This window comes from Mycobacterium sp. 2-64 (assembly GCF_035918375.1).
GTDB lineage: Bacteria > Actinomycetota > Actinomycetes > Mycobacteriales > Mycobacteriaceae > Mycobacterium > Mycobacterium intracellulare.
In genome coordinates, this window is record NZ_CP142361.1 from 737,397 (window position 1) to 795,067 (window position 57,671).

The 57,671-nt window shown below is 69.0% G+C and carries 51 protein-coding genes, 3 tRNA genes and 2 pseudogenes (2 of these 56 cut by a window edge); 36 read left to right on the forward strand and 20 right to left on the reverse strand.

Annotation, left to right across the window (positions count from 1 at the left end; all coding sequences use genetic code 11):
* The 4 genes in view from recD to QGN31_RS03500 are tightly spaced (at most 40 nt apart) and all read right to left on the reverse strand, a layout consistent with a single transcriptional unit that may run on beyond the window.
* On the reverse strand, positions 1–1,036 hold the 5' portion of the coding sequence (gene recD, locus QGN31_RS03485) for an exodeoxyribonuclease V subunit alpha (RefSeq protein WP_014942939.1). It extends 686 nt beyond the left edge of the window; 1,036 of the gene's 1,722 nt are visible here — the first part of the coding sequence; it begins with the start codon at positions 1,034–1,036; the stop codon falls past the left edge of the window.
* Complete coding sequence (gene recB, locus QGN31_RS03490) at positions 1,033–4,335, reverse strand: exodeoxyribonuclease V subunit beta (protein ID WP_014942938.1); 3,303 nt, start codon at positions 4,333–4,335, stop codon at positions 1,033–1,035. The genes recD and recB overlap by 4 nt, the downstream gene beginning before the upstream one ends.
* On the reverse strand, positions 4,335–7,637 hold the full coding sequence (gene recC / locus QGN31_RS03495) for an exodeoxyribonuclease V subunit gamma (RefSeq protein WP_014942937.1): 3,303 nt from the start codon (positions 7,635–7,637) through the stop codon (positions 4,335–4,337). The genes recB and recC overlap by 1 nt, the downstream gene beginning before the upstream one ends.
* Positions 7,638–7,677: 40 nt before the next feature.
* Positions 7,678–8,544 carry a cyclopropane mycolic acid synthase family methyltransferase gene (locus QGN31_RS03500; RefSeq protein WP_043955859.1) on the reverse strand — a complete coding sequence of 289 codons (867 nt, stop codon included), beginning with the start codon at positions 8,542–8,544 and terminating at the stop codon, positions 7,678–7,680.
* Positions 8,545–8,701: 157 nt separating this feature from the next.
* Between QGN31_RS03500 and QGN31_RS03505 the strand changes: the two genes are divergently transcribed.
* From QGN31_RS03505 to QGN31_RS03520, 4 genes are read left to right on the forward strand one after another with little or no spacing between them, the layout of a single operon-like run.
* On the forward strand, positions 8,702–9,217 hold the full coding sequence (locus tag QGN31_RS03505; RefSeq protein WP_008260966.1) for a nitroreductase family protein: 516 nt from the start codon (positions 8,702–8,704) through the stop codon (positions 9,215–9,217).
* Between the two features lie 48 nt (positions 9,218–9,265).
* Positions 9,266–10,015, forward strand: a complete 750-nt coding sequence (locus QGN31_RS03510) for a class I SAM-dependent methyltransferase (protein ID WP_014942935.1) — start codon at positions 9,266–9,268, stop codon at positions 10,013–10,015.
* A 33-nt stretch (positions 10,016–10,048) separates the two neighbouring features.
* Positions 10,049–10,504, forward strand: a complete 456-nt coding sequence (cynS, locus tag QGN31_RS03515; RefSeq protein ID WP_442792209.1) for a cyanase — start codon at positions 10,049–10,051, stop codon at positions 10,502–10,504.
* Complete coding sequence (locus QGN31_RS03520; RefSeq protein ID WP_014942933.1) at positions 10,505–11,509, forward strand: patatin-like phospholipase family protein; 1,005 nt, start codon at positions 10,505–10,507, stop codon at positions 11,507–11,509.
* 110 nt (positions 11,510–11,619) lie between these two features.
* On the opposite strand, the gene QGN31_RS03525 is transcribed toward QGN31_RS03520, so the two are convergent.
* The 5 genes and pseudogenes from QGN31_RS03525 to QGN31_RS03545 form a co-directional block, all read right to left on the reverse strand.
* Positions 11,620–12,099: a hypothetical protein gene (locus QGN31_RS03525; protein ID WP_014942932.1), complete on the reverse strand. Its 480-nt coding sequence runs from the start codon at positions 12,097–12,099 to the stop codon at positions 11,620–11,622.
* Entirely contained in the window at positions 12,096–14,486 is a 2,391-nt protein-coding gene (locus tag QGN31_RS03530) for a molybdopterin oxidoreductase family protein (RefSeq protein WP_014942931.1), read from the reverse strand. Before QGN31_RS03530 ends, QGN31_RS03525 begins: the two co-directional genes overlap by 4 nt.
* Before the next feature lie 61 nt (positions 14,487–14,547).
* Positions 14,548–15,243, reverse strand: a complete 696-nt coding sequence (locus QGN31_RS03535) for a crotonase/enoyl-CoA hydratase family protein (protein ID WP_014381151.1) — start codon at positions 15,241–15,243, stop codon at positions 14,548–14,550.
* A 13-nt stretch (positions 15,244–15,256) separates the two neighbouring features.
* Positions 15,257–16,098 (reverse strand): annotated as a pseudogene (locus QGN31_RS03540) (hypothetical protein); the annotation flags it as partial.
* Between the two features lie 57 nt (positions 16,099–16,155).
* Positions 16,156–16,869, reverse strand: a complete 714-nt coding sequence (locus QGN31_RS03545; RefSeq protein WP_014942929.1) for an MBL fold metallo-hydrolase — start codon at positions 16,867–16,869, stop codon at positions 16,156–16,158.
* A gap of 133 nt (positions 16,870–17,002) precedes the next feature.
* Between QGN31_RS03545 and QGN31_RS03550 the strand changes: the two genes are divergently transcribed.
* The 12 genes from QGN31_RS03550 (at position 17,003) to rplA (ending at position 22,166) form a co-directional block, all read left to right on the forward strand.
* Complete coding sequence (locus QGN31_RS03550; protein WP_009957392.1) at positions 17,003–17,209, forward strand: type II toxin-antitoxin system VapB family antitoxin; 207 nt, start codon at positions 17,003–17,005, stop codon at positions 17,207–17,209.
* Positions 17,210–17,328: 119 nt separating this feature from the next.
* Positions 17,329–17,401 (forward strand) — tRNA-Thr (locus QGN31_RS03555).
* Between the two features lie 53 nt (positions 17,402–17,454).
* Positions 17,455–17,528, forward strand: a tRNA-Met gene (locus QGN31_RS03560).
* A gap of 45 nt (positions 17,529–17,573) precedes the next feature.
* Positions 17,574–17,741 carry a 50S ribosomal protein L33 gene (rpmG, locus tag QGN31_RS03565; RefSeq protein ID WP_003898538.1) on the forward strand — a complete coding sequence of 56 codons (168 nt, stop codon included), beginning with the start codon at positions 17,574–17,576 and terminating at the stop codon, positions 17,739–17,741.
* A gap of 75 nt (positions 17,742–17,816) precedes the next feature.
* Positions 17,817–18,269, forward strand: a complete 453-nt coding sequence (gene hadA / locus QGN31_RS03570; protein ID WP_014383315.1) for a (3R)-hydroxyacyl-ACP dehydratase subunit HadA — start codon at positions 17,817–17,819, stop codon at positions 18,267–18,269.
* Positions 18,256–18,684: a (3R)-hydroxyacyl-ACP dehydratase subunit HadB gene (hadB, locus tag QGN31_RS03575; RefSeq protein WP_009957386.1), complete on the forward strand. Its 429-nt coding sequence runs from the start codon at positions 18,256–18,258 to the stop codon at positions 18,682–18,684. The genes hadA and hadB overlap by 14 nt, the downstream gene beginning before the upstream one ends.
* A gap of 3 nt (positions 18,685–18,687) precedes the next feature.
* Positions 18,688–19,188 (forward strand): (3R)-hydroxyacyl-ACP dehydratase subunit HadC, encoded by a 501-nt coding sequence (gene hadC / locus QGN31_RS03580; RefSeq protein WP_009957384.1) that lies wholly within the window; start codon positions 18,688–18,690, stop codon positions 19,186–19,188.
* 144 nt (positions 19,189–19,332) lie between these two features.
* Positions 19,333–19,405 (forward strand) — tRNA-Trp (locus tag QGN31_RS03585).
* Positions 19,406–19,520: 115 nt separating this feature from the next.
* Complete coding sequence (gene secE, locus QGN31_RS03590; protein ID WP_009957383.1) at positions 19,521–19,976, forward strand: preprotein translocase subunit SecE; 456 nt, start codon at positions 19,521–19,523, stop codon at positions 19,974–19,976.
* A gap of 43 nt (positions 19,977–20,019) precedes the next feature.
* Complete coding sequence (gene nusG / locus QGN31_RS03595; protein ID WP_009957382.1) at positions 20,020–20,823, forward strand: transcription termination/antitermination protein NusG; 804 nt, start codon at positions 20,020–20,022, stop codon at positions 20,821–20,823.
* A gap of 48 nt (positions 20,824–20,871) precedes the next feature.
* On the forward strand, positions 20,872–21,300 hold the full coding sequence (gene rplK, locus QGN31_RS03600; protein ID WP_007767860.1) for a 50S ribosomal protein L11: 429 nt from the start codon (positions 20,872–20,874) through the stop codon (positions 21,298–21,300).
* Between the two features lie 158 nt (positions 21,301–21,458).
* Positions 21,459–22,166, forward strand: coding sequence for a 50S ribosomal protein L1 (gene rplA, locus QGN31_RS03605; RefSeq protein WP_008260906.1), 708 nt, complete (start codon positions 21,459–21,461; stop codon positions 22,164–22,166).
* Here rplA and QGN31_RS03610 read toward each other — a convergent pair.
* From QGN31_RS03610 to QGN31_RS03645, 8 genes are all read right to left on the reverse strand, one after another.
* Positions 22,141–23,460, reverse strand: coding sequence for an RNA polymerase sigma factor (locus QGN31_RS03610; RefSeq protein WP_014942927.1), 1,320 nt, complete (start codon positions 23,458–23,460; stop codon positions 22,141–22,143). The two genes, rplA and QGN31_RS03610, sit on opposite strands and share 26 nt — an antisense overlap.
* Before the next feature lie 4 nt (positions 23,461–23,464).
* Positions 23,465–24,163, reverse strand: coding sequence for a YciI family protein (locus tag QGN31_RS03615; protein WP_008260902.1), 699 nt, complete (start codon positions 24,161–24,163; stop codon positions 23,465–23,467).
* A 94-nt stretch (positions 24,164–24,257) separates the two neighbouring features.
* Positions 24,258–25,154, reverse strand: coding sequence for a hydroxymycolate synthase MmaA4 (gene mmaA4 / locus QGN31_RS03620; protein WP_014942926.1), 897 nt, complete (start codon positions 25,152–25,154; stop codon positions 24,258–24,260).
* Positions 25,155–25,320: 166 nt separating this feature from the next.
* Entirely contained in the window at positions 25,321–26,181 is an 861-nt protein-coding gene (locus tag QGN31_RS03625; RefSeq protein ID WP_008260900.1) for a cyclopropane mycolic acid synthase family methyltransferase, read from the reverse strand.
* Between the two features lie 88 nt (positions 26,182–26,269).
* Positions 26,270–27,118 (reverse strand): alpha/beta fold hydrolase, encoded by an 849-nt coding sequence (locus tag QGN31_RS03630; protein ID WP_263646913.1) that lies wholly within the window; start codon positions 27,116–27,118, stop codon positions 26,270–26,272.
* Between the two features lie 59 nt (positions 27,119–27,177).
* Complete coding sequence (locus tag QGN31_RS03635; protein WP_020823622.1) at positions 27,178–28,524, reverse strand: ABC1 kinase family protein; 1,347 nt, start codon at positions 28,522–28,524, stop codon at positions 27,178–27,180.
* Positions 28,525–28,564: 40 nt separating this feature from the next.
* Complete coding sequence (locus tag QGN31_RS03640; protein ID WP_014381146.1) at positions 28,565–29,149, reverse strand: DinB family protein; 585 nt, start codon at positions 29,147–29,149, stop codon at positions 28,565–28,567.
* A 23-nt stretch (positions 29,150–29,172) separates the two neighbouring features.
* Positions 29,173–29,694, reverse strand: a complete 522-nt coding sequence (locus QGN31_RS03645) for a DinB family protein (RefSeq protein WP_008260895.1) — start codon at positions 29,692–29,694, stop codon at positions 29,173–29,175.
* Between the two features lie 83 nt (positions 29,695–29,777).
* On the opposite strand from QGN31_RS03645, the pseudogene QGN31_RS03650 reads away from it, so the two are divergent.
* The 6 genes and pseudogenes from QGN31_RS03650 (at position 29,778) to rplL (ending at position 37,313) form a co-directional block, all read left to right on the forward strand.
* Positions 29,778–33,955 (forward strand): annotated as a pseudogene (locus QGN31_RS03650) (NEW3 domain-containing protein).
* Positions 33,952–34,569, forward strand: coding sequence for a DUF7158 domain-containing protein (locus QGN31_RS03655; RefSeq protein WP_014942925.1), 618 nt, complete (start codon positions 33,952–33,954; stop codon positions 34,567–34,569). Before QGN31_RS03650 ends, QGN31_RS03655 begins: the two are co-directional and overlap by 4 nt.
* Before the next feature lie 4 nt (positions 34,570–34,573).
* Complete coding sequence (locus QGN31_RS03660) at positions 34,574–35,494, forward strand: ROK family protein (RefSeq protein ID WP_014942924.1); 921 nt, start codon at positions 34,574–34,576, stop codon at positions 35,492–35,494.
* Between the two features lie 39 nt (positions 35,495–35,533).
* Positions 35,534–35,986 carry an anthrone oxygenase family protein gene (locus tag QGN31_RS03665; RefSeq protein ID WP_008260890.1) on the forward strand — a complete coding sequence of 151 codons (453 nt, stop codon included), beginning with the start codon at positions 35,534–35,536 and terminating at the stop codon, positions 35,984–35,986.
* A gap of 257 nt (positions 35,987–36,243) precedes the next feature.
* On the forward strand, positions 36,244–36,876 hold the full coding sequence (gene rplJ, locus QGN31_RS03670) for a 50S ribosomal protein L10 (protein WP_014381143.1): 633 nt from the start codon (positions 36,244–36,246) through the stop codon (positions 36,874–36,876).
* A gap of 44 nt (positions 36,877–36,920) precedes the next feature.
* Positions 36,921–37,313: a 50S ribosomal protein L7/L12 gene (rplL, locus tag QGN31_RS03675; protein ID WP_008260886.1), complete on the forward strand. Its 393-nt coding sequence runs from the start codon at positions 36,921–36,923 to the stop codon at positions 37,311–37,313.
* Between the two features lie 49 nt (positions 37,314–37,362).
* Here rplL and QGN31_RS03680 read toward each other — a convergent pair whose 3' ends face one another.
* Positions 37,363–38,052 (reverse strand): TetR/AcrR family transcriptional regulator, encoded by a 690-nt coding sequence (locus QGN31_RS03680; protein WP_014383309.1) that lies wholly within the window; start codon positions 38,050–38,052, stop codon positions 37,363–37,365.
* Positions 38,053–38,123: 71 nt separating this feature from the next.
* On the opposite strand from QGN31_RS03680, the gene QGN31_RS03685 reads away from it, so the two are divergent.
* From QGN31_RS03685 to QGN31_RS03730, 10 genes are all read left to right on the forward strand, one after another.
* Positions 38,124–39,626, forward strand: coding sequence for a carotenoid oxygenase family protein (locus QGN31_RS03685; protein WP_014381141.1), 1,503 nt, complete (start codon positions 38,124–38,126; stop codon positions 39,624–39,626).
* Positions 39,627–39,797: 171 nt separating this feature from the next.
* Positions 39,798–40,808, forward strand: coding sequence for an ABC transporter ATP-binding protein (locus tag QGN31_RS03690; RefSeq protein WP_008260873.1), 1,011 nt, complete (start codon positions 39,798–39,800; stop codon positions 40,806–40,808).
* 407 nt (positions 40,809–41,215) lie between these two features.
* Entirely contained in the window at positions 41,216–44,734 is a 3,519-nt protein-coding gene (gene rpoB / locus QGN31_RS03695) for a DNA-directed RNA polymerase subunit beta (RefSeq protein ID WP_085977595.1), read from the forward strand.
* A gap of 44 nt (positions 44,735–44,778) precedes the next feature.
* Positions 44,779–48,729: a DNA-directed RNA polymerase subunit beta' gene (locus tag QGN31_RS03700; protein ID WP_009957074.1), complete on the forward strand. Its 3,951-nt coding sequence runs from the start codon at positions 44,779–44,781 to the stop codon at positions 48,727–48,729.
* A 158-nt stretch (positions 48,730–48,887) separates the two neighbouring features.
* Positions 48,888–49,643, forward strand: coding sequence for a deoxyribonuclease IV (locus tag QGN31_RS03705; protein ID WP_008260869.1), 756 nt, complete (start codon positions 48,888–48,890; stop codon positions 49,641–49,643).
* 27 nt (positions 49,644–49,670) lie between these two features.
* Positions 49,671–50,510, forward strand: coding sequence for an extracellular catalytic domain type 1 short-chain-length polyhydroxyalkanoate depolymerase (locus QGN31_RS03710; protein ID WP_008260865.1), 840 nt, complete (start codon positions 49,671–49,673; stop codon positions 50,508–50,510).
* 47 nt (positions 50,511–50,557) lie between these two features.
* Positions 50,558–52,186, forward strand: coding sequence for an acyl-CoA dehydrogenase family protein (locus QGN31_RS03715; protein ID WP_014942923.1), 1,629 nt, complete (start codon positions 50,558–50,560; stop codon positions 52,184–52,186).
* Positions 52,183–53,121: a crotonase/enoyl-CoA hydratase family protein gene (locus QGN31_RS03720; RefSeq protein WP_008260861.1), complete on the forward strand. Its 939-nt coding sequence runs from the start codon at positions 52,183–52,185 to the stop codon at positions 53,119–53,121. Before QGN31_RS03715 ends, QGN31_RS03720 begins: the two co-directional genes overlap by 4 nt.
* A 2-nt stretch (positions 53,122–53,123) precedes the next feature.
* A complete protein-coding gene (locus QGN31_RS03725; protein WP_014942922.1) occupies positions 53,124–53,843 on the forward strand; it encodes a PaaX family transcriptional regulator C-terminal domain-containing protein in 720 nt (239 codons plus the stop codon).
* A complete protein-coding gene (locus QGN31_RS03730) occupies positions 53,840–54,607 on the forward strand; it encodes a crotonase/enoyl-CoA hydratase family protein (RefSeq protein ID WP_009957066.1) in 768 nt (255 codons plus the stop codon). Before QGN31_RS03725 ends, QGN31_RS03730 begins: the two co-directional genes overlap by 4 nt.
* A 39-nt stretch (positions 54,608–54,646) precedes the next feature.
* On the opposite strand, the gene QGN31_RS03735 is transcribed toward QGN31_RS03730, so the two are convergent.
* Both QGN31_RS03735 and QGN31_RS03740 read right to left on the reverse strand, forming a co-directional pair.
* On the reverse strand, positions 54,647–55,105 hold the full coding sequence (locus QGN31_RS03735) for a DUF3060 domain-containing protein (protein ID WP_014942921.1): 459 nt from the start codon (positions 55,103–55,105) through the stop codon (positions 54,647–54,649).
* A 29-nt stretch (positions 55,106–55,134) separates the two neighbouring features.
* A complete protein-coding gene (locus QGN31_RS03740; protein WP_014381131.1) occupies positions 55,135–55,512 on the reverse strand; it encodes a DUF3060 domain-containing protein in 378 nt (125 codons plus the stop codon).
* 196 nt (positions 55,513–55,708) lie between these two features.
* Here QGN31_RS03740 and QGN31_RS03745 point away from each other — a divergent pair, with 196 nt between their 5' ends.
* From QGN31_RS03745 to fusA, 4 genes are all read left to right on the forward strand, one after another.
* Positions 55,709–56,353, forward strand: a complete 645-nt coding sequence (locus QGN31_RS03745) for a TetR/AcrR family transcriptional regulator (protein WP_008260853.1) — start codon at positions 55,709–55,711, stop codon at positions 56,351–56,353.
* A gap of 257 nt (positions 56,354–56,610) precedes the next feature.
* Positions 56,611–56,985, forward strand: coding sequence for a 30S ribosomal protein S12 (gene rpsL / locus QGN31_RS03750; RefSeq protein WP_007767794.1), 375 nt, complete (start codon positions 56,611–56,613; stop codon positions 56,983–56,985).
* A complete protein-coding gene (gene rpsG / locus QGN31_RS03755) occupies positions 56,985–57,455 on the forward strand; it encodes a 30S ribosomal protein S7 (protein WP_008260850.1) in 471 nt (156 codons plus the stop codon). Before rpsL ends, rpsG begins: the two co-directional genes overlap by 1 nt.
* Before the next feature lie 81 nt (positions 57,456–57,536).
* On the forward strand, positions 57,537–57,671 hold the 5' portion of the coding sequence (gene fusA / locus QGN31_RS03760) for an elongation factor G (protein ID WP_008260848.1). It continues 1,971 nt past the right edge of the window; the window shows 135 of its 2,106 coding nt (coding positions 1–135); the start codon lies at positions 57,537–57,539; its stop codon lies beyond the right edge, outside the window.

The following is a 57,671-nucleotide window of genomic DNA, read 5'->3' on the forward strand; positions in this document are numbered from 1 at the left end:
CGCCGACCCGAATCGCCTCGGCCAGCGCGCCGATCGACGTGCCGTATCGGTGCGGCGTGCGCAGGGCGGCCACCCGCACGTCGCCGCGGGCGGACAGCCCGTCCACCAGGTCGGCCAGCACGGCGCCCGCCTCCACCGAGGCCAACTGGTCCGGGTCGCCGACCAGAATCAACCGGGAGTCCGGGCGGACCGCTTCGGCCAGCCGGGCCATCATCGTCAACGACACCATCGACGTCTCGTCCACCACGATGACGTCGTGCGGCAGCCGGTTGGCGCGATTGTGCTTGAACCGCACCGACGTATCCGGCCGGGGACCCAGCAGCCGGTGCAGCGTGGTCCCGGACAGGCCGGCCAGCCGCGCCCGGTCGGCCGCGCCGAGCCGTCGGGCCCCCGCGGCCACCGCCTCGGCCAGCCGCGCCGCCGCCTTGCCGGTCGGTGCGGCCAGCGCGATCCGCGGCGGCGGCATCCCGGCCCGCTCGGCATGCTCGAGGAGCAGGGCGAGCAGCCGCGCGATCGTGGTGGTCTTGCCGGTGCCGGGGCCACCGGTCAGCACGGTCACCGCGTGCGACACCGCGATTTCGGCGGCGGCCCGCTGCTCCTCGTACCCGGGCTCGAAAAGCCGTTCGTAACTGGACGATTCGATGCCGACCGGCGGCGCCGACAGGGCCAGCAGGTCGGTGCACACCTGCTCCTCCTCGAGCCAGTACCGGTCGAAGTACAGCAGATCGCCGAAAAACCGCAGCACCGGCGGCGGCCCGAGCAACGCGCTGGCGCGCACCGCCGCCAGCCAGTCGTCGGCGCCGGGCCACGGCAGGTCGGCGTCGCCGAGCAGCCCGGGCGCCGCGCGGAGATCGACGCAGACCGAACCGCCCCGCAGCGCGCGCACCACCAGCGCGACCGCCAGGGCGACCCGTTCGTCGGACTCGCCGGTGAGCGCGGTAAGCCGTTGCGCCACATGCACGTCCGCCGCCTCGAAGACGCCGGCATCGCTGAACGTGCGCAGCAATCCGGTCGCGAACATCACGTCTGCCGTCATGCGGGCACCGTCCGGGCGTCGAGCAGGTCCGACAGGGCCGTGATCAACGACGGCGGTGGCCGCCAACTGAAGACGCCGCACGGGTGCCCGTCGCGCACCGGGGTGTCCGCGCCGCACATGCCGCGCACGAACAGGTAGAGCACACCGCCGAGGTGCCTGTCCGGGTCGTAATCGCGTATCCGCCACCGCAGGAACCGGTGCAGCACCGCGCAGTACAGCAACGCCTGCAGCGGATAGTCCGAGTGCAGCATCGCCTCCGCCATTTGCGGCCGGTCGTAGTCGGCGGCCGTCAGCGGCCGCTCGGGATCCCCGAGCCGGTTGGTCTTGTAGTCCACCACCACGAAGCGGTGCCCCGCGCCGTTGGGAATCCGGAGCACGGCGTCGATCGAGCCGGTGAGGTACCCGCGCAACGACTGGTCACCGAGCGCCCGGTCCGTCAGCCGGTCGGCATACGACACCAGCGGATCGTCGTGCGGCAGGTGCTCGCGCAGCAGCGGCGCCAGGTCCGCCAGGCGGGCCTCCGGCCCCACCGACGGCCGATCGCCGCCAGCCAGCGGAAGCTCGAAGTCCAGTTCCCGCAACCGATCCGAGAGCCCGATGCGGCGCAGCGTCAACCCACCCGCCAGCGGTCCCAGCGGGGTGTCGTGCATCGGCACCATCGCCGCGGCCAGCTCCTCGGGGGTCGCGGCGACCGGCCACCACGCCGAATGCTCCCGGATGTGCTCCTCGAGCTCGGCGGTCAGATCCGCGGCGAACGGGTCGGCCGTCTCCAGCACGGCGTGGACCAGGGAGCCGAACGTCGCGCCCGCCGGAAGGTCCGCCATCGGCGAGGGCACGTCCGGCCCGGCGGCCGGGGAGGACAACGGGATATCGCCGACCTCGTCGTCGAGCCCGGCGACGTCGGGCTCGCTGCCGACCCCGCTGGCCTGGGCCACCCGGATCAGTCCCGAATAGGAGGTGCGCCGCCACGTGGTGTCGATGGCGCGGTGGAAGTGGCGGCTGTCCAGGTGCCGGGGCACCGGCGCGGGCGGCAGCGACGGCGCGGGCGCCACCACCGAGTCCTCGATGACCGGCCCGCCCGCGGCCTCCCATTCGCGCAACCGGGCCAGTGCGTCATCGTCGGAGACCTTCGCGGGTTCGCATCGGTCCGGAACGACCGGGTCGCCGGGCCGGCGCCCGCGTAGCAGCCGCGACAGGCCGCCGTTGGGCTCGAAGTACGCCGGTGACCACCACGCCACCACCTGTGCCTGCGCCCGGGTCAACGCGACGTAGGTCAGCCTGCTGTCGTCGCTGGCATCCTCTTTACGGCCCAGCCGCTCAACGGTTTTGAAGTCGGGGCTGTCCTTGCCGCCGACGTGCAGGCAACGCGTGCCGTCCTCGTCGTGGAACAGCACCACGTCGCTGTCCTGGGTGTTGCGGTTGAACGCGAACGGCAGGTACACGATCGGATATTGCAGGCCCTTGCTGACGAAGACGGTCATGATCTGCACGGCGGCGGCGTCGCTGTCGAGCCGGCGGTTGCGTTCGGGGGCGCCGCCACGCTCGTCGCGTTGCCGGCGCAGCCAGTCGCGCAGCGCCGGCAGTCCGTAATGCTCGCGGTGGGCGACCTCCTGCAGCAGCTGGGTGACGTGCGCCAGGTCGGTCATGTGCCGCTCGCCGCCCCGCCAGCCGAGCACGCGATCGCGCATACCCAGCAGCTGGGCGGCCTCGAAGATGGCCGCGACGCCGCGTTCCCTGGCGTGACCGGCCCACTCCCGCAGCGTTTTCGCGATCCGGTCCGTCAGGGCGTCGCCGCCGGCCGCCAGCGTTTGGGCCGTCTCGCCGAAGAACATCGTCGCCGCGGCGGCGCGGACCATGCCGGGCCGGTGCGGTTGGTCGAAGGCCTCCAGCAGGCACAACCAGTCCTCGGCGGCCTCGGAGGTGAACACGTCGGTGTTGCCGGTGTAGACCGCGGGAACGCCGGCGTCGCACAGGGCCTTGAAGCAGGCGTGCGCGTCCCGGTGCCGTTCCACGATGACCGCGATGTCGCGGGCCTGCAGGGGCTCGCCGTCGAACGTGGCGCCGGCGGCGAGCAGGGCGCGGATGTCGGCGGCGAGGTCGGCGCCGATGTGCTCGCGCAGTTCGTCGATGGGCAGGTTTTGAATGCCGCGGCGTCCCAGTGTTTTTCGCGACACGACGCGCAACCGGAACGGGTCGTTGCGGGGCGCGCCGGCGAGCCGGTGGCCGCGGTGATGCGCGCCGACATCGTTCACCACGATCGCGGGGTCACCGAGCTGGGCGCCGCGCAGCACCACCTGCAGCCGCGCCACGAGCGCGGAATCGCTGCGCCAGTTGATGTCCAGCGTCTTGCGCTCACCCGCCGTCTGGGCCGCCCGCAGGTAGGTCACGATGTCGCCCCCGCGAAACGCATAGATCGCCTGTTTGGGGTCGCCGATCAGGATCACCGTGGAGCGCCCGCTGAACGCGCGGTCGATGACCTGCCATTGCACCGGGTCGGTGTCCTGGAACTCGTCGACCATGACGATCGGCCAACGCTGGTGCATCCGCAGCCGGGCGGGGGAGCCGTCGGTGGCCAGCGCGTCGGCCAGTCGGGTCAGCAGGTCGTCGTAGCCGAGGACTCCCAGCCGGCGCTTGCGCGTATCAAGCTCGGCCAGAACGTCATTGGCGAACCGGAGGCAGACGGCGGCCCGCGAATCGGGGTCCGGGTCGCGCGGCCGCAGCTGGGTCGACGGGTTGTTGACCACCTCGCGGGCCAGCCGCAGCGCCTCGGAGTAGTGCAGCGCCGGGTCGTCGCGCTCCTGCCCGAAGTGCGCCAGGTAGAGGTCGTCGACGATCTCGGTCACCAGGTCGTCGAGGCTGTCGAGCAGGGTCACGCTGGCGGCGGTGTCGCCGGCCACGCCGAGCGAGCGCAGCACCAGCTGGCAGAACTGGTGGGTGGTGGCGATGGTCGCCGCGTCGAAGCCGGCCAGCGCGTCGCGGAGACGCTGTCGGCGCGCCGCGCGCTGATCGTCCGTGCCGTCCAGCAGGTACGCCACCAGCTGGTTGTCGCCGACCGTCGACGGGTCGGCGAAAGCCCTTACCGCGTCGACGATTTGGCAGCGGACACGTTCCCGCAGTTCCTGGCTGGCGGCGCGGCCGAACGTGATGAGCAGCATCTGATCGAGGCTCGCCGCGCCGTCGGCGAGATACCGCGTCACCAGGCCCGCCAACGCGAACGTCTTGCCGGTGCCCGCGCTGGCCTCCAGCACGGTGGTTGAGCGCTCGGCCGGCAACGGGCCCAACAGGTCGAAGCGCTGCATCAGATGAGCTTCCGCTCGGCGCGCAGCATCGGCAGCCACAGCCGGGCCGCATACGCGCCGAGCCGGTTGTCCTCGCCGTCGCACTCCTCGCCCGGCCGCACCGGCTGCATCAGATCGTCCAACGGCGCGCCGCGCCCCCACGCCCGCACGTGCGCCGGCGCCTGGTCCTCACCCGGGAAGCGGTCGCTGGTCTTCCACCGGCGCCGCGCCTCGGCCGCCGGGTCGTCGCCGCCGTGCCGGGCCGCCGCCCACGCGTAGGACGTCTTGATGGGCAACGGAATCGGTTCCCGCCGTCCCGCGTCGTAGATCGTCACCAGCTCGCGCAGCACCTCGACGGGATCGCCGTCCGGTGGCCCCAGCCCCTCGACCCGGATGCTTCTGCCGCGGCGCATCCGGCCGATGCACACCGCCGACCAGTCGCGGCCGGGGTCGTGAGCGGCCAACGCCAGCAACGGAATCCACGATTCGAGCAGGTGCTTGCCGTCCAGCCTCGAATAGGTCACCGAGACCAGCGCGTCGTCATAGACCGGCGACACCGTGCCGGTGAGCCGGCGACCGGCGCCCAGGTCGACGTCGACGTCATAGGCGGCGGCCGATCGGTGGTCTTGCCGATGCCGCAGCGCCTCGAGCGCCAGCGCGGCGGCCTGGTCGCGGATCTCGGTGACCTTGCGCCAGCCCAGCTGACCGGGGGGCAGTGTGCCGCGGCGCCATTCGGCTTGCCGCGCGTCATCGGGGCTCATCCCGCGCAGGATGTCACCCAGCATCCGGTCGCCGACGGTCCACTCCTCGAGGCCGTTGATGTCGACCGGCATGGCGTCTTGGACGCCGTCGACGTCGTAGGGCAGCGTGAATTCCAGGGCGCGGAAGAAGCCTTTCACCGGGTCTTTGAAGAAGCCGACGAGGTCGGCGAGGTTGACGTCGTCGGCCGGCGGGGGCGGCAGCGGCGCCGCAACGAATTTGGGTTGTTCGGTGTGTTCGCCGCTGGCCGCGCGCGCCGCGCGCAGCACCGTGGGGTCGAAACTGAACGGCACCTTCGGTACCAGTTCGCCGGGGATGACGTTGCGAATGTCGAACGGCTGCAACGGATGCTCGATCACGATGCGGTGGCGCACCTTCGTCGGCGTCGTCACATCGAGGGCGTCCAGCAATTCGGCCAGCGGCACGGCGGGTGGGCGCGGCTGCCCCGAATATTCGTTGGCGCCGGTGTAGGTGATCACCAGTTTCTCGGTGGCGGCGCCGATCGCGTCGAGCAGCAATTGCCGGTCCTCCGAACGGATGTCGCGTTCCCCGGTCATCGGGTGGCGGGCCAGCGCGTCGTCCCCGTCGACGACACCGAGACGCGGGAACAGCCCGTCGTCCAGGCCGACCAGGCACACCACCCGGTGGGGGACCGAGCGCATCGGGACCATGGTGCACACCGTCAGCGTGCCGGTGCGGAAGTTGGCCCGCGTCGGGCGCCCGGCGAGGTGCCGGGTCAGCAGTGCGCGGATGTCGGGCAGTCGCAGCACCGTGTCGCCCCGTGACCCGGCCTGCGCCAGGACCGCGGCGAACTCCCGTTGCACCTGACCGGTCTGCCACTCCTCGGACTCGTGCACCCGGGCCAACGAGGCGATGGCGTCGGCGAGGGTGGCCAGCCACTCGGTCAATGTCCTTGTGCCGGTGAGGGAGTCGACCACGTGGTGCAGCCGGGCGACGAATTCGGCGAACTGGCCGGCCAACGGGACCCGGTTGCTGCTCACGTCGTCGAGCGGCAGCGTCGCGTCGATCCATGCGTTCGAATCGTCGGACATCGCGACGCCGGCCAATATCCGGTCGATGCCGAAACGCCAGGTGTTGTGCACGAAGTCGACGTGGTAGGGCCGCCGGTGCTCCTGGTCCAATCCCCACCGGATGTTGGCCTGCCGCACCCAGCGGGTGATGGCCTCCAGATCGTCGTCGGTGAACCCGAACCGGGCGCGCACCGGGGCGGCCTGTGCCAGGTTGAGCACCTCGGTGGCCGTCACCCTGCCGCCGGCGAGCCCCAGCAATTGGGAGGCCACAGCCAACAGCGAATTGGTCTGGACCAGTGAGCGATCCGCCAGGCGCACCCGTAGCTGGTGGGCGGGATGCGCGCCGTGCACCACGTCGCCGAGTCCGAAGTCGGCCACGATCAGCGGCGCATAGGTTTCGATGTCCGGGCACATCACCAGGATGTCGCGCGGTTCGAGCGTCGGGTCGTCGGCCAGCAGGCCGAGCAGCACCTCGCGCAGCACATCGACCTGGCGGGCCGGGCCGTGGCAGTTGTGGATCTGGACCGACCGGTCGTCGTCGGCCAGCGCGCGCCCCTGCGGCCGCACGGCGTTGGCGGCGATGTCGGACTGCACCCAGCCGAGCAGCGTGTCCGGGCGCGCCTCGCCGGGCAGGTATTCGTCGGTCTGCGCGTCCGCCGGCAGGCCGCGCTGTAGCTCGCGCAGGTCCCGCCCCAGGGTGGCGAGCAGCGGGTGGCCCACGGCGCGGTGGCTGGTGTCCTCGCGGCGGGGGATCGCCCCGCGCGTGCCGGCCAGCGCGCGCCACAGCCGGTCGCTGGGGTGCGGCAGCCACAGGTGCAGCTCGTGGTGGATGGCCAGGGCGGCCAGCAGCTCGGAGTCGGTGCGCGACAACCGGGTGTGCCCGAACAGCGACAGCCGCGCGGGCAGGTCACTGGGCGCCTCGGACAGCCGCGCGAGGGTCTTGGCGTGGCGAATGTGCGGGGGATCGGCCGCGACCCGCGACACCAGCGCCCGCCACAGCTCCGGCTGCCAACGCAGGTCCTCGTCGAGATCGCCCGGGTCGCCGCCCAGCCAGTCGATCAGCAGTTGCGGGCGCTGCCGTGCGTAGGAGGCGAACAGCCCGGCCAACCGGCGCGCCACCTCATACCGCCGCCCCCGGCGCAGCTCAGCCTCCGCGCCGGTGTGGAAGTGACCGACATGGGTCGCCAGCGGGCGGCACCACGGTTCGTCCAGCGAGTGGTCGATCGCCTCCAGGAGGGGCCACGCCATGGCCTCCGGCGACCACGGATCGTCGTCGGCGGTGCCGGCGATCTCGGCGATCAGCGAGCCGGGGCTGCGGAACGAAACCCCGGCGCACACCCCGCCGGAAACCCCGCCGCCGCGGGCCCGACCGAGCACGTGCGACAGCCGCTGGCTCAGCCAGCGCTCCACCCCGCGCGCCGGGACCACGACGAGCTCGGGGGCGAACGGGTCGGCCGGGGGATCGGCCAGCAGAGCGCCGAGCCCGTCGGCCAACAGATCGGTGCGCTCGGCGCGGTGCAGATGAAGCGGCATTGCGCTGTCACGATAAACCCCGGCGCCCGGGGCGGGGTGCCTACTTCGCCAGGGTGAACTGGTTGACGTCGATGTAGCCGGCCCGGAACGCGTCGGCGCAGCCGGTCAGGTAGCGCATGTAGCGCTGATACACCTCTTCGGACTGGATCGCGACGGCCTCGCTGTGGTGGGCCTCCAAGGCCTCGGCCCAGTGGTCGAGGGTCCGGGCGTAGTGCAGCTGCAGCGACTGCCGGCGTTTGAGGTTGAAACCCATCTTGGACGCGTGGAACTCGACGATCTCGATGGCCGGCAACTGCCCGCCCGGGAAGATCTCCGTGGCGATGAATTCGTTGAAGATGGTCTGCTCCTCGGTCATCGGCAGGCCCCGCTCGACGATCTGCTGCGGGGTCAGCATGGTGATCGTGTGCAGCAGCATCACCCCGTCGTCGGGCAGGATGCGGTGCGCCATCGCGAAGAAATCGTCATAGCGGTCGTACCCGAAGTGTTCGAAGGCGCCGATGGAGACGATCCGGTCCACCGGCTCGTCGAACTCCTCCCAGCCGTGCAGCAGCACCCGCCGGCTGCGTTCGGTGTCCATCGAGTCGAAGAGCTTCTGCACGTGGGCGGCCTGGTGCGCCGACAGGGTCAATCCGATGACGTTGACGTCGTACTTCTCGATCGCGCGGCGCGCCGTGGCGCCCCAGCCGCAGCCCACGTCCAGCAGCGTCATCCCCGGCCGCAGACCCAGCTTGCCCAGCGAGAGGTCGATCTTGCGCAGCTGGGCCTCTTCCAGCGTGATATCTCGGCCGCGGTCCCAGTACGCGCAGCTGTAGGTCATGGTGGGGTCGAGGAACAACCGGAAGAAGTCGTCCGAGAGGTCGTAGTGGGCTTGGACCTCTTCGAAGTGCGGCGTCAGGTGTTCTGCCACGGCGGCCACCCGCCTTTCTGACTTGGGGCATTCAGTTGTTCACGAGCCGCCCGCCCGGGTGGTTCACCACGTCACCACGACTTTCCCGATTTCGTCGTACGCAAACTTGGGCGGGCTTCGTCGATACTTGGGGAACAGCCGCGAGGGAGGGAATCTGATGGATGCTTGGGACGCGATCTGCGCGCGGCGCAATGTGCGCGAGTATCAGCCGCGGGCGATCTCCGACGAGGACCTCGACCGGATCGCCGAAGCCGGCTGGCGTGCGCCGTCGGCCAAAAACCGTCAGCCCTGGGACTTCGTCATCGTCACCGACCGCGCCCAGCTGCAGGAGTTGTCCACGGTCTGGCGGGGCGCCGGCCACATCGCCGCGGCGCCGGCCGCGATCGCGATCGTGGCGCCGGTGCCGCCCGACGAGCGCCGGGTGGTCACCGACAACTACGACATCGGCCAGGCCACCATGGCGATGATGATCGCGGCCACCGACCTGGGAATCGGGACCGGCCACTCGTCGGTCGGGGATCAGGAGAAGGCGCGCGCCATCCTGGGTGTTCCCGACGATCACCTGGTGGCTTTCCTGCTCGGGGTGGGCTATCCCGCCGATCGCCCGCTGCGCCCGATCCGCACACCGAATCGCCGGCCGTTTTCCGAGGTGGTGCATCACGGCCGGTGGTGAGACGCGTGAAAAACCTTCGGCGACTTGCTGAGTCGTAAGCTGTGGGGCATGCATGACCACCAGGGCGATTACGGAGTCGACGGTTCGTTTCACAAGTTCTCGGCGCGAACCCAGGCGCTGGGCGTCGGCGCTCAAGTTGTCGCCCTGGCCAGCTGGGCCGCGATCAGCTGGGCGCGCGGCAAGCGGCTCCGGGCGGGGCTGGCGGCGGTGTCGAGCGCCGGCATCGCCGGCAACACGCTCCTGTACATGTACGCGACGCGGTCCGGGAAATTCGTTGTGTGGGACCGGGTTCTGCGCGATCTGCGGCTCGCCGGCGACGAGACGGTGCTCGACCTCGGGTGCGGGCGCGGCGCGGTGCTGCTGGCCGCGGCCAAGCGGTTGCCGCGGGGCCGCGCGATCGGTGTCGACCTGTGGCAGGCCGACCAGACGGACAACTCGCGGCAGGCCACGCTGGCCAACGCGGTCGCCGAAGGCGTCGCCGACCGCATCGAGGTGCGCACCGCCGACATGACCGCGCTGCCGCTGGCCGACGAGAGCGTCGACGTGATCGTGAGCAACCTGGCCATCCACAACATCGACGGCCACGCCGGCCGGCGGCGGGCGCTCGACGAAGCCGTGCGGGTGCTGCGGCCGGGCGGCCGGCTCGCGATCGCGGACCTCTGGGAGACGCGTCAGCACGCCGAGCGGCTGCGCGAACTGGGCTGGCGCAATGTGCGGCGGCGCAACCTCGGCTGGCGGATGTGGTACGGCGGCCCGTGGTTCTCCACGCGGCTGGTCACCGCGACCAAACCGGGCTGAGGCGCGATCGGGCCGGCGTGCATGCTGGGACCCATGACGAGAACCGAACTCACCGAACAGATCGTCGTCGCGCGCCTGGCGAAGGGGCTGACGTGGCAACAGCTGGCCGACGCCATCGACAGGCCGGTGGTGTGGACGACGGCGGCGTTGCTCGGGCAGCACCCGATTCCGGTCGAGCAAGCAAAGACCCTGGCCGAGCTGCTCGGCCTCGACGAGTCGGTGGTGCCCGTGCTGGCGGCGGCGCCCATGCGGGGCGGCCTGCCCACCGCCGTACCGACCGACCCGACCGTCTACCGCTTCTACGAGGCCCTGCAGGTCTACGGCGGAGCGCTCAAGGAGCTGATCGCCGAACAGTTCGGCGACGGGATCATGAGCGCGATCAACTTCAGTGTCGACATCCAGAAGAGGCCGCACCCGTCCGGTGACCGCGTCGTGGTCACGTTCGACGGGAAATTCCTTCCCTATCAATGGGTTTCGTCGGAGCGGTAGATGGAATCTTCCGCACACCAGCCGAAGCCCGTCGATCTGGTGCTCTCCGGCGGGGGCGTCAAGTTCATCGGGCTGGTGGGCGCCATCGTCGCGCTGATGGATGCCGGGTATTCGATCAAGCGGGTGTCGGGGGTCTCGGCCGGTTCGGTGGTCGCGGCGATCCTGGCGGCCGGATCCACCGATGGGCAGCTGACCGGCGCGCAGGTCAAGGAGCTCGCGTTCTCGGTCCCCCTGCGTAAGTGGCGCGACGCCGGACCCGTGCCCTACCTGGGTGCGGCCTGGGGGCTGGTCACCGATTCCAGCATGTACCGCGGCGACGTGGCCTACGACTGGATCCGCGGCGAGTTGAAGAACTTCGGGGTCACCCGCTTCGGCGATCTGCACCTCGACGACGACCGCCTGCTCGAGGGGCGGCGCGACAAGCTGGTGGTCACCGTCGCCGACCTGACCGCGGCGCAGCTGGTGCGGTTCCCGTGGGACTTTCGGCGGCTCTACGGCCTGGACCCCGACGAGCAGCCGGTGGCCGACGCGGTGCGCGCCTCGATGGCGATCCCGTTCTTCTATCGCCCGGTCAAGCTGACGGGCGCCGACGGCTCGACGTCCACCCTGGTCGACGGCGGCGTGCTGTCGAATTTCCCGATCGACACCTTCGACCGCCCCGACGGCAGGGCCCCGCGCTGGCCCACGTTCGGGATCACGGTGCTGCCGAGGCTCACCGAGGGCATCGGCGCGGTGATGCCCGCCCTGAAACCGTTGCGCTTCTTCGAACAGACGGCGTTGCTGGAAAGCCTGGTCACCACCATGCTGGCCGGCCACGACCAGACCCATCTCAGCCGGCCGTGGGTGGCGGCCCGCGCCATCGCGGTCGAGTCGACCGATGTCGGCGTGCTCGACTTCGACATCCCCAGGGGCCGCCTCGAAGAGCTGTACGAGAGCGGCTATGCGGCGGCGCAGGCGTTCCTGTCGACGTGGGATTGGCCGGCTTATCTGGACCGGTTCCGGTAAGCCGTCGCCCCGCCGGGTGAAGTGACGGCTCGTCGCGCACGTGCCAGACTGGCGGCGAGGAGGCGAGAGGAACGCGGTGGCCGCCGATGGCGGGCACCGCGTTCGCCGTTTCAGTTCATCAACACTTGCGGCGAAAGCTCTTTGAGCATCGCGTTGGCCCAGCGCATCTGGCGCAGCGTCTCGGGATGACAGCGCGAGGCCAGGCTCAGCAGTTCGGAATCCTTGGCGGCCTGCGCCCCCTGGGCCAGCAGCTCCCAGTCCAGCGACACCCCCGCGGACAGGCGGTGAATCCGGCGTAGGTCGGCGAGCAGCATCAGCCCCGGCTCCGGCCGGTGCCGCAGCAGGCCGCTGAGCCGCGATTGCAGGAAACCGGTGACCGCGCCGGTGCGGGGATCGGTGGACAGGTGCAGGCCGTAGTGGCGGCCGTGCCGCGCCAGCTCGGCGAGGTGATGGCGTGACCAGCCGGCCAGGTCCTGCGCCAGGTGGCAGACGTCCTGGTCGCTGTGGTGTCGCGCGGCGACCACGTTGAGTTCGTGGGCCAGCTTGCGTTCGGAGCGGTGCAGTTCGCGCAGCGCCATTTTGAGCTTCACGCTTGACCCCCCAAGGCTTCGGCAACCGCCGCGGGCGGGGCGGCGGCGGCGCCGTTCCCGCCGGCTCGCCGCATCCGGCTTTTGCGCAGCCGGGCGGCGGCCGTCTTGAAGATCGGCTGCTTGGACACCGGGTCCCAATCGGTCAGCGTGAGTTCGTTGCCGGCCCGGTGATGCCCATTGGTCCCGGCATCCCAATAGCCGTAGTGGAAGGGCACGAACAACACGCCGTCGCGGATGCCGCAGACCCGCGCCGCGCACCTGATGCAGCCCCGCGGCGTGCTCACCTCGACCAGGTCGCCGTCGGCGATGCCCAACCGGCGCGCGTCGCCGGCCGAGACCTCGACCCACACCTCGGGGGCGGCCCGCTGAAGTTGCTGTGCCCGCGCGGTTTTCGTGCGGGTATGGAAGTGGTAGACGGTGCGTCCGGTTATCAACGCGAACGGGAAATCCGGGCTGGTCCGCTCATGGGGAGGAACGTATTGGGCCGCCTTGATGATCGCCCTGCCGTAGGGGTTCATCGAGCGGTACTCGTCGGGCTGCAGCGGGGCGCCGGTGATCATGTCTTTGCCGTAGGCCTCACAGTAGTCGAGTTCCGCCCAGAACTTCGCGTCGGCGTAGAGACGCTCGGTGCCGTCGGGATGTTCTGTGTTGCAAGGCCATTGGATGCCGCTGCCGCCGCGCAGCTTCGCATAGCTCAGACCGGTGTAGTCGCACGGCCGCCCCGCGCTGCATTTCTTCCACGCCTCGAACGCCGACTCGGCATCGGTCCAGGGTGGGAAGGGTTGGCCGTCCTTGTCGCGGAAGTCCATCCGGCGCGCGTAGTCCAGGAAGATGTCGAGGTCCGGGCGCGCGGAACCCGGTGGATCCACTGCCTTTTCGGACAGGTGCACCGTGCGGTCGGCGTTGGTGAAGGTGCCGGTCTTCTCGGCCCACGCCGCGGCGGGCAACACGACGTCGGCCAGCGCGGCGGTTTCGGTCAGGAAGATGTCCTGGACGACGAGGAACAGCCGCTCCTGGGAGAAGATGTCGCGGATGCGGGCCAGCTCCGGCAGCGACACCAGGGGATTGGTGGCGGTGACCCACAACATCCGCAGCGTCCCCTCCTCGGCGAAGCGGAACATCTGCATGGCGTGCGTCGGCGGGGCGTAGTGCGGAATCTGCAGGGGCTCGAGGTTCCACAACGCGGCCAGCTCGGCGACGTGAGAGTCGTTGGACCAGTTGCGGAAACCGGCCAGGTCCCCGTCGGCGCCGCATTCGCGGGTGTTCTCGGCCGTCGGCTGCCCGTTCATCTGCAGCACCCCGCAGCCGGGCTTACCCAGCATGCCGCGCACCAGGTGAATGTTGTTGACCTGCACGGCCGCCGCGGTGGCCTGGTGCGACTGGTAGAAGCCCTGCAGCACGGTGGACAGCAGCCGCTTAGCGGTGCTGAGCAGCCGCGCGGCGCGCCGGATGTCCTCGGCCGGCACGCCGCAGATGTCGGCGACCCGCTCGGGTCCGAACTCTTCGACCCGGCCGCGCAGCTCGTCGAAACCGACCGTGTGCGAGTCGATGTAGTCCCGGTCGATCCAGCCGTTGCCGATGATCTCGTGCAGCAGCCCGTTCATCAACGCGACGTTGGTGCCCGGCACCGGCGCCAGGTGAACGGTGGCGTGCCGGGCGACCGGCGTCAGCCGGGGGTCGACGCAGACGATCGCCGGCGGCGAGGCCCCGGCCAGCCGGTCCAGCATCCGCGCCCACAGCACCGTCTGCGTCTCGGCGACGTTGTGCCCGAACAACGCGATGACATCGGCGTGGTCGACGTCGGTGTAGGACCCCGGCTGCCCGTCGCAGCCGAACGATTCCTTCAGCGCCTCGGCCGCCGTCGCGGTGCACAGCCGGGTGTTGCCGTCGACGTGGTTGGTGCCGATCGCGCCGTGCGCGATGGCGCCCTGCGTGTAGTAGGCCTCCAGGAACAACTGTCCGGACGTGTAGAAGCCGATCGAGCTGGGGCCGTAGCCGTCGAGCAGCTGCTTGCTGCGGTCGACTATCCGCTGCATGGCGGTGTCCCAGTCGCACGGCTTCAGCTCGCCGCGCTCCCTGATCATCGGGGTGGTGAGCCGGTCGGCGGAGGCGTTGGCCTGCCAGCCGAACAGGTCCTTGGGGTCGAGGCGCCCGTGGTTGACGCGGTCGACGGCGCGCCCGCGCACGCCCACGATCCGGCCGTCCTTGACGGCGATGTCCAGACCGTCGCCGTTGGAGTGCAGCACCGCCGCCGATTGCACCCAGCGGTCCACCGACTCGGCGGTGATGCCGTCGGCGAGGTAGGTGTCGACCCGGTCCGGCCATGGGGTGCCGGGTTCGTACGGGGTGCGCGCCCCCCAGGGATCCGCGATGCGATCTGTGGCCACAGGCGTGGACTTCCCCGGCAGCGGGCCCCGAAACCACTTCAGCCAGGGGCAAATCAGCGGGCTAGAGCCCGAATTCGGCCTCGATCCCGTCGATGCCGGCGCGGATGGCGGCCAGGGCGTCGGCCCGGGCGCGCAGCTTGGTGGCGGCATGCGCGCGCTGATTGAGGCCGGCGAATTCGGCGGCGGCTTCCTCGGCGCGGTCCAGCACCATCTCGGGCAGCACGATCTCGTCGATAAAGCCTGCGGCAAGGGCGGTTTCGCCGAAGAACGTCTTGGCCAGCCCCGCGGCCTGCTGGTACCCCGACGGCGTCAGTCGCAGCTTCATGATCTCCAGCGCGGCATACGGGATGACCATGCCGATCGCGACCTCGTTGGCCTGGATGTTGTAGGCGTGCGCCGCCACCCGGTGATCGCCCGACGACAACAGGAACGCCCCCATCGCGATCGCATGGCCGGTGCACGCCATCACCACCGGCTTCGGAAACGACAGGAGCCGGTAGGCCAGCTCGAACCCGCCGCGCAGCATGTCGATCGCGGGCTGCACCTCGCCGGAGGTGAGGATCTTCAGGTCGAAGCCGCCGCTGAACACCCGCTCGTTGCCGGTGATCACCAGCGCCCCGGCGTTGTCCCGCTCGGCCTGGTCGATCGCGTCGCCCAGAGCCCGCTGCATGGTCGGGCCCAGCGCGTTGACCTTGCCATCGTCCATCCTGATGACGGCGAGGGAGTCCTTGGTGCTGTAGTGGACCGGGGCGGTCATGGGTGTTCCTGCTCCTTGCCGTCAGGCGGACTGGTTGTGGTGTTTGCCCAGATCGTCTTCGGCGTTACTCCAGCGCAGGCTCACATCGGTGGGTTCGTCGAGTTGGCGGGTGCGCCAGCGGTCTTGGGTCTCCCGAACCGCGGCGTTGATCCGTTCGATCTCGCTGCGGAAAACCTCGGGCCGGGTCTCCTTGCTGGCGTAGTGGAAATAGGTCAGCAGGCCGCGCAGCAGCTCCAGCTTTTCCTTTTCCCGCTTCGCCAGGTCGTGGGTGGTCATCAACTCGATGCGCTGCACGGGTGGCAGGGCGTCCCAGTCCAGGACGACGTCGGTGTGCAGGGGGGAACGCTCGCGCTGCCAGAATCGCCACCCGCGTGGCTGGTCGGGGCGGTCGTAATAGCTGACGGTCCCGGTGAAACGCGACTCGATGCCGCTGCCGATCTCGGCGCGGTCGAGGGCGGAGTCCCACACCAGGCGCCATTCCTGGCCGGGCGCCAGCACCGGCAGCTCCCGGGGCAGGCGCAGTTCGACGACGTCGGCGTAGCCGTCGGTGGCGCTTTCGTATTCGGCCACGGTCGGCGGATTGTCGAACGAGAACTGAATGTCATAGGCCGCGGTCTGGCCGAAGTTGCGGACCACGAGTTCGATCACGTGCCAGTCGGCGGAATGCGGCTCCATGAACACCCCGACGTGCGGGCGGGTCTGCTCGGCGGCGGCGCGGCGGTTGCGGGCGATCTGGCTGTTGGTGAAGACCAGTGTGACGACGGCGAGGGCGATCGCCGCCCACGCTGCCCACGCTATCCAGGTGCTGGACCCGACGTGCGTGACCCCATGCCAGCTGTCCTGGATCCAACCCATGGAATCCACCCTCCGCTTATATCACAGGGCCGGACGCCGAAGGGGCCCATCGAGGGATCACCCACCCATCAGCATTCGCCATTGGTCAAGGTCCGCGGCCCGATACACATAGTTGGACCGCTTGACGTCCGACAGCGAGGCACTGGGCTGCGCCGAATACCAATGCCCCGGAAACACCGTCGGGTCGCCGGGCAGGGTCGCGAGCCGCTGCAGGCTGCGGTACATCTCGTCGGAGTCGCCGCCGGGGAAGTCGGTGCGCCCGCAGCCCTCCAGGAACAACGTGTCACCGGCAACGAGGTGGCCGTCGAGCAGAAAACACTGGCTGCCCGGGGTGTGACCGGGGGTGTGCAGCAACTCGATCTCGATGTCGCCGATGCTGACCTTGTCGTGGTTCTCGTGCGCGGTCAGGTCGCCGACCCCGATCCCGGTGACTCGCGAAACCCACAGCGCCTCATGGGTATTGACGTGCACCGGCACCGGCGCCCGTTCCAGCAGTTCGGCCAGGCCGGCCAGCGAGAAGCCCATCATCGATCCGCCCACGTGGTCGGGGTGGTGGTGCGTCACCAGCACCCCGGACAGGTGCATGCCGTCGGCCTCGAGGGTGTCGAGGAGATCACCGGCGGCATACGCGGGGTCGACGACCACGCAGTCCCCGGTTTGCCGGTCGCCGATCAGGTACGCGAAGTTGCGCATCTGCGTCGCGAACATGTCGCCGGCGGCGAAGTCGCGGCCGGCGAGCAGTTGACGGAAGTAGAGCCGGTCATCTGACACGTGACCAGACTAGGACCCGGATCGCGGGGCCCGGCGGGTAGTCCGCCACCGCTTTGTTCGCGCCGCCCGGCGGCGGGGCGACACCCCTTCGGAGCACCGGGTTGGGCCCGTTGCCAGTGGGTATTGTTGGCGCATGAGGAAGAAGGTCGAAATCGAGGTCGACCTCGATTTGGTCGACGAGGCGATCCAGCGCTTCCGTGTCGCCGACGCGCGTGAGGCCGTCAATCTCGCGTTGCGCACCCTGCTTCGTGAGGGAGCTTCCGACGAAGAGGAAGACGAGTACGACGAATTCAGCGACCTCAACGCGTGGCGGCCTCGCCGTTCCCGCGAGACCGGGTGAGCCGGGCATTTCGGGTGACCACCGCGGTCCGCTGTCCATCGGTACTCGTGGTTTGGTGCCGCTGCGAGCCGGGTTGTACCCTCTTTTAGGCCCGCGCGACTGATCGCTTCGGGTGAACGGCCCCCTTAGCTCAGTCGGTAGAGCGTTTCCATGGTAAGGAAAAGGTCAACGGTTCGATTCCGTTAGGGGGCTCGGCGGACGCCGAGCAGGCGTGGCGGCCCCGACCCCAAAACGGGGTGGCCAGAGGCGATGTAGCTCAGTCGGTTAGAGCGAACGACTCATAATCGTTAGGTCGCCGGTTCGAGTCCGGCCATCGCTACAACAGAACAGCACAGATCTTTTCAAGAATCGAGAGAGAACCGTCATGGCGTCCAGTACCGACGTACGGCCGAAGATCACCTTGGCATGCGAGGTGTGCAAGCACCGCAACTACATCACCAAGAAAAACCGCCGGAACGACCCGGACCGACTGGAGCTGAAGAAGTTCTGCCCCAACTGCGGTAAGCACCAGGCGCATCGAGAGACACGCTAGCGGCGCCCCGCCAGCGTTTACTCCGATTGACTAGGTAGTTTAAGAACCGTGCCGTTAACCGAGAGCATCGTCGGGATGCACTACCGCTACCCCGATCATTACGAGGTAGAGCGGGAGAAGATCCGCGAGTACGCGGTCGCCGTCAAACACGACGACCCGGCGTATTTCGAGGAGAAGGCGGCCGCCGACCTCGGCTACTCGGGGCTGCCGGCCCCCCTGACCTTCGTCTGCGTGTTCGGCTACACGGCGCAGACGGCCTTCTTCAAGCACGCCAACGTCGCCGTCCAGGACGCCCAGATCGTGCAGGTCGACCAGGTGCTGAAGTTCTTCGCGCCGCTGGTCGCCGGGGACAAGCTCTACTGCGACGTCTACGTGGACTCGGTGCGGGTGTCGCACGGCACCCAGATCATCGTCACCAAGAACGTCATCACCAACGAGGCGGGTGACGTCGTGCAAGAGACCTATACGACCCTGGCGGGCCGTGCCGGCGAGGATGGAGAAGAGGGATTTTCTGATGCCACTGCGTGAGTTCAGCTCCGTGAAGGTGGGTGACCAGCTTCCGGAGAAGACCTACCCGTTGACCCGACAGGATCTGGTGAATTACGCGGGCGTCTCCGGCGACTTGAACCCGATCCACTGGGACGACGAGATGGCCAAGGTCGTCGGCCTCGAGACCGCGATCGCGCACGGCATGCTGACCATGGGCATCGGCGGCGGCTACGTCACCGCGTGGATCGGTGACCCCGGCGCGGTGACCGAGTACAACGTGCGGTTCACCGCCGTGGTGCCGGTGCCCAACGACGGCAAGGGCGCCGAGCTGGTCTTCAACGGCCGTGTCAAGTCCGCCGATCCCGAGACCAAGTCCGTGACCATCGCGCTCACCGCCACCACCGGCGGCAAGAAGATCTTCGGTAGGGCCATCGCGTCCGCGACCCTGGCATAGCGCATGGCGCTCAAGACAGACATCAGGGGGATGATCTGGCGCTACCCGGACTACTTCGTCGTCGGCCGTGAACAACTGCGCCAGTTCGCGCTGTCCATCAAGAACCGCCACCCGGCCCACTTCGAGGAGGACGCCGCCGCCGAACTCGGCCACGACGCGATCATCGCGCCGCTGACCTTCGGGACCATCTTCGCCAAACTGGTCCAGCTGGATTTCTTCCGGCACGTCGACATCGGCATGGAGACGCTGGTGATCGTCCAGGTCGACCAGCGGTTCGTGTTCTCCAAGCCGATCAAGGCCGGCGACAAGCTGTGGGCCCGGATGGACATCGTCTCGGTGGACGAGCGTTTCGGCGCCGACATCGTCGTCACCAAGAACATCTGCACCGACGAGAACGACGAGGTGGTCCTAGAGGCCTACACCACGCTGATGGGCCAGTACGCCGACAACTCCGCGAACCTGCGTTGGGACTCGGAGTCCGGCCAGGTCGTCAGAACGGCGTAATTAGTATCTGACTCCCGCGTCGATGTACACTCGGACCTCGGGGTTTTCCCAGCATCAGCGCGCTTTCCGTGAGTCGAGCAATCGGAAGGCGCGCGTGTCATGTAAGCCCCGGTAGGTAAGCGCAGGTTGGCCTGCCAACCGCGAAGGGGCGTAGCTCAACTGGCAGAGCAGCGGTCTCCAAAACCGCAGGTTGCAGGTTCAAGTCCTGTCGCCCCTGCTGAAGACGGACGGAGCCGGACCATGGGCATGAGCATGTGCCATGGTGGACACTGGAAGGTGCGCCGCCACCGATGGGACGGCTCTCGGGGTACTAGCAAACAAAGGAGCGTGCGGTGAGCGACGAAGGCGACGTTGCCAACGACGCCGCAAGCGACGGCACTGACACGACGGACGGCCGCGCGAGCGGTGTCCGGACGGCGGTGGTGACGCGGCCACAACGCCCGACCGGTAAGCGGTCCCGCCAGAAGGCGGCCGACGCCGGCGAGGATGCCGACGCCGCGTCGCCGGACGAAATCGAAGCCTCCGGCAAGGACAAGGCCAAGAAGGGCGCCAAAGCCAAGAAGGCCGCCAAGCCGAAGAAATCCGCGGACAGCCGGGCCAACCCGTTCCTGTTCGTCTACAACTACCTCAAGCAGGTCGTTGCGGAGATGCGGAAGGTCATCTGGCCCAACCGCAAGCAGATGCTCACGTACACCTCCGTCGTGCTGGCCTTCCTGGCCTTCATGGTGGCGCTGGTCGGCCTGGCGGATTTCGGCCTGACCAAGCTGGTGCTGTTGGTGTTCGGCTGAGCGAGCGACGCCGCTGTGAAAAGTGACAGAGAGGACTCACACCGTGACTAGCTTCGACGGTGACCCGTCCGCGGGTGACGCGGTCGACCTGAAAGAGACCACGGAAGCTGCCGAGGTTTCTGACGACACGGCGACCTCCGAGGTTTCCGAGGCGACCACGGACGAGGCGACCACGGACGAGGCCGCCGACGCTGCCGGGGCGCCCGACGAGCCGGCCGAAGAGGTCGACCCGGCCGTCGCGCTCAAGGCGGAACTGCGCAGCAAGCCTGGCGACTGGTACGTCATCCACTCCTATGCGGGATACGAGAACAAGGTCAAAGCCAACCTCGAAACGCGGGTGCAGAACCTCGACGTCGGCGACTACATCTTTCAGGTGGAGGTGCCCACCGAAGAGGTCACCGAGATCAAGAACGGCCAGCGCAAGCAGGTCAATCGCAAGGTGCTGCCCGGCTACATCCTGGTGCGCATGGACCTGACGGACGACTCGTGGGCCGCGGTGCGCAACACCCCCGGCGTCACCGGGTTCGTCGGGGCGACCTCGCGCCCGTCGGCCCTGACGCTCGACGACGTGGTGAAGTTCCTGCTGCCGCGCGGCGCGACGAAGAAGGCCGCCAAGGGCGCGGCGACCACCGCCACCGCCGCCGAGGCCGGGGGGCTGGAACGCCCGGCCATCGAGGTCGACTACGAGGTCGGCGAATCGGTCACGGTCATGGACGGCCCGTTCGCGACGCTGCCGGCCACGATCAGCGAGGTCAACGGCGAACAGCAGAAACTCAAGGTGCTGGTGTCGATCTTCGGCCGCGAGACCCCGGTCGAATTGACCTTCAGCCAAGTCTCCAAGCTCTAAACCGGCGGCTCCGCCGGGCACAAACCAGGAAGGAACGAACAACATCTCATGGCCCCGAAGAAGAAAGTCGTCGGGCTGATCAAGCTTCAGATCCAGGCGGGGCAGGCCAACCCGGCGCCGCCGGTCGGGCCCGCGCTCGGTCAGCACGGCGTCAACATCATGGAGTTCTGCAAGGCGTACAACGCCGCCACGGAGAACCAGCGCGGCCAGGTCATCCCGGTCGAGATCACGGTCTACGAGGACCGCAGCTTCACCTTCGCGCTCAAGACCCCGCCCGCCGCCAAGCTGCTGCTCAAGGCCGCCGGCGTCGGCAAGGGTTCGGCTGAGCCGCACAAGACCAAGGTCGCCAAGGTCAGCTGGGATCAGGTCAAGGAGATCGCCGAGACCAAGAAGGCCGACCTGAACGCCAACGACATCGACGCGGCCGCCAAGATCATCGCCGGCACCGCCCGGTCGATGGGTATCACCGTCGAGTAGTCCGAGCATGACGAAGCGGGGCGAGGAACGAGGCCCAGCGTAGGAATGGGAAGGACGAATCGACGCAAAGACACCGTCGAGTAATACCCCGCACCACCACCGTGGGAGGGCTGGCTTCGGCCCGATAACCACGACCCAACACCAGATTGGATGAATCAATGAGCAAGAACAGCAAGGCATACCGCGCCGCCGCCGAGAAGGTGGACCGCAACAGCCTGTACTCCCCGCTGGAGGCGGCCAAGCTCGCCAAGGAAACGTCGTCGAGCAAGCAGGACGCGACCGTCGAGGTGGCGATCCGGCTCGGCGTCGACCCGCGCAAGGCCGACCAGATGGTCCGCGGCACGGTGAACCTGCCGCACGGCACCGGCAAGACCGCCCGGGTGGCGGTGTTCGCGGTCGGCGACAAGGCCGAGCAGGCGCAGGCCGCCGGCGCGGACATCGTCGGCAGCGACGACCTGATCGAGAAGATCCAGGGCGGCTGGCTGGAGTTCGACGCCGCGATCGCGACCCCGGACCAGATGGCCAAGGTCGGCCGCATCGCGCGGGTGCTCGGTCCGCGCGGCCTGATGCCGAACCCCAAGACCGGCACCGTCACCCCCGACGTCGCCAAGGCCGTGGCCGACATCAAGGGCGGCAAGATCAACTTCCGCATCGACAAGCAGGCCAACCTGCACTTCGTCATCGGCAAGGCCTCCTTCGACGAGAAGTCGCTGGCCGAGAACTACGGCGCCGCGCTCGACGAGGTGCTGCGGCTCAAGCCGTCCGCGTCGAAGGGCCGCTACCTGAAGAAGATCACCGTGTCGACGACGACGGGGCCGGGCATTCCGGTCGACCCGTCGGTCACCCGCAACTTCTCCGAGGCCTGATCTCTCTCCTGGCCGAACGTCGACTTGTGGCGCGATCACCCAAGTAATCGGCGCCACAAGTCGACGTTCGGCGGGAATTACCCCCGCACTCGGCGATGCGGCGCCGGAGGAACGCGCGTCCCGGCTCAGACCCGTTGGACTCCAACGCCGCTCGGTACCACGTCAGCGCATCGGCCGGCCGGCCCGCGCGGCGCAGCAGGTCGGCGCGCACGGTCGCGACCAGGTTCGAGCGGGCGAGCCGCGGATCGCCAGCCACGTCGTCCAGGGCGGCCAGCCCGGCGTCGGGCCCGTCGCGAAAGCCGATCGCCAGCGCGCGATTGGCGGCCACCACCGGGGACCCGGTGAGCTGCCACAGCCGGTCATAGGCCGAGCAGATGGCGACCCAGTCCGTGCGTTCCCAGGACGGGGCCGTGGCGTGCAGCGCGGCGATCACCGCCTGGGGCAGGTAGGCGCCCGTCGAGCCTCGGGCGTGACGCAACCGCTCGAGCCCGCGGGCGATGCGCGCGCGGTCCCACCGGCGGCGGTCCTGGTCCTCGAGCGGCACCAGCATCCCGGACTCGTCCACCCGGGTCGCGCGTCGCGAATCGTGCAGCAGCATCAGGGCGGACAGCGCGTGCGCCTCCGGCTCGGCGGGCAGCAGCGCGCACAGCTCGCCGCCCAGCCGGATCCCCTCGTCGCACAGGTCGTCGCGGATGGCCGACGGGCCCGCCGTCGACCAGTAGCCCTCGGTGAACACCGAATAGACGCAACCCAGCACGTGCGGGGTGCGCTCGGGCAGCAGCTCGGCGGGCGGGACGCGCAGCGGGATGTTGGCGTGCCGAACCTTGTTCTTGGCGCGCGTGATTCGCTGGCCGATCGCCGCCTCGGTCTGCAGCAGCGCGCGGGCGATTTCGCCGACGGTCAGGCCCGAGACCAGCCGCAGCGTCAGCGCCAATTGCGATTGCCGGTCCAGCGCCGGGTGCGCGCAGGTGAACATCATCCGCAACTCGTCGTCGCGAACCGGGTGCGGGTCGGTGTGCTCGGTGCGTGCCCTGATGTCGTCCAACACGGCCGCCAATTCCTTTCCGGGGCGCACCGATTCGCGGCGCAGGCGATCACGGGCCCGATTACGGCCGACGGTCACCAGCCACCCGCCCGGGTTGGCGGGCAGCCCGTCGCGCGGCCAGGTGCGCAGCGCCTCGGCGCAGGCCTCCTGGACGGCGTCCTCGGCGACGGTGAGGTCACCCGACCACCGCGCGAGCGCGGCCACGGCCGGGCCCCACTCCCGGCGGAAGACGCCGTCCAGGTCGGCCATCTGGCTACAGGCCGGAGACGCCCGCCAACTGGCGCAGCTGCACGGACGAGGCGGGGATCATCGAGGCGATCTTGACCGCCTCGTCACGATCGGCGGCGCTCAACAGGTAGATGCCGGTGGCGATTTCGGCGCCCTCCACGTACGGCCCGTCGGTGATGAGGACCTCGCCGTCGCGCACCCGCACGGTCGTCGCCGTGGACCGGTCGTGCAGCGCGGCGCCGCCGATCACGTGATCGCCGGCCGCGGCGTGCAGCTCGACGTGCTTGGCCGCCACCGCCTCCCACTCCGGCGTGCCCGGTGTGTGCGCGGATTCGGCGGGCTCGAGCAGCAGCGCGAGCCAGTCGTTGCCGGTGAGCGCGCGGGACGGCTCGACGGCGTGGACCACCGGCCACAGCTCCACCGCCCCGAACTCGGCCACCGGGACGTCGCGCGCCAGCGCCAGCGCCTCGTCGAGGTTTTCGGCCTCGAACACGTAATAGCCGCAAGCCACTTCGGCGGATTCCGCGAAGGGACCGTCGGTGACCGTCGGCGCGTCCGGGCCGCCGGAAATGGCCACGGCGGACGCGGCGGGCGCCAGGGCGTCACCGGCCTTGATCGCCGGCCCGGCCTTGGCGTGAAAGTTCTCCCAGGCGGCCATCGCGGCGGCGGCATCGTCGGGCGCACGGTCCTGTTCCTTGCTGATCAACAAGGCGAAGTACTGCATGGTCGTCACCTCCGGTAGTGAGCGAAGCCGTCTGCTCCACTCTCTACCTACTCGACGAACCGCGCAGCGCCAATCCGACAGGCGCCGCAGAAATTCAGGCGGCCGCGCCCGGCTTGAGGTAGGTCACCAGGCTGACGTCGAGCATCTCCTCGGTGAAGTAGTGCTCGCAGCCGCGCAGGTACTTGATGTAGCGGTTGTAGACCTCTTCGGAGGTGACCTCGATGGCCTTGTCCCGGTTCGACTCGAGCGTGTCACCCCAGATGTGCAGGGTCTTGATGTAGTGCGGCCGCAACGAAAGCGGTTCGGGCACAACAAAACCGGCCTTCTCGCCGTGGTCGACCATCATCTGGGTGGAGGGCAGCCGGCCGCCGGGGAAGATCTCGGTGACGATGAACTTGATGAACCGCGCCGTCTCGAAGCTCAGCTTCTTGCCGCGCGCGGCCAGGTCGTACGGGTGGTAGCTGACGCTGCTCTGGACGGTCATGCGGCCGTCGTCGGGCATGATGTCGTAGGTCCGCTTGAAGAAGTCGTCGTAGTTCTCGTGGCCGAAGTGCTCGAAGGCCTCGATCGACACGATGCGGTCGACGGGCTCGGAGAAGTCCTCCCAGTTCTGCAGGCGCACCTCCCGCGAGCGGTTGCTGTCGATGGAGCCGAGCAACGCCTCGGCGCGGGCGTGCTGGTTCTTGGACAGCGTCAGGCCGATGACGTTGACGTCGAACCGCTCGACGGCGCGCTTCATGGTGGTGCCCCACCCGCAGCCGATGTCGAGCAGGGTCATGCCGGGCTTGAGGTCCAGCTTGTCGAGGTTGAGGTCGATCTTCGCGTACTGCGCCTCTTCCAGGGACATGTCGTCGCGCTCGAAGTAGGCGCAACTGTAGATCCGTGACGGGTCCTGGAACAGGCCGAAGAAATCGTCGGAGACGTCGTAATGCGCCTGAATGTCTTCCGAGCGCGTCCGCGTCTTCGTCGGGCCAGTCGTTTGCTCAGCCATTATCGTCCTGTTCTCCTGGATGACGTGGGATGCCTCTGCTTACACGCGCGTCGAGGGGTCCGGTGTGACCAGCAACGATACCCAACGTCGAGGCGTCGTTTCCGAAGGGTGCGAGTGCGCGTCGCGGGCCCGACCGCGGCATCGAACTCTACTTTTTGCGCTGACGCTACTTGGTGAGCGTGTACTGGGCCACGTTCGAGATGCCTTTGCGGAAAAGGTTCGCGCAGCCCGTCAGGTAGCGCATGAAGCGGTCGTAGACCTCTTCGGACTGGATGGCGATCGCGCGGTCGCGGTTGGCCTCCAGGTTGGCCGCCCAGGTGTCCAGCGTCCGGGCGTAGTGCGACTGCAGGTATTGCGTCTGCTCGAGGCCGAAACCACTGGCTCGCGAAAGGTCGACGATGTCGGCTTCGCCGCACATCTGCCCGCCGGGAAAGATCTCCTTGCCGAGGAAGTGCAGGAAGCGCAGATCCGACATCGTGATCTTGATGCCGACTTCCTTCCAGTGCGATTGCGGGTAGGTGAAGATGCTGTGCATCAGCATCCGGCTGTCGTTGGGGAGGGTTTCATATGCCCAGTCCCAGAACGCGGGCCAGCGTTCCTTTTTGAACGCGTCGAAGGCCTCGAAGCTGATAATCCGGTCGACGTGCTCGTCGAATTCTTCCCACCCCTGCAGCCGAGCCTCGGCGCGCCGCGTCGTCGGGATCGCGGCCAGCCGCGCCTTGGTGCGCGTGTAATGGTTGCGGCTGAGCGTGATGCCGATGACATTGACGTCGTATTTCTCCAGCGCCCGGACCACGGCCCCGCCCCAGCCGCACCCGACGTCGAGCACCGTCATGCCCGGCTCGAGGTTCAGCTTGTCCAGCCCCAGGTCCAGCTTGGCCAGCTGCGCCTGTTCCAAGGTCATGTCGTCGTCTTTGAAATACGCGCAGGTGTAGACCATGTTTGGGTCGAGGAACAACGCGAAGAAGTCGTCCGAAATGTCGTAGGTAGCCTGCGACTCTTCGTAATACGGCTCCAGCTTCACCATTGCGACACCCACCCTCCTTCGACAACCGTACAACCCTGCGGCATGGACTGAAAATGCGGGGAAATGTTTCTGCGGAATGCCTTTTGGCTCAACACGCCCTGGCGAAATTGTTAGTCAGCACGCCGATCACCTGATCCCACAACTGCTGTGGCAGATCATGACCCATCCCGTCGAATAACACCAATCGGGCGCCGTCGATGGCCCGGGCCACCGCGCGGCCACCGAAGGGCCGCATCAGCTTGTCCGCCCGGCCGTGGATCACCACGGTCGGAGCGACGGTGCCGTGGTTGTAGCGCCGCAGGCTGCCGCTGCCCAGCACCGCGGCGAAGTGCCGCGCCACGCCCTGCGGGTAGTAATTGCGGTCGTACCCCTCGGCGGCCTCGGCGCGGGCCTGCTCGTCGGGCACCCGGTAGCGCGGGCTGCCGATGATCTTGCCGACCCGCACGGCGTTGTCGACGATCACCTCGCGCGGCGAGTTCGGCGGCGGCCCCTTCAGCAGGGCCAGCAGCGCACGCGGGGCCGGCGGCGGCAACAGGGCCGCGTTGTTGCTGGAGAAGATGATCGCCAGGGATTGGGTCCGCTCGCGGAATCGCGCGGCGAAGATCTGGGCGATCATGCCGCCCATCGACGCCCCGACGATGTGGGCGCGTTCGATGCCCAGATGATCGAGCACGGCCGCGGCGTCGTCGGCCATGTCCTCGAGCTTGTACACCGCCCGGCTGGGCAGACCGAGCCAGGACCGGACCAACCGCGTCGCCAGCGGCTGTCCCGAGCTGCCGTACTGGGTCTTGCTGGACAGGCCGACGTCTCGATTGTCGTACCGGATGACGCGCAGCCCTTGGTCGATCAGCTTTTGGCAGAACGCGGTTCGCCACAGCAGCAGCTGGGCCCCCAGCCCCATGATCAGCAGGACGGGCGGGTCGTCGACGTCGCCCATGTCCTCGTAGTACAGCTTCAGGTCGCCTGATATGGCGTATCCCGTGCGGACCTGCACGCCTATACCTCGACGTCCGAGGAGTGCTCGCGGCTGACTTCGACCATGAAGTTCGCGAAATACCCCGTCAATTGCGGATCCGACATCATCTGCCACTTCGGCGCCAGCAGCTTCATGTACCGCTCGACGTAGAGGAACTGCTTGCCGATCAGCACCAGCTCGCGGGGCAGCTTGACGTCGTAGGCGTCGGCCAGCGCCGACAGCTGCCGGCCGATGTCGGCGTAGGACATGTCGCCCAGCGTCTGCATGGTCAGCGGGGTGGCGAACTTTTCCAGATCCTTGGCGGCCTGGGCCTCGGGCTTCATGGTGCCGACGGCCCCCATCAGCACCACGATCTTGCCCGCCGCGGCATGGTCCTTCTTGACCAGCAGCGCGTACACCAATTCGCGCAGCAGCCACCGGGTGCGGGGATCGATGCGGCCCATGATCCCGAAGTCGAAGAACACGATCCGGCCCTGATCGTCGACGTAGAGGTTGCCCGCGTGCAGGTCGCCGTGGAACAGCCCGTGCCGCAGCCCACCTTCGAACAGCGAGAACAGCAGCGCCTTCACCAGCTCGACGCCGTCGAACCCGGCCTTGCGGATGGCGGCGACGTCGTCGATGCGGATGCCGGACACCCGCTCCATGGTGAGCACCCGGTCGCTGGTGAAGTCCCAGTACACCTGCGGCACCCGGATGTTGCGGCCCAGCGGGGAGGCGTGCAGGTGCGAGACCCACGCCTCCATCGACTGCGCCTCCAGCCGGAAATTGAGCTCCTCGGCCAGGTTGTCGGAGAAGTCGGCCACGACGTCCTGCGCGGACAGCCGGCGGCCGAGCTTGGCCACCTCGACGGCCTGGGCGAAGCGCTTGAGGATCTGCAGGTCGGCGGCGACCCGGCGGCGAATGCCCGGCCGCTGGATCTTGACGACGACCTGCTCGCCGCTGTGCAGGGTCGCGTAGTGCACCTGGGCGATCGACGCCGACGCGAACGGTTCCTCGTCCCAGCTGGCGAACAGCTCGGACGGGTCGGCGCCGAGCTCCTCGATGAACAGCTTGTGCACCTCGCCGGGGTCGGCGGGCGGCACCCGGTCCAGCAGGCCGCGGAACTCCCGGGACAGCGATTCGCCGAACGCCCCCGGGCTCGACGCGATGATCTGCCCGAACTTGACGTACGTCGGTCCCAGGTCGGCGAAGGTCTGGGGGAGCTGCCTGATCACCTTCTGCTGCCACGGACCCCTGCCGGGCAGCTTGGTGACGATGCGAGCGGCGGAGCGGGTGACCTGCCAACCGGTCACCGCTACCCGGGCCGCTTCGACCGGCAACGGCACCCGGTCGAGCTTGGCCACCTCTCGATGCTTGGTAGAACTCATTCCAGCAGTCTGCCAAACCGGTGCTGGCAAGTCCCAATCTCTACTGGTGCCGGTGCCCGCCTCGCCACGGCTGCACCCACCCCTCGATCGCCCAGCCTTCGTGCCCGGCGATCAGCTCGTACATGGTCGCGCCGTCGATCGTCTCCCGGACGATGTCGGCGTGACCGGCGTGCCGCGCCAGCTCGTTGATCACGTGCAGGATCACCCAGCGCACCGACCACGCCCGCTGGTCCTTGGGGAACCAGGGGATGTCGCGCGGCACGGGCACCGCGGCGTCGAGGTCCGCGGTCTCGACCAGCCGCAGCGACGTCGCGTTCTGCGCCTCGAACGCCCGCAGCAGCCCGTCCAGCGTCTCGTCGGGACCCATCACATGCTGGTCGGCGAACTCCTTGCTGATCTGCTCGAACGGACGGGTGTCCTTCGGCGGCGCGTCGGGCGCGGCGGCGACGCGGGTCATCCAGCTGTGCTGCATCCCCGTGGCGTGCTTGACCAGCCCGCCGATCGACAGCGCGCTGGCCGACGGCGTGGAGCGGGCCTGTTCGTCGGTGAGGCCGTAGCTGACGGCGAAGTACGCGCTTTGGTGGAACGCCAGGAATTCGCGCAGGGCGCTGCGTTCATCGGACACCGGTGGTGCGAGGGCGGGCATTGTCAATCCATCCTGTTGTGAACGTAAAGGTCGCGCAGGCAAGCGATTTCGGCGCCATGGTGGATCGCTTCCCGATTGATGTGCAAGACCAGCGCGCTCAGCGGGTAGTCGGCGTACGGCCCTTCGGCCGCGCCGCAGCGGCGGGTCAGGTCGGCGGCGGACAGCGACCGTACACCGTTGATCCACACCGCGTACGTCTCGTCCAGTTGCCGCAGGGCGGTGGCGGCGGTGGTGGCGTAGTTCCAACTCTGGTAATCGGCGGACGGTCCACCGAAATGGTGATGGGCACGCATCGCGAACACCCCGACAATCACGTGTGCCATGCGCCACGCGATCGTGGTGAACGGTGCCGGGCTGGGCGCCGGGAACGCGAAGTCGATCGACCCGTCCGGGTGCACCGTCCAGCAGTGGGGCACCGGCTGCCAGAAGTACTCGTCGTCGGTCAGGCCGCCCAGGCGAGGGCGCAGCTGGTTGCGCCAGTGCCAGTCGAGTTGGTCGGCCAGTTGGGCGCTCAGATCTGCCATGGCACCGAGCTTTCCACCAATGCGACGGGTTCGCGGTCAGGCGACGGGTTTCTCGGTTGGCCGCGCCGCCGTAAAGTGCGGGGATGCAGCTGGTTTCGGCGGAGTCGACGGAGCTTTTCGTCGGGCCGCCGGAAGCCCCGCTGCAGCTGGCGCGCGTCACCGTCGCCGGGGTGGGCGAGCCGACGCGGGTCCGCATCGACGGGGACGGCCTGACCGGGGAGGCGGTCGCCGATATCGGCGACGAGCTCGTCGAGGTCCCCGTCACCCTGGACCGTCCGGTGGTCGGCGAGCGACGGTCCGCGCGGGTGCGCGCCGGGCGCGCGGACCTGCCGTTCGAGTTCACGGTCGCCGAGCCCGGCTGGACCATGTTCATGGTCAGTCACTTCCACTACGACCCGGTGTGGTGGAACACCCAGGGCGCCTACACCAGCGAATGGACCGAGGATCCGCCGGGGCGGGCCCGGCAGACCAACGGCTTCGAGCTCGTGCACGCCCACCTGGAGATGGCCCGCCGCGAGCCCGAGTACAAGTTCGTGCTCGCCGAGGTGGACTACCTCAAGCCGTACTGGGACACCCGCCCCGAGGACCGCGCCGACCTGCGCCGGTTCATCGCGCAGGGCCGTGTCGAGGTGCTGGGCGGCACCTACAACGAACCGAACACCAATCTCACCAGTCCGGAAACGACCATCCGGAACCTGGTGCACGGCATGGGTTTTCAGCGCCACGTCCTGGGTGCCGACCCGGCGACCGCGTGGCAGCTGGACGTGTTCGGCCACGACCCGCAGTTCCCGGGCCTGGCCGCCGACGCCGGCCTGACGTCGAGTTCGTGGGCCCGGGGACCGCACCACCAGTGGGGCCCGATGCACAGCGACGGCGGACTGGGCGGCATGCAGTTCTGCAGCGAGTTCGAGTGGATCTCGCCGTCGGGCCGCGGCCTGCTCACCCACTACATGCCCGCGCATTACTCGGCGGGGTGGTGGATGGACTCCGCGACCACGCTGCGCGAGGCCTCCGACGCCACGTACGAGCTGTTCGATCAGCTCAAAACGGTGGCGCTGACCCGCAACGTGCTGCTGCCCGTCGGCACCGACTACACGCCGCCCAACACATGGGTCACCGCGATCCATCGCGACTGGGCCGCCCGCTACACCTGGCCGCGATTCGTGTGCGCGCTGCCGTGCGAGTTCTTCGCGGCGGTGCGCGCCGAGCTGGCGCAGCGCGGGTGTGAGCCGTCGCCGCAGACCCGGGACATGAACCCGATCTACACCGGCAAGGACGTGTCCTACATCGACACCAAACAAGCCAACCGGGCCGCCGAGAACGCCGTGCTGGCGGCCGAGCGGTTCGCGGTGTTCGCGGCCCTGGCGACCGGCGCCGACTACCCGCATGCGGCCCTGGCCAAGGCGTGGGTGCAGCTGGCCTACGGCGCGCACCACGACGCGATCACCGGGTCGGAATCCGACCAGGTCTACCTCGACCTGTTGACCGGCTGGCGCGACGCGTGGGAGCTGGGCCGCACGGCCCGGGACGCCTCGCTGGCGCTGCTGTCCGGGGCGATCGAGGGCGACGTCGTCGTGTGGAACCCCCTGGCGCACCCACGCACCGATCTCGTCACCGCGCGCATCGATCCGCCGCTGCCCGCGGGCGTGCGGGTGCTGGACGCCGACGGCGCCGAACTGCCCGCGCTGGTCGAGCACGACGGGAGCTCGGTCACCTGGCTGGCCCGCGATGTCGGGTCGCTGGGCTGGCGGGCCTACCGGCTGGCACCCGCCGACCAAGCGGCCGGCTGGGCGGCGGTGCCCGGATCGGTGATCGCCAACGAGCACTACCGGCTCGAGGTCGACAAGGCCCGCGGCGGGGCCGTCGCCTCGCTGATCGACTTGTCTGCCAAGGGGGCCGCGAGCTGATCGCCGAGGGCCGGGTGGGCAACGAGCTCGCCGTCTACGAGGAATACCCGTCGCACCCCACGCAGGGCGAGGGACCGTGGCACCTGCTGCCCAAGGGGCCGGTGGTGTGCTCGTCGGAATCGCCGGCGCGGGTGCGGGCCTTTCGCGGACCCCTCGGTGAGCGGGTGGTGGTCCGCGGTCGGATCGGCACGCTGCTGCGCTACACCCAGACCCTGACGCTGTGGCGGGGCGTCGCGCGGGTGGACTGCCGCACCACCATCGACGACTTCACCGGCGCCGATCAGCTGGTGCGGCTGCGCTGGCCGTGCCCGGTGCCGGGCGCCATGCCGGTCAGCGAAGTCGGCGACGCCGTCGTCGGCCGCGGTTTCGCGCTGCTGCACGACGGGCCGCGCGCGGTGGACACCGCCCGGCACCTGTGGGCCCTGGACAACCCGGCGTACGGCTGGTTCGGCCTGTCCTCGGCCGCCCGGGTCCGGGTGTCGGGGGCCGGGGTGCGGGCGATCTCGGTCGCCGAGGTGGTGTCTCCGGCGGAGGCGGTGTCCGGGCCGCTGGCGCGCGCGCTGATGGTGGCGCTGGTCCGCGCCGGAGTCACGGCCACCTGCAGCGCCGCGGACAAGCCCCGCTACGGCCACCTGGAGGTGGATTCCAACCTGCCCGACGTGCGGATCGCGCTGGGCGGGCCGGACCGCAACGCCTTCACCGAGGCGGTGCTGGCCCACGCCGATGCGGTGTACGCCCGGGAACTCGACCGCCAGCTGGCGGCGACCGGCCGGGCCCGGGTCTGGGTGCCGGCCGAGACGCCGCTGGCCGCGGTGTGGGTGCCCGGCGCCGACCTGCGTGGACTGCGGGCGCTGCCGGTGCTGGTCGTCGACGGCCGCGCCGACGAGGACCTGCGCGCGGAGATCGCCGCGCTGGCCGACGATCTCGGTGACGCCGAGATCGTCGCGCAGCGGCCCGCGTCGGGAACGGAGGCGTTCGAGGACCGCACCGTCGCCCTGCTCAACCGCGGGGTGCCCAGCTTCGCCGTCGACACCGAGGGCACCCTGCACACCGCGCTGATGCGCTCGTGCACCGGCTGGCCGTCGGGCATCTGGATCGACGACCCCCGCCGCACCGCGCCGGACGGCTCCAACTTCCAGCTGCAGCACTGGACCCACGATTTCGACTACGCGTTGGTCAGCGGCGACGGCGACTGGCGGCGCGCGGACATCCCCACCCGCAGCGCGCAGTTCGCGCAGCCGCTGCTCGCCGTCGCCGGGGGCCGGCGGCCCGGTGCGCTGCCGCCGGCCGGCGCGCTGCTGCGCGTCGAGCCCGCCGCCGAGGTCCACCTGGCGGCCCTCAAGGCGGCCGGCGATCCGCTGACCGCGGGCCGCGCCGCGCCGGTCGACCCGCACTCGGTCGCCCTGCGGTTGGTGGAGACGACCGGGGCGGGCGCGCGGGTGACGCTTAGCTCGGACGTCGCGGCGATCAGCGACCTGCGGGCCGCCGACCTCCTGGAGGCTCCCGAGGGGCGGCTGGATTCGGTCGACCTGCACGGCTACCAGGTGGCGACCGTGCTGGCCCGGTTCGACCTGCCCGCGACGCTCGCGGACGCCGCCGCCCTGGCGCCGAACGCCGAGGCCGCCCAGCCGCTCTACGCCCGCTATTGGCTGCACAACCGCGGGCCCGCGCCGCTCGGGGGCCTGCCCGCGGTCGCCCACCTGCACCCGTCGCTGGTCAGCGCGCAGCCCGGCCGCGACGTGTCGGTGCGTCTGACCGCGGCCAGCGACTGCAGCGACGCCACGCTGCGCGGCGGGGTCGCCCTCGCGTGCCCGGACGGCTGGTCGGCCACGCCCGCCGAGCTGCCCTTCACCCTGTGCAGCGGCGGCCACCTGGAGGCCGACGTGGTGGTGTCGATCCCGCCGACGGCAGAACCGGGCCTCTACCCCGTCCGGGCACGGCTGCGCCTCACCGGCGAACACATCCCCGCCCCCTGGCGGCAAGCGGTCGAGGACGTGTGCGTGGTCGCGGTGGGCGGCGCGGCGGTCGACCCGGGCGGGCTGGTCTACCTCGCCGACGGGCCGCGCGAGGTCACGCTGCGGCCCGGCGAAGCGGGTGAGGTGACCGTCACCGTCGGCACCCACGCCCGGGCCGATTTGGCGCTCGAGGCGCATCTGATCAGCCCCTGGGGCACGTGGGAATGGATGGGACCCGCCGCCCTCGGCGCGGTCCTGCCCGCCGGCGGCACCGTCGGCCTCGGCTTCCGGGTGACCCCGCCGGCCTGGCTGGAACCCGGGCAATGGTGGGCGCTGGTGCGCATCGGCTGCGCCGGGCGGCTGGTCTACTCGCCCGCGGTCCGGGTGACGGTGACATGAGCGGCCACCCTGTCGCGACCGTCGTCGGCATCCCCGTGTCGTGCGCGGAGGTCGACGCGGCCGAAACGCGGCTGCGCGCGGGGCGGGGAGCGGGCGCACTGCCGGCCGCGGGCACCCGCGAGGGCCGCCAACTGCGACGCTGGCTGACCCAGCTCATCGTGACCAGGCGGGTGGTCGCCGCCGAGGCGGACGCGCGCGGGCTGGACCCGCGCGAAGCCCCGACCGAGGCGGAGCTGCTGCCCGACGTGACCGCACGGCTGGAGATCGGCAGCATCGCCGCGGCCGTACTGGCCGACCCGCACGCCCGGGCGCTGTTCGCCGACGTCACCGCCGACGTGCACGTCACCGACGACGAGGTGGCTGCCTATCACGCCCGCAACCCGCTGCGCTTCGCCGCGGCACAGCCGGGTGAAAACGGCTGGCGCACAACGGCGTTGGCCGCTCCACCGCTGGCCGAGGTGCGATCGGCGATCGCCGAGCAGCTGCGCGGCGCCGCCCGGCGGCGCGCCTTCCGGCTGTGGCTGCACGCCCGCCGCGCCGAGCTGGTGCGGCTCGCGCCCGGCTACGAGCATCCCGGCGACCCCCGCCAACCCGACAACACCCACCGGCACTGAGACCATGCCAACCCTCTGCCTGGACATCGGCGGCACCAAAATCGCCGCCGCACTGGTCGATTCGGCCGGCGCGCTGGTGCACAGCGCGATCCGCCCCACCCCGGTCACGACCGCCGCCGGCGACGTGTGGGCCGTCGTCGAGGCGATGATCGCCGACGCGGTGCGCGCGGCCGACGTCCCGATCACCGCCGTCGGCATCGCCTCGGCCGGGCCGATCGACCTGCACACCGGATCGGTCAGCCCGATCAACATCGCGGGCTGGGACCGTTTCCCGCTGCGCGACAGGGTCGCCGCCGCGGTGCCCGGGGTGCCGGTGGTGCTGGGCGGCGACGGCCTGTGTATGGCGTTGGGCGAGCACTGGATCGGGGCGGGCCGCAGCGCGGGGCCGGACGCCCGGTTCCTGCTGGGCATGGTGGTCTCCACCGGGGTGGGCGGCGGTCTGGTGCTCGACGGCGTCCCCTACGCCGGGCGCACCGGCAACGCCGGCCACGTCGGGCACATCGTCGTCGAACTGGACGGGCCGCCGTGCACGTGCGGCGGCCGCGGCTGCGTGGAGACGGTGGCGTCCGGGCCGTGGATGGTGCGCTGGGCGCGCGACAACGGGTGGGCGGCGCCGCCCGGCGCGGGCGCCAGGGACCTGGCCGTCGCGGCGGCGGCCGGAGACCCGGTGGCCCGCCGGGCCTTTCACCGATCGGCGAACGCGCTCGCCGCGATGATCGCCTCGGTCGGCGCGGTCTGCGATCTGGACCTCGTCGTGATCGGGGGAGGGGTGTCCAAATCCGGGCCGCTGCTCTTCGACCCCCTGCGGGCGAAGCTGGCCGACTACGCGGGGCTGGACTTCCTGTCCGGGCTGCGGGTGGTGCCCGGCGAGCTCGGCGGTGCGGCCGGCCTGATCGGCGCGGCCCGCCTCGCGGCCCTGGGCTGACGCGCCGCACGCCGCGCCCGGCTTTCTACGCTGACTGGCATGAACCACAGCATCGACGCGCTCGCGGTCGTGATCACCGGCCTGCTGGTGGGCGTGGAGCTGGCGGTCGCGGTGTTCTTCCACCCGCTCATCGTGCGGCTGCCCGACGACGCCTTCCGTGCGGCCCGCGTCGGCGCCGCCCGATCGCTGGGCACGACGATGCCGTTCTGGTACGCGCTGAGCCTGTTGCTGTTGGTGGCGCTGGCCATCAAGGAGCGGGGCGCGGCGCGCGACTGGCTGTACGGTGCCGCCGGCGCCCTGATGGTGTTGGTCGTGCTGCTGACGGTCACGCTGCTGGTGCCGATCAACAACCGCATCGCCAAGTGGCCGGCCGCCGGTGAGCTCTCGCGTGACCTCGCGGCCCGGTGGGATCGGCTGCACCGGCTGCGGGTGGCCCTGCTGCTGGCGGTGTTCGTCCTGCTGACCCTCGGCGTCACCCGCGCGGTCATCTGAGCCGGCGTCCGGGGTCGCCGTTTTGGCTGACCGCGCAGGCCACGCTATTGTGTTAGCCGTTCCACCGAAGACCGTCGGTCACCGAGCAATCGGTCGAAGGTCCGGGAGTATCCCGGCGGCCCACGCAGGAGGACGAGGCATGACGCCGGCTCGCGCCGGCGTGTTTGTACGCCCCGGCCGTTTCCTGCGCCGGGGCGTTCGTCGTTTTCGGGGGAATCGAGACGACACGTCGCATGACTTCACTTCAGGAGGTAGGCATGGCCAGGGCTGACAAGGCCACCGCCGTTGCGGACATCGCCGAGCAGTTCAAGGAATCGACCGCTGCCCTGGTCACCGAGTACCGCGGCCTGACGGTCGCCAACCTGGCCGAGCTGCGGCGCTCGCTGGGCGCGTCGGCCACGTACTCGGTGGCCAAGAACACGCTGGTCAAGCGGGCTGCGTCGGAAGCCGGGGTCGACGGCCTCGACGAGCTCTTCGCCGGCCCGACGGCCATCGCGTTCATCACCGGGGAGCCGGTCGACGCCGCCAAGGCCATCAAGACCTTCGCCAAGGAGCACAAGGCGCTGGTCATCAAGGGTGGCTACATGGACGGCCGCGCGCTGACGGTCGCCGAAGTCGAGCGCATCGCCGACCTCGAGTCGCGCGAGGTGCTGCTGGCCAAGCTGGCCGGCGCGATGAAGGGCAACCTCGCCAAGGCGGCCGGGCTGTTCAACGCCCCGGCGTCGCAGGTCGCCCGGCTCGCGGCCGCGTTGCAAGAGAAGAAGGCCGCAGAGGGACCGGCGGGGCCAGCAGCTTCCGAGGCCGCTGCCGAGCCCGCCGCGGAAGCCGCCCCGGAACCCGCTTCGGAAGCACCCGCCGAGCCTGCGGAAACCCCGGCCGAAGCCGAATAACAACCACCCCGGAACCTGGGAAAAACAAGGAAGGACCCACACCCATGGCAAAGATGTCTACCGACGACCTGCTCGACGCGTTCAAGGAGATGACGCTCCTGGAGCTCTCCGACTTCGTCAAGAAGTTCGAGGAGACCTTCGAGGTCACCGCGGCCGCCCCGGTCGCCGTCGCCGCGGCCGGCCCGGCCGCCGGTGGCGCGCCCGCCGAGGCCGCCGAGGAGCAGTCGGAATTCGACGTGATCCTCGAGTCCGCCGGCGACAAGAAGATCGGCGTCATCAAGGTGGTCCGCGAGATCGTCTCCGGCCTGGGCCTCAAGGAGGCCAAGGACCTGGTCGACGGCGCGCCCAAGCCGCTGCTGGAGAAGGTCGCCAAGGAGGCCGCCGACGAGGCCAAGACCAAGCTCGAGGCCGCCGGCGCCACCGTCACCGTCAAGTAAGTCACTGCGCGCAAGCCCCCGGGATCGAGGTCCCGGGGGCTTCGTGCGCTCAGCGCGCGCCCATCGCCGTCTGCAGCGACTGCGCCACCCGCTCCGGTGAATCACCAAGGGCCACAAGCAGGTTCGACGTCATCGACCCCAGCACCGGGACGACGGCCGAGCTGTCGTCGCCGTAGTAGCCGGCCAGTTCCAGCATGACGAAGCCGTGGATCAACGCCCAGAACTGGGCCGCGGTCGCCACCACGGACGCGTCGTCGACACCGTCTTTCACGGCGCCCGCGGGTTTGATGCGGCCGGCCACCGCGCACCGGTGCACCCCGCGCACCACGTGAGCGAAGCTCGGGTAGTCGCGCTCGATCTCGGCGACCGTCAGCGTCAGGACGTTGTGGGCGGGCGCGTTGATGCCGTGCGCGCTGGTGCTGCCGAACATCAGCCGATACACGTGCGGGCGCTTGATCGCGTAGCGGCGGTAGGCCGCCCCGATCATGAACAGGTCGGCGACCGGGTCGGCGGTGTGCGGCACGGTCAGCGCGGCGTCGAACTGGCGCAGGCCCTCCTCGGCCACCTCGGCGATGAGCCCCCGCATCCCGCCGAAGTGGGTGTAGACCGCCATGGTGGAGGTCCCCGCGGCGCCGGCCACCTTGCGCGTCTGCAGGGCGTCGGGGCCGTGCTCGTCGAGCAGGCCGACCGCCGCGCGCAGCATCTCCTCGCGAACGCTGCGCTGAACGTCTGAAGTCATCGTTGCCATCTTCTCATCGGGGGCGTACGGTGCCAATAACGCTGAAATAACAATGTTATAGGAGCTCAGCCATGGCGACCACGACAACCGCCAAGCCCGGCAACCCCTACCTCGAGGACTTCCTGGCGCCGGTAAGCGCGGAGGTCACCGCCACCGACCTCAAGGTCACCGGACGCATTCCCGAACACCTCGACGGGCGCTACCTGCGCAACGGGCCCAACCCCGTCGCCGAGGTGGACCCCGCCGTCTACCACTGGTTCAGCGGTGACGGCATGGTGCACGGGGTGGCGCTGCAAGGCGGGCAGGCCCGCTGGTATCGCAACCGATGGGTGCGCACCGCCCACGTCTGCACCGCACTCGGCGAGCCGGCGCCCAGCGGGCTGAACCCGCGGGCCGGCATGCTCTCCGTCGGCCCCAACACCAACGTGCTCAGCCACGCCGGCCACACGCTCGCGCTCGTCGAGGGGGGCGGGGCGAACTACCGCCTCACCGACGAGCTGGACACCGAGGGGCCCTGCGACTTCGACGGAACCCTGTTCGGGGGATACACCGCCCATCCGCACGCCGACCCGCGGACCGGCGAATTGCACGCGGTGTCCTACTCGTTCACCCGCGGGCGGACCGTGCAGTACTCGGTCATCGACACCCAGGGCCGGGCGCGGCGCACCGTCGACATCGAGGTGGGCGGGTCGCCGATGATGCACGACTTCTCGCTGACCGACAAGTACGTGGTGATCTACGACCTGCCCGTCACGTTCGACCCCGTTCAGGTGATGCCGGCGAACGTGCCCCGTTGGCTGAGCCTGCCGGCCCGCCTGGTGATGCAGTCGCTCATCGGGCGCGTGCGGCTGCCCAGCCCGATGGCGACGGCGATCAATCGCAACCAGCGGCCGACCAGCCGGATGCCGTACCGGTGGGACGACAACTACCCGGCGCGCATCGGGGTGATGCCCCGAGAGGGCGGAAATCGGGACGTGCGCTGGTTCGACATCGAGCCCTGCTACGTCTACCACCCGCTTAACGCGTACTCCGAGATGCGCGACGGCACAGAGGTTTTGGTGCTCGACGTGGTGCGCTACGCGCGGATGTTCGACCGTGACCTGCGCGGTCCCGGCGACAGCCGGCCGACGCTGGACCGCTGGACCGTCAACCTGGCCACCGGGACGGTGACCAGCGAACGCCGCGACGATCGCCCCCAAGAATTCCCGCGCATCAACGAGACCTTGCTGGGCGGGCCGCACCGGTATGGCTACACCATCGGCACCGAGGGCGGTTACCTGTCCGGCGGGCGATCCGAGATGTCGACCGCCGTGTACAAGCACGACTACGCGACCGGATCCGCCACCGCTGCCGATCTCGATGCGTGCCTTTTGCTCGGCGAGATGTCGTTTGTGCCCAATCCCGCACCGGGCGCCGAGGATGACGGCATCCTCATGGGGTTCGGCTATCACCGCGACCGCGACGAGGGCCAACTGGTCTTGCTGGACGCGCAGACGCTCGAGCACGTCGCCACCGTGCATCTGCCGCAGCGGGTGCCGATGGGATTCCACGGCAACTGGGCGCCGGCTGGCTAACACGTGCGTCAAATAAGTTGCGCCATCGGGGCTTCCGGCTGATCTCGGGACGGCCAATTTTTCCCCGCTGTGTGCCGCAACCCTGATGCCGTGTGGCAGGCGTGCGCTACAGTGACTCATGCCACACAAAAGGGCAGGTGGCAGGCATGAGTGTCGACGGAAGGATTTCCCATGGGCGTCGCAATCGAGGTGAATGGACTCACGAAGTCCTTCGGTTCCTCGAGAATCTGGGAAGACGTGACGCTGGAAATCCCCGCCGGGGAGGTCAGCGTCCTGCTGGGGCCGTCGGGTACCGGCAAATCGGTTTTCCTGAAGTCACTGATCGGTTTGTTGCGCCCCGAGCGCGGCTCGGTCGTCATCGACGGCACCGACATCCTGCAGTGCTCGGCCAAGGAGCTCTACGAGATCCGCACGCTGTTCGGCGTGATGTTCCAGGACGGCGCGCTGTTCGGGTCGATGAACCTCTTCGACAACGCTGCCTTCCCGCTGCGCGAGCACACCAAGAAGAAGGAAGGCGAGATCCGTGACATCGTCATGGAGAAGCTGACCCTGGTCGGCCTCGGCGGCGACGAGAAGAAGTTCCCCGGTGAGATCTCCGGCGGTATGCGCAAGCGCGCCAGCCTGGCCCGCGCCCTGGTGATGGACCCGCAGATCATCCTGTGCGACGAGCCCGACTCCGGTCTGGACCCGGTTCGTACCGCCTACCTGAGCCAGCTGATCCTCGACATCAACGCCCAGATCGACGCCACGGTGCTGATCGTCACGCACAACATCAACATCGCCCGCACGGTGCCGGACAACATGGGCATGCTGTTCCGCCGCAAGCTGGTCATGTTCGGCCCCCGCGAGGTGCTGTTGACCAGTGACGAGCCGGTCGTGCGGCAGTTCCTCAACGGCCGCCGCATCGGGCCGATCGGCATGTCGGAGGAAAAGGACGAGGCGACCATGGCCGAGGAGCAGGCGGCGCTGGACGCCGGACAGCATGCGGGCGGTGTAGAGGAGATCGAGGGCGTGCCGCCGCAGATCGTCGCATCGCCCGGCATGCCGGAACGCAAGGCCGTCGCCCGCCGCCAGGCGCGGGTGCGCGAGATCCTGCACACCCTGCCCAAGACCGCTCAGACCGCCATCCTCGACGACCTCGAAGGCACCCACCGGTACCGCGCACACGAGATCGGCGAATGAGGGGCGCCGGGCCGGCGGGTTCCGTGATAACTCCGCGTAACACTCCCGGCCCGCCCTCTTGACGACGGGCCCTAAACGAGCCAGTCTGTTGGGCAGCATGTACCTGAACAGTCCGAGGGAAGTCGAGATCGCCAGCCAGCGTCGATGTCCCTGGACCCCCAGGGCTGGGAAGTTGAGGAATGCGCCGTCCTGCGCTATTGTTGGACGTTGCGCTGGCTACCTCCTGCCCACCTCACCCGCCACCTGACACCGTGGTCTAAGCCTGAGCCCCCCTACGTGGCTTAGTTCTTTAGTTGCGCGCGTGAGATCCGGACAGTTCGTTCGCCGGCCGAACCGACACAATTCGCGGCGAGCTGGCCGGTGGTCCCGGCCTTCGTGAGTCGCACGAGGTGCTGGAAGGATGCATCTTGGCTGATTTCCGCCAGAGCAAGACGGATCGCCCACAAAATTCCTCTAACGGAAGTTCGTCGAACGGCTCCGTGCCCGGAGCGCCCAACCGAGTTTCCTTCGCCAAGCTCCGCGAGCCCCTCGAGGTTCCGGGCCTGCTTGACGTGCAGATCGACTCCTTCGAGTGGTTGATCGGCGCGCCGCGGTGGCGCGAGGCGGCTGCCGCGCGCGGCGACGGCAAGCCGGGGGTCACCCCGGTGGGCGGCCTCGAAGAGGTGCTCTTGGAGCTCTCGCCGATCGAGGACTTCTCCGGCTCGATGTCGCTGTCGTTCTCCGACCCGCGCTTCGACGAGGTCAAGGCGCCGGTCGACGAGTGCAAAGACAAGGACATGACGTACGCGGCCCCGCTGTTCGTCACGGCCGAGTTCATCAACAACAACACCGGCGAGATCAAGAGCCAGACGGTGTTCATGGGTGACTTCCCGATGATGACCGAGAAGGGCACCTTCATCATCAACGGCACCGAGCGCGTCGTGGTCAGCCAGCTGGTCCGCTCGCCCGGTGTGTACTTCGACGAGACCATCGACAAGTCGACCGAGAAGCTGCTGCACAGCGTCAAGGTGATCCCCAGCCGGGGCGCGTGGCTGGAGTTCGACGTCGACAAGCGCGACACCGTCGGCGTGCGCATCGACCGCAAGCGCCGCCAGCCGGTCACCGTGCTGCTCAAGGCGCTGGGCTGGACTAACGAGCAGATCACCGAGCGCTTCGGCTTCTCCGAGATCATGATGTCGACGCTGGAGAAGGACAACACCGCCGGCACCGACGAGGCGCTGCTGGACATCTACCGCAAGCTGCGTCCCGGCGAGCCGCCGACCAAGGAGTCCGCGCAGACCCTGCTGGAGAACCTGTTCTTCAAGGAGAAGCGCTACGACCTGGCGCGTGTCGGCCGCTACAAGGTCAACAAGAAGCTCGGCCTGCACGCGGGCGAGCCGATCACCAGCTCGACGCTGACCGAGGAAGACGTCGTCGCCACCATCGAGTACCTGGTGCGCCTGCACGAGGGCCAGCCCACGATGACCGTCCCCGGCGGCATCGAGGTGCCGGTGGAGACCGACGACATCGACCACTTCGGCAACCGCCGCCTGCGCACCGTGGGTGAGCTGATCCAGAACCAGATCCGGGTCGGCATGTCGCGGATGGAGCGCGTCGTCCGCGAGCGGATGACCACGCAGGACGTCGAGGCCATCACGCCGCAGACCCTGATCAACATCCGGCCGGTCGTCGCCGCGATCAAGGAGTTCTTCGGCACCAGCCAGCTGAGCCAGTTCATGGACCAGAACAACCCGCTGTCCGGTCTGACCCACAAGCGCCGCCTCTCGGCGCTGGGCCCCGGCGGTCTGTCCCGTGAGCGCGCCGGCCTGGAGGTTCGTGACGTCCACCCGTCGCACTACGGCCGGATGTGCCCGATCGAGACCCCGGAGGGTCCCAACATCGGTCTGATCGGCTCGCTGTCGGTGTACGCGCGGGTGAACCCGTTCGGGTTCATCGAGACCCCGTACCGCAAGGTGGTCGACGGTGTGGTCACCGACGAGATTCACTACCTGACCGCCGACGAGGAGGACCGCCACGTCGTGGCGCAGGCCAACTCGCCGATCGACGCCAAGGGCCGGTTCGAGGAGTCGCGCGTCCTGGTCCGCCGGAAGGCGGGCGAGGTCGAGTACGTGCCCTCGTCCGAGGTGGACTACATGGACGTGTCGCCGCGCCAGATGGTGTCGGTGGCCACCGCGATGATCCCGTTCCTCGAGCACGATGACGCCAACCGTGCCCTGATGGGCGCCAACATGCAGCGCCAGGCGGTTCCGCTGGTGCGCAGCGAGGCGCCGCTGGTGGGCACCGGCATGGAGCTGCGCGCGGCGATCGACGCCGGCGACGTCGTCGTCGCGGACAAGGCCGGGGTGATCGAGGAGGTCTCCGCCGACTACATCACCGTGATGGCCGACGACGGCACCCGGCACACCTACCGGATGCGCAAGTTCGAGCGGTCCAACCACGGCACCTGCGCCAACCAGTCGCCGATCGTCGACGCGGGCGACCGCGTCGAGGCCGGCCAGGTGATCGCCGACGGTCCGTGCACCGAGAACGGCGAGATGGCGCTGGGCAAGAACCTGCTCGTGGCGATCATGCCGTGGGAGGGCCACAACTACGAGGACGCGATCATCCTGTCCAACCGTCTGGTTGAGGAGGACGTGCTCACCTCGATCCACATCGAGGAGCACGAGATCGACGCCCGCGACACCAAGCTGGGCGCCGAGGAGATCACCCGGGACATCCCGAACGTCTCCGACGAGGTGCTGGCCGACCTCGACGAGCGCGGCATCGTGCGCATCGGCGCCGAGGTCCGCGACGGCGACATCCTGGTCGGCAAGGTGACCCCGAAGGGTGAGACCGAGCTGACCCCGGAGGAGCGGTTGCTGCGGGCGATCTTCGGCGAGAAGGCCCGCGAGGTCCGCGACACCTCGCTGAAGGTGCCGCACGGCGAGTCCGGCAAGGTCATCGGCATCCGGGTGTTCTCCCGCGAGGACGACGACGAGCTGCCGGCCGGTGTCAACGAGCTGGTGCGCGTCTACGTGGCCCAGAAGCGGAAGATCTCCGACGGCGACAAGCTGGCCGGACGGCACGGCAACAAGGGTGTGATCGGCAAGATCCTGCCCCAGGAGGACATGCCGTTCCTGCCGGACGGCACGCCGGTGGACATCATCCTGAACACCCACGGTGTGCCGCGACGGATGAACATCGGCCAGATCCTGGAGACCCACCTCGGGTGGGTGGCCAAGTCCGGCTGGAACATCGAGGGCTCACCCGATTGGGCGGTGAACCTGCCCGAGGAGCTGCGGCACGCGCAGCCGGACCAGATCGTGTCGACGCCGGTGTTCGACGGCGCCAAGGAGGAGGAGCTTGCGGGCATGCTGTCCTGCACGCTGCCCAACCGCGACGGCGAGGTCATGGTGGACGGCGACGGCAAGTCGGTGCTGTTCGACGGCCGCAGCGGCGAGCCGTTCCCGTACCCGGTGACCGTCGGCTACATGTACATCATGAAGCTGCACCACCTGGTGGACGACAAGATCCACGCCCGCTCCACCGGCCCGTACTCGATGATCACCCAGCAGCCGCTGGGCGGTAAGGCGCAGTTCGGTGGCCAGCGCTTCGGTGAGATGGAGTGCTGGGCGATGCAGGCCTACGGCGCGGCGTACACGCTGCAGGAGCTGTTGACCATCAAGTCCGACGACACCGTCGGCCGGGTCAAGGTGTACGAGGCGATCGTCAAGGGCGAGAACATCCCGGAGCCGGGTATCCCCGAGTCCTTCAAGGTGTTGCTCAAGGAACTGCAGTCGCTGTGCCTCAATGTCGAGGTGCTGTCCTCGGACGGCGCGGCGATCGAGTTGCGCGAAGGCGAGGACGAGGACCTCGAACGGGCCGCGGCGAACCTGGGAATCAACTTGTCCCGCAACGAATCCGCGTCCGTTGAGGACCTCGCCTAACAAACGTTTTCAGTTACTAAACCCGCAAGGGGAAAGGGAGTTACGTGCTCGACGTCAACTTCTTCGATGAACTCCGGATCGGTCTGGCCACCGCGGAGGACATCAGGCAATGGTCTTACGGCGAGGTCAAGAAGCCGGAGACGATCAACTACCGCACGCTGAAGCCCGAGAAGGACGGCCTGTTCTGCGAGAAGATCTTCGGACCGACTCGCGACTGGGAGTGCTACTGCGGCAAGTACAAGCGCGTCCGCTTCAAGGGCATCATCTGTGAGCGCTGTGGCGTCGAGGTGACCCGCGCCAAGGTGCGTCGCGAGCGGATGGGCCACATCGAACTGGCCGCGCCCGTCACGCACATCTGGTACTTCAAGGGCGTGCCGTCGCGGCTGGGGTACCTGCTCGACCTGGCGCCGAAGGATCTCGAGAAGATCATCTACTTCGCCGCCTACGTCATCACCTCGGTCGACGAGGAGATGCGCCACAACGAGCTCTCGACGCTCGAGGCCGAAATGATGGTGGAGCGCAAGGCCATCGAGGACCAGCGCGACGCCGACCTGGAGGCCCGCGCCCAGAAGCTCGAGGCCGACCTGGCCGAGCTGGAGGCCGAGGGCGCCAAGGCCGACGCGCGCCGCAAGGTCCGCGACGGCGGCGAGCGCGAGATGCGTCAGCTGCGCGACCGGGCCCAGCGTGAGCTGGACCGGCTCGAGGAGATCTGGACGACCTTCACCAAGCTGGCTCCCAAGCAGCTGATCGTCGACGAGAACCTCTACCGCGAGCTGATCGACCGCTTCGGTGAGTACTTCACCGGCGCCATGGGCGCGGAGTCGATCCAGAAGCTGATCGAGAACTTCGACATCGACGCCGAGGCCGAGATCCTGCGCGACGTCATCCGGAACGGCAAGGGGCAGAAGAAACTTCGCGCCCTGAAGCGGCTCAAGGTGGTCGCCGCCTTCCAGCAGTCGGGCAACTCGCCGATGGGCATGGTGCTCGACGCCGTCCCGGTGATCCCGCCGGAACTGCGCCCGATGGTCCAGCTCGACGGTGGCCGGTTCGCCACCAGCGACCTCAACGACCTGTACCGCCGGGTGATCAACCGGAACAACCGCCTCAAGAGGCTGATCGACCTCGGCGCGCCCGAGATCATCGTCAACAACGAGAAGCGGATGTTGCAGGAGTCCGTGGACGCGTTGTTCGACAACGGCCGTCGCGGCCGCCCGGTCACCGGACCCGGTAACCGCCCGCTGAAGTCGCTGTCCGATCTGCTCAAGGGTAAGCAGGGCCGGTTCCGTCAGAACCTGCTCGGCAAGCGTGTCGACTACTCGGGCCGCAGCGTCATCGTGGTCGGCCCGCAGCTCAAGCTGCACCAGTGCGGTCTGCCCAAGCTGATGGCGCTGGAGCTGTTCAAGCCGTTCGTGATGAAGCGGCTGGTCGACCTCAACCACGCGCAGAACATCAAGAGCGCCAAGCGCATGGTGGAGCGCCAGCGTCCCCAGGTGTGGGATGTCCTCGAAGAGGTCATCGCCGAGCACCCGGTGCTGCTGAACCGCGCGCCCACCCTGCACCGGCTGGGTATCCAGGCCTTCGAGCCGATGCTGGTGGAAGGCAAGGCAATTCAGCTGCACCCGCTGGTGTGTGAGGCGTTCAACGCCGACTTCGACGGTGACCAGATGGCGGTGCACCTGCCGCTGTCCGCCGAGGCGCAGGCCGAGGCCCGCATCCTGATGCTGTCCTCGAACAACATCCTGTCGCCCGCGTCGGGCCGTCCGCTGGCCATGCCGCGTCTGGACATGGTGACCGGGCTGTACTACCTGACCACCGAGGTCGACGCCGCCTTGGGCGAATTCAAGCCCGCCGCCAAGGACGAGCCCGAGGTCGGGGTGTACTCCTCACCGGCCGAGGCGATCATGGCGTCCGACCGTGGCGTGCTGTCGGTGCGGGCCAAGATCAAGGTGCGGCTGACCCAGCTGCGCCCGCCCGCCGAGATCGAGGCCGAGCTGTTCGGCGCCAACGGCTGGCAGCCGGGGGACGCCTGGATGGCCGAGACCACGCTGGGCCGGGTGCTGTTCAACGAGCTGCTGCCGGTGGGCTATCCGTTCGTGAACAAGCAGATGCACAAGAAGGTGCAGGCAGCCATCATCAACGACCTGGCCGAGCGCTACCCGATGATCGTGGTCGCGCAGACCGTCGACAAGCTCAAGGACGCCGGTTTCTACTGGGCGACCCGCAGCGGTGTCACCGTGTCGATGGCCGACGTGCTCGTGCCGCCGCGCAAGAAGGAGATCCTCGACCAGTACGAGGAGCGGGCGGAAAAGGTCGAAAAGCAGTTCCAGCGTGGCGCTTTGAACCACGACGAGCGCAACGAGGCGCTGGTGGAGATCTGGAAGGAAGCCACCGACGAGGTCGGTCAGGCGCTGCGTGAGCACTACCCGGCCGACAACCCGATCATCACGATCGTCGACTCGGGTGCCACGGGTAACTTCACCCAGACCCGGACGCTGGCCGGCATGAAGGGTCTGGTGACCAACCCCAAGGGTGAGTTCATCCCGCGTCCGGTCAAGTCGTCGTTCCGCGAGGGCCTGACCGTGCTGGAGTACTTCATCAACACCCACGGCGCCCGAAAGGGCCTGGCGGACACCGCGTTGCGTACCGCCGACTCCGGGTACCTGACCCGTCGTCTGGTGGACGTGAGCCAGGACGTCATCGTCCGCGAGCACGACTGCGAGACCGAGCGGGGCATCGTCGTCGAGCTGGCCGAGCGTCAGCCCGACGGCACCCTGATCCGCGACCCGTACATCGAAACCTCGGCGTACGCACGGACTTTGGGCACCGACGCGGTCGACGAGGCCGGCAAGGTCGTCGTCGCTCGCGGCGAGGACCTGGGTGACCCGGAGATCGAGGCGCTGCTGGCGGCCGGCATCACGCAGGTCAAGGTGCGCTCGGTGCTGACGTGCACCACCGGCACCGGGGTGTGCGCGACCTGTTACGGGCGGTCCATGGCCACCGGAAAGCTGGTCGACATCGGCGAGGCCGTCGGTATCGTCGCGGCCCAGTCCATCGGTGAGCCCGGTACGCAGCTGACCATGCGGACGTTCCACCAGGGTGGTGTCGGTGAGGACATCACCGGCGGTCTGCCCCGGGTCCAGGAGCTGTTCGAGGCCCGCATCCCGCGCGGCAAGGCGCCGATCGCCGACGTCACCGGGCGGGTCCGCCTCGAGGAGGGCGAGCGCTTCTACAAGATCACCATCGTTCCCGACGACGGGAGCGAGGAGGTCGTGTACGACAAGCTCTCCAAGCGGCAGCGGCTGCGCGTGTTCAAGCACGAAGACGGTTCCGAGCGGGTGCTCTCCGACAACGACCACGTTGAGGTGGGCCAGCAGCTGATGGAAGGCTCGGCCGACCCGCACGAGGTGCTGCGCGTGCAGGGCCCCCGCGAGGTGCAGATCCACCTGGTCCGCGAGGTCCAGGAGGTCTACCGCGCGCAGGGTGTGTCGATCCACGACAAGCACATCGAGGTGATCGTTCGCCAGATGCTGCGCCGCGTCACCATCATCGACTCGGGCTCGACGGAGTTTTTGCCCGGCTCGCTGATCGACCGCGCGGAGTTCGAGGCGGAGAACCGCCGGGTGGTGGCCGAGGGCGGCGAGCCCGCCGCCGGCCGTCCGGTGCTGATGGGTATCACGAAGGCGAGCCTCGCCACCGACTCGTGGCTGAGCGCGGCGTCGTTCCAGGAGACCACGCGAGTGCTGACCGATGCGGCGATCAACTGCCGCAGCGACAAGCTCAACGGTCTGAAGGAGAACGTGATCATCGGAAAGCTGATCCCGGCCGGTACCGGCATCAACCGCTACCGCAACATCCAGGTGCAGCCGACCGAGGAGGCCCGGGCCGCCGCGTACACGATCCCGTCCTACGAGGATCAGTACTACAGCCCGGACTTCGGCCAGGCCACCGGCGCCGCGGTTCCGTTGGACGACTACGGCTACAGCGACTACCGGTAGTTTCTGCGACAACGACAAAGCCCCGGGTTTCGCCCGGGGCTTTGTCGTTGCGTGGGACGCCGAGCCGGTCGGGTGTGCGGCCAGCCGCACATTCGGACTCGGGTGTGCGGCCAGCCGCACTCTCGCCGCCGTCAGGACCCCTCACTACACTGGCCACCGTGCTCATCGGTTCGCATGTCCACCAGGATGACCCGCTGGCCGCCGCGCAGGCCGACGGCGCCGACGTCGTCCAGTTCTTCCTCGGCAACCCGCAGAGCTGGAAGAAGCCCAAGCCGCGTGACGACGCCGAGGCGCTCAAGGCGTCGACCATCCCGCTCTACATCCACGCGCCCTACCTGATCAACGTGGCCTCGGCCAACAACCGGGTCCGCATCCCGTCGCGCAAGATCCTGCAGGACACCTGCGACGCGGCCGCGGCGATCAGCGCGACGGCGGTGATCGTGCACGGCGGCCACGCCGACGACAACGACATGGACGCCGGCTTCGAACGGTGGGTCAAGGCCCTGGACTACCTGGAAACGGACGTGCCGGTCTACCTGGAGAACACGGCCGGCGGCGACCACGCGATGGCCCGCCACTTCGACACCATCGGCCGGCTGTGGGATCACATCGGCGACAAGGGAATTGGGTTCTGCCTGGACACCTGCCACGCCTGGGCCGCCGGCGAGCAGCTGATCGACGCGGTCGACCGCATCAAGGCGCTGACCGGCCGCATCGACCTGGTGCACTGCAACGACTCGAGGGACGCGGCGGGCTCCGGCGCCGACCGGCACGCCAACTTCGGCACCGGCCAGATCGATCCCGAGCTGCTCGCCGCGGTGGTCAAGGCCGCCGACGCCCCGGTGATCTGCGAAACCGCCGACGAGGGCCGCAAGGACGACATCGCGTTCCTGCGGGAGAAAACGGGCGGCTGAGCGCGGGCCAGCGCTTACCTTTGATCCATGCTGCGCCGGCTGGCCACGATCTCGGGTGTCGTCCTGGTGCTCGCGGGCTGCTTCCCCGGAGTCGCCAACGCGCCGACGGGCTTCGTGACCGGCACCAGCGTCCACCACCTCAAGGTCGGCGATCTCGATCGCAGCTATCGGCTGTACAAGCCCGCGGGAGTGGCGGCCTCGGCCCCGCTCGTGGTCATGATGCACGGCGTGTCGGGAAGCGCCAGGGAAGCCGAAAAGGACTACCACTGGGACGGTTTGGCCGATTCGGGCAAGTTCGTCGTCGCCTACCCTGACGGCCTCGACCACGCCTGGAACGTCGACGGCCAAACCTGCTGCGGCCGGTCCGGACGAGAGGGCGTGGATGACGTCGGTTTCATCAGCGCGGCCGTCGCCGACATCGCCAAGAACGTCGGCATCGACACCGCGAAGGTCTATGCCACCGGCATGAGCAACGGCGGCATCATGTCCTACACGCTGGCCTGCACCACGGAGATCTTCGCCGCGATCGGTCCGGTCGCGGGCACCCAGCTGAACTCCTGCCGCACGCCGCATCCGATGTCGGTCATGCACATTCACGGCACCGCGGACGAGCTGGTGCCCTACGGCGGCGGACCGGGCTACAGCGTGATCAACGGCCCGCCCGTGCCGAACGTGAATGCCTTCTGGCGCAACGTCGATCAGTGCGGCGCCCCGTCGGCCACCACCGACGGCCCGATCACCACCTCGACCGCGGGATGCGCCGAGGGTCGCGGGGTCGTGCTCATCACGGTCGACCACGGCGACCACGAGTGGCCCGACTTCGCGACGCGAGAACTGTGGGACTTCTTCGCCGCGCACCCGCGCTGATCATTACAGCTCTTGTGCAACTGTCGGAAAAATGTAACATTGATCCCATGTCGGACACCCATGTCGTCACCAACCAGGTCCCGCCCCTGGAAGACCACAACCCCGCCACCTCGGCGGTGCTCATCGAGGCCCTGATTCGCGAGGGAGGGCAGTGGGGCCTGGACGAGGTGAACGAGGTCGGCGCCCTGTCGGCCAGCCGCGAGGCGCAGCGCTGGGGCGAGCTCGCCGATCGCAACCGGCCCATCCTGCACACCCACGACCGCAACGGTCACCGGATCGACGAGGTCGAATACGACCCGGCGTACCACGAGCTGATGCGCGCGGCGATCGAACACGGCATGCACGCCGCGCCCTGGGCCGACGAGCGGCCGGGTGCGCACGTCGTGCGGGCCGCCAAGACCTCGGTGTGGACGGTCGAACCGGGGCACGTCTGCCCGATTTCGATGACGTATGCCGTGGTGCCCGCGCTGCGCTACAACCCCGAGCTGGCCAAGGTCTACGAGCCGCTGCTGACCTCCCGCGAATACGACCCGGAACTCCGGCCGGCCACCGCCAAGCCCGGCATCACGGCGGGCATGTCGATGACCGAGAAGCAGGGCGGCTCCGACCTGCGCGCCGGCACCACGCAGGCCACCCCCAACGCCGACGGCACCTACAGCCTGACGGGCCACAAGTGGTTCACCTCGGCGCCGATGTGTGACATCTTCCTGGTGCTCGCGCAGGCGCCCGGAGGGTTGTCGTGCTTCATGCTGCCGCGCGTGCTGCCCGACGGCACCCGCAACCGGATGTTTTTGCAGCGCCTCAAGGACAAGCTCGGCAACCACGCCAACGCCTCGAGCGAGGTCGAGTACGACGGCGCGATCGCGTGGCTGGTGGGCGAGGAGGGCCGCGGCGTGCCGACCATCATCGAGATGGTCAACCTCACCCGGCTGGACTGCACGCTGGGCAGCGCCACCAGCATGCGCACCGGTTTGACCCGCGCGATCTACCACGCCCAGCACCGAAAGGCCTTCGGCGCCTACCTCATTGACCAGCCGCTGATGCGCAACGTGCTGGCCGATTTGGCCGTGGAGGCGGAGGCGGCCACCATGGTCGCGATGCGGATGGCCGGCGCCACCGACAAGGCGGTGCGCGGCGACGAGACCGAGGCGCTGCTGCGCCGGATCGGCCTGGCCGCCAGCAAGTACTGGGTGTGCAAGCGCTCGACCCCGCACGCCGCCGAAGCCCTGGAATGCCTGGGCGGCAACGGCTATGTGGAGGACTCCGGCATGCCGCGGCTGTACCGGGAGGCGCCGCTGATGGGCATCTGGGAGGGTTCGGGCAACGTCAGCGCGCTGGATACGTTGCGCGCCATGGCGACTCGTCCCGAATGCGTCGAGGTGCTGTTCGACGAAATCGCCGAGAGCGCGGGCCAGGACCCGCGCCTGGGCAACCATGTCGCGCGGCTGCGCGCCGACCTGGCCAACCTGGAGTCCATCGCCTACCGCGGCCGCAAGGTCGCCGAGGACATCTGCCTGGCGCTGCAGGGCTCGCTGCTGGTGCGCCACGGGCACCCCGCCGTCGCCGAGGCGTTCCTGACGACCCGGCTCGACCGCCGGTGGGGCGGCGCGTTCGGCACCATGCCCGACGGGCTCGACCTCGCGCCGATTCTCGAGCGTGCTCTAGTAAAGGGATGACTCACGCGATCAGGCCGGTCGACTTCGACAACCTGAAGACGATGACCTATGAGGTCACCGACCGGGTCGCCCGGATCACGTTCAACCGGCCGGAGAAGGGCAACGCGATCGTCGCCGACACGCCGCTGGAGCTCTCCGCGCTGGTGGAGCGCGCCGACCTCGACCCGAATGTGCACGTCATCCTGGTGTCCGGTCGCGGCGAGGGATTCTGCGCCGGATTCGACCTGAGCGCCTACGCCGACCGCACCGGGTCGGCCGGCGGCACCGGCGCGTACGCGGGCACCGTGCTGGACGGAAAGACCCAGGCGGTCAACCATCTGGCGGATCAGCCGTGGGACCCGATGATCGATTACCAGATGATGAGCCGCTTCGTGCGAGGCTTTTCCAGCCTCATGCACGCCGACAAGCCCACGGTGGTCAAGATCCACGGCTACTGCGTGGCCGGGGGCACCGACATCGCGCTGCACGCCGACCAGGTGATCGCCGCCGCCGACGCCAAGATCGGCTACCCGCCCACCCGGGTGTGGGGCGTGCCGGCGGCCGGCCTGTGGGCGCACCGGCTCGGCGACGCGCGCGCGAAAAGGCTGCTGTTCACCGGCGATTGCATCACCGGCGCGCAGGCCGCCGAGTGGGGATGGGCGGTCGAGGCGCCGGATCCGGCGGACCTCGACGAGCGCACCGAGCGGCTGGTCGAGCGGATCGCCGCGGTGCCGGTCAACCAGCTGATCATGGTCAAGCTCGCGCTGAATTCCGCCCTGCTGCAACAGGGTGTGGCCACCAGCAGAATGGTCAGCACGGTGTTCGACGGCGTCGCCCGGCACACGCCCGAGGGCCACGCGTTCGTCGCCGACGCGGTCGAGCACGGATTCCGTGAGGCGGTGCGGCATCGCGACGAACCCTTCGGCGACCACGGCCGCCGGGCGTCCGGGGTGTAGCGATGCCGGACATGACGGCGCGGTCGGTGGTGCTCAGCGTGCTGCTCGGCGCCCACCCGGCGCGCGCCCGCGCCAGCGAACTGGTCAGGCTCACTTCCGATTTCGGCATCAAGGAGTCGACGCTGCGAGTGGCGCTGACCCGGATGGTCGGCGCGGGCGACCTGGTCCGCAACGCCGACGGCTACCAGCTCTCGGACCGCCTGCTCGCCCGCCAGCGGCGCCAGGACGATGCCATCGACCCGCGCGTGCGTCCCTGGCGCGGGGAGTGGGTCACCCTGGTCGTGACCAGCGTGGGGGACGACGCACGCACCCGGGCCGCGCTGCGAACCGCCATGCACGACAAGCGTTTTGGTGAGCTGCGCGAAGGGTTGTGGATGCGCCCCGACAACATCGACGCGGAGCTGGGCCCCGACGTCGCCGCCAGGGTCCGGGTGCTGCGGGCGCGCGACGGCGACCCCGCCGAGCTGGCCGCGCAGCTGTGGGACCTGCCCGCCTGGGCACAGGCCGGGCACCGGTTGCTCGACGACATGGCCGCCGCGCCGGACATTCCCGGCCGTTTCGTGGTGGCCGCCGCGACCGTCCGGCACCTGCTCACCGACCCGGTCCTGCCCGACGAACTCCTGCCGGCCGACTGGCCCGGGGCCCGGCTGCGGGCGGCCTACCATGACTTCGCCGCTGAGCTGCTGCGGCGGCGCGAACCACTATGTGCGGAGGCGAGATGAGCGATCCGGTGCGCGTCGAGCGCAACGGCCGGGTGACCACCGTGATCATCGACCGGCCGGGGGCGCGCAACGCGGTCAACGGCCCGACGGCCGCCGCGCTCTATGCGGCGTTCGAGGAGTTCGACCGCGACGACACCGCGTCGGTCGCCGTGCTGTGGGGCGACGGCGGAACGTTCTGTGCCGGAGCCGATTTGAAGGCGTTCGGCACACCCGTCGCCAACGCCGTGCACCGGAGTGGCCCGGGCCCGATGGGCCCGACGCGGATGGTGCTGTCCAAGCCCGTCATCGCCGCGGTCAGCGGCTACGCCGTCGCCGGCGGCCTCGAGTTGGCCATCTGGTGTGATCTGCGGGTGGTCGAGGAGGACGCCGTGTTCGGGGTGTTCTGCCGGCGCTGGGGTGTTCCCCTGATCGACGGGGGCACGGTGCGGCTGCCGCGCCTGATCGGCCACAGCCGCGCGATGGACATGATCCTCACCGGCCGCGCCGTGGCCGCCGACGAAGCCGAGGCCATCGGGCTGGCGAACCGGGTGGTCCCCAAGGGCCAATCGCGCCGGGCCGCAGAGGAATTGGCGGCACAACTGTCGGCGCTGCCGCAGCAGTGCCTGCGCTCGGACCGGCTCTCGGCGCTACACCAATGGGGGGCAACGGAATCCGAGGCGCTCGACTTCGAATTCGCCAGCATCTCCCGGGTCGCCGCCGAGGCGAACGAAGGGGCCGGGCGGTTCGCCGCCGGCGCGGGGCGTCACGGCGCGGCCGCCGATTGAGGGCGCGTTAGCCGCCGATCAAGGCCGGGGAGCCGCCGGTCAGCTGCCCTTGTTAATCGTGTTGTCCGAGCCGAGGTTGTCGACCTTGGGATCGCCGTCTTTGTAGGTGATGGTGTTGTTCATCCCGAGCACGGTGATGCGCTTCTCGACCTTGTCGAGGGTGATCTTGTTGTTGGTGCCGCCGATGTTCACCGTCGAGCAGCTGCCGGTGACGGTCAGGGTGTTGTCCGAACCGGCCACGTTCAGCGACTTGCCGGTGGCGCAGTCGAGGTTGGTGGTGGTGCCCATCGACCCGTAGTTCACCGTGTTGCCGATCTCGAGGGACGCGGTGGTGCTCGCGCCGCTCGAACCCGTCGTCGGCGCGGCGCCGGCACTGGTCGTCGGGCTGCTCTTCGTCGTGGTGGTGGAGGAGCCCGCCGGCGGGTTGGCCGTCGAGCTGCAGCCGGCCAGCACCAGGATCGCGGCGGCCGGTGCCAGGGCGAAGGTGTGCACACGCATCGTTGTTTGATTCCCCTCGGTATGGTGCCTCAGCCCGGCACCTGCTGGAGCCGGTTGGTCATGCCCAGTTCGCGGCCCCGGTCCCACAGGAACGGCTGACCACCCTTGTAGAGCACGGTCTGGTCGTGGCCGTACACCGTGATGTCGTGCGAAACCGAGTCGGCGATAACGACATTCGACGAACCCATCACCGTCACGGCGTAGCAGTTGCCCAGCGCGGTGACCGTCAGGAACGAGCCGTTGACCAGCAGCGTGGCGTCGTTGCAGTCGACCGTCTGCTCCATGTCCTCCCCGATGACATGGGTGTCGCCGTTCTTGGCCTGCGCAAGGCCCGGCACGGCCGCGAAACCGGCGACGACGGCGACGGCGCACGTGGCCAACGACCCGGCGACAGTTGTCCACTTCACTGCGGGCCCCCTCTTGGACGGGTCGTCTGCTCGAATGAGCCAAGCATGACATTACGTGCATTCGCCCGCCCGATGGCAGATTTTCTTTTGGTTTGCCGGGCGCTCATGCCCCTGCGGGGAGATTAATGTCTGAACGGTCGTCAACTAGAGTCATTAGTTAACCGCAACCCGTTCCCGCGATCGAAGGGCGACCGCCATGGCAGCTCAACCGGAATCGCCGTCGGCGGCCGGGCGCCAACGCGCGGGACGGCCCGGTTCGCGCCCGACCAAGCTCAGCCGGGAAGGGATCATCGACGGCGCGCTGACGTTCCTGGACCGCGAGGGCTGGGACGCCCTGACCATCAACGCGCTGGCGACGCAGTTGGGCACCAAGGGGCCGTCGCTGTACAACCACGTGGACAGCCTGGAGGACTTGCGCCGGGCGGTCCGGATCCGGGTGATCGACGACATCATCATGATGCTCAACCGGGTGGGCGAGGGCCGCGCCCGCGACGACGCGGTGCTCGTCATGGCCGGCGCGTACCGCAGCTACGCCCACCACCACCCGGGCCGCTACTCGGCCTTCACCCGGATGCCGCTGGGTGGCGAAGACGCCGAGTACGCGGCGGCGACCCGCAGCGCGGCCGCCCCGGTGATCGCCGTGCTGTCCTCCTACGGTCTAGACGGCGCCGAAGCCTTCCACGCCGCGCTGGAGTTCTGGTCCGCGATGCATGGCTTCGTGTTGCTCGAGATGACCGGCGTCATGGACGACATCGACACCGACGTGTTGTTCTCCGACATGGTGCTGCGCCTGGCGGCGGGTCTGGAACGGCGCACCGCCCACGACGGCGCCAGGGGCTAGGCCCCCTTGCGATCGCCGCTTTGACCTGCGAGACCGGCGGCGGGTATTGTGGTTCCTCGTGCCTGGCGGCTTACGGCGCCTAACCGTAAGGAAGTGAATGCCGGGCGAATTCGCGTGTCCACCATGCATCGGACTTACGTCCGGTGCGCAGCGCATGCGACACACCCGGCCGCGGGGTGAAGCGGACGGTCATAACTGCAGTACACAGACTTGAAGACGCCAGAAATATGCCGAACACGAACAGAGAAAGCCGGTAGATGCCAACCATTCAGCAGCTGGTCCGCAAGGGTCGCCGGGACAAGGTCGCCAAGGTCAAGACCGCGGCCCTCAAGGGCAGCCCGCAGCGCCGTGGCGTATGCACCCGCGTGTACACCACCACTCCGAAGAAGCCGAACTCCGCTCTTCGGAAGGTCGCCCGCGTGAAGCTGACGAGCCAGGTTGAGGTGACGGCGTACATCCCCGGCGAGGGACACAACCTGCAGGAGCACTCGATGGTGCTGGTGCGTGGTGGCCGGGTGAAGGACCTGCCCGGTGTCCGGTACAAGATCATCCGCGGTTCGCTCGACACCCAGGGCGTCAAGAACCGCAAGCAGGCTCGCAGCCGTTACGGCGCCAAGAAGGAGAAGAGCTGATGCCGCGCAAGGGGCCCGCGCCGAAGCGCCCGTTGGTCAACGACCCGGTCTACGGGTCGCAGCTGGTCACCCAGCTGGTGAACAAAGTCCTGCTGCAGGGGAAGAAATCGCTCGCCGAGCGCATTGTTTATGGTGCGCTCGAACAAGCCCGGGACAAGACGGGCACCGATCCCGTGATCACGCTCAAGCGTGCTCTCGACAACGTCAAGCCCGCCCTGGAGGTGCGCAGCCGCCGCGTCGGTGGTGCCACCTATCAGGTGCCGGTCGAGGTGCGTCCGGATCGGTCCACCACGCTGGCACTGCGCTGGCTGGTCAGCTTCTCGCGGCAACGCCGGGAGAAGACCATGGTCGAGCGCCTGGCAAACGAGATCCTGGATGCCAGCAACGGCCTGGGTGCCGCCGTCAAGCGACGCGAGGACACCCACAAGATGGCCGAGGCCAACCGCGCCTTCGCGCACTACCGCTGGTAGGTCTTTGCGGCCCGCGCGCCGGGGCGCTGGCCTGACCGCGACAGACAGCAATTAAGCAATCGAAAGAGTGGGAAGACTTCTGTGGCACAGAAGGACGTGCTGACCGACCTGACCAAGGTCCGCAACATCGGCATCATGGCGCACATCGACGCCGGCAAGACGACGACGACCGAGCGCATCCTCTACTACACCGGTATCAGCTACAAGATCGGTGAG

Coding starts and splice junctions, on each gene's coding strand:
- recB (WP_014942938.1), bottom strand. CDS start 4,335: ATGCAGCGCTTCGACCTGTTGGGCCCGTTGCCGGCCGAGCGCTCAACC.
- recC (WP_014942937.1), bottom strand. CDS start 7,637: ATGCCGCTTCATCTGCACCGCGCCGAGCGCACCGATCTGTTGGCCGAC.
- QGN31_RS03505 (WP_008260966.1), top strand. CDS start 8,702: ATGGATGCTTGGGACGCGATCTGCGCGCGGCGCAATGTGCGCGAGTAT.
- QGN31_RS03510 (WP_014942935.1), top strand. CDS start 9,266: ATGCATGACCACCAGGGCGATTACGGAGTCGACGGTTCGTTTCACAAG.
- cynS (WP_442792209.1), top strand. CDS start 10,049: ATGACGAGAACCGAACTCACCGAACAGATCGTCGTCGCGCGCCTGGCG.
- QGN31_RS03520 (WP_014942933.1), top strand. CDS start 10,505: ATGGAATCTTCCGCACACCAGCCGAAGCCCGTCGATCTGGTGCTCTCC.
- QGN31_RS03535 (WP_014381151.1), bottom strand. CDS start 15,243: ATGACCGCCCCGGTCCACTACAGCACCAAGGACTCCCTCGCCGTCATC.
- QGN31_RS03550 (WP_009957392.1), top strand. CDS start 17,003: ATGAGGAAGAAGGTCGAAATCGAGGTCGACCTCGATTTGGTCGACGAG.
- rpmG (WP_003898538.1), top strand. CDS start 17,574: ATGGCGTCCAGTACCGACGTACGGCCGAAGATCACCTTGGCATGCGAG.
- hadA (WP_014383315.1), top strand. CDS start 17,817: ATGCACTACCGCTACCCCGATCATTACGAGGTAGAGCGGGAGAAGATC.
- hadB (WP_009957386.1), top strand. CDS start 18,256: ATGCCACTGCGTGAGTTCAGCTCCGTGAAGGTGGGTGACCAGCTTCCG.
- hadC (WP_009957384.1), top strand. CDS start 18,688: ATGGCGCTCAAGACAGACATCAGGGGGATGATCTGGCGCTACCCGGAC.
- rplK (WP_007767860.1), top strand. CDS start 20,872: ATGGCCCCGAAGAAGAAAGTCGTCGGGCTGATCAAGCTTCAGATCCAG.
- rplA (WP_008260906.1), top strand. CDS start 21,459: ATGAGCAAGAACAGCAAGGCATACCGCGCCGCCGCCGAGAAGGTGGAC.
- QGN31_RS03610 (WP_014942927.1), bottom strand. CDS start 23,460: ATGGCCGACCTGGACGGCGTCTTCCGCCGGGAGTGGGGCCCGGCCGTG.
- QGN31_RS03615 (WP_008260902.1), bottom strand. CDS start 24,163: ATGCAGTACTTCGCCTTGTTGATCAGCAAGGAACAGGACCGTGCGCCC.
- mmaA4 (WP_014942926.1), bottom strand. CDS start 25,154: ATGGCTGAGCAAACGACTGGCCCGACGAAGACGCGGACGCGCTCGGAA.
- QGN31_RS03625 (WP_008260900.1), bottom strand. CDS start 26,181: ATGGTGAAGCTGGAGCCGTATTACGAAGAGTCGCAGGCTACCTACGAC.
- QGN31_RS03630 (WP_263646913.1), bottom strand. CDS start 27,118: ATGGGCGACGTCGACGACCCGCCCGTCCTGCTGATCATGGGGCTGGGG.
- QGN31_RS03635 (WP_020823622.1), bottom strand. CDS start 28,524: ATGAGTTCTACCAAGCATCGAGAGGTGGCCAAGCTCGACCGGGTGCCG.
- QGN31_RS03645 (WP_008260895.1), bottom strand. CDS start 29,694: ATGGCAGATCTGAGCGCCCAACTGGCCGACCAACTCGACTGGCACTGG.
- QGN31_RS03655 (WP_014942925.1), top strand. CDS start 33,952: ATGAGCGGCCACCCTGTCGCGACCGTCGTCGGCATCCCCGTGTCGTGC.
- QGN31_RS03660 (WP_014942924.1), top strand. CDS start 34,574: ATGCCAACCCTCTGCCTGGACATCGGCGGCACCAAAATCGCCGCCGCA.
- QGN31_RS03665 (WP_008260890.1), top strand. CDS start 35,534: ATGAACCACAGCATCGACGCGCTCGCGGTCGTGATCACCGGCCTGCTG.
- rplJ (WP_014381143.1), top strand. CDS start 36,244: ATGGCCAGGGCTGACAAGGCCACCGCCGTTGCGGACATCGCCGAGCAG.
- rplL (WP_008260886.1), top strand. CDS start 36,921: ATGGCAAAGATGTCTACCGACGACCTGCTCGACGCGTTCAAGGAGATG.
- QGN31_RS03680 (WP_014383309.1), bottom strand. CDS start 38,052: ATGACTTCAGACGTTCAGCGCAGCGTTCGCGAGGAGATGCTGCGCGCG.
- QGN31_RS03685 (WP_014381141.1), top strand. CDS start 38,124: ATGGCGACCACGACAACCGCCAAGCCCGGCAACCCCTACCTCGAGGAC.
- QGN31_RS03690 (WP_008260873.1), top strand. CDS start 39,798: ATGGGCGTCGCAATCGAGGTGAATGGACTCACGAAGTCCTTCGGTTCC.
- QGN31_RS03710 (WP_008260865.1), top strand. CDS start 49,671: ATGCTGCGCCGGCTGGCCACGATCTCGGGTGTCGTCCTGGTGCTCGCG.
- QGN31_RS03715 (WP_014942923.1), top strand. CDS start 50,558: ATGTCGGACACCCATGTCGTCACCAACCAGGTCCCGCCCCTGGAAGAC.
- QGN31_RS03720 (WP_008260861.1), top strand. CDS start 52,183: ATGACTCACGCGATCAGGCCGGTCGACTTCGACAACCTGAAGACGATG.
- QGN31_RS03725 (WP_014942922.1), top strand. CDS start 53,124: ATGCCGGACATGACGGCGCGGTCGGTGGTGCTCAGCGTGCTGCTCGGC.
- QGN31_RS03730 (WP_009957066.1), top strand. CDS start 53,840: ATGAGCGATCCGGTGCGCGTCGAGCGCAACGGCCGGGTGACCACCGTG.
- QGN31_RS03735 (WP_014942921.1), bottom strand. CDS start 55,105: ATGCGTGTGCACACCTTCGCCCTGGCACCGGCCGCCGCGATCCTGGTG.
- QGN31_RS03745 (WP_008260853.1), top strand. CDS start 55,709: ATGGCAGCTCAACCGGAATCGCCGTCGGCGGCCGGGCGCCAACGCGCG.
- rpsL (WP_007767794.1), top strand. CDS start 56,611: ATGCCAACCATTCAGCAGCTGGTCCGCAAGGGTCGCCGGGACAAGGTC.
- rpsG (WP_008260850.1), top strand. CDS start 56,985: ATGCCGCGCAAGGGGCCCGCGCCGAAGCGCCCGTTGGTCAACGACCCG.